The organism is Streptomyces shinuiensis (genome assembly GCF_043660855.1).
Lineage (GTDB): Bacteria > Actinomycetota > Actinomycetes > Streptomycetales > Streptomycetaceae > Streptomyces.
In genome coordinates, this window is record NZ_JBIHML010000001.1 from 5,469,063 (window position 1) to 5,526,287 (window position 57,225).

Here is a 57,225-nt window from a genome sequence, read left to right on the forward strand (position 1 = left end):
GCGCACCGTGCACCTCAGCGCGGTGGACGGCCACACTCGGGGCAGGTACACAACATGATCACCCGCACAGACCAGGCCTCCACCGCCGCGAGGTCCGCGGCCGATCCGCGCGTGGTACGGGAGAGGCTGTGGGCCGCCGTCCGCGAGGGCGACGAGTACGCGGCCTCCGAGGCCGTCTTCGCCGCGCTGGACGCCGGCGCGGACCCGGAGGCGGTGCTGCTGGACGTCATCGCGCCCGTCCAGCGCGAGGTGGGCGCCGAGTGGGCCGCCGACCGCATCACCGTGGCGCAGGAGCACGCCGCCACAGCCATCAACGACCGGATCATCGCCGCGCTCGCCCACCGCGTGCACGGCGGAGCACGGCCCGGCGCCGGGGCGGGACGCGTCACGGTCGCCTGCGTGGACGGCGAGTGGCACTCCCTGCCCGCCCGGCTGCTCGCCGAGGTGCTGGCGCTGCGCGGCTGGCAGGTCGACTTCCTCGGCGCCCAGGTCCCCGCCCCGCACCTGATAGCGCACCTGCACCGCACGGGGCCCTGCGCCGTCGCGCTGTCCTCCTCCGTCCCCACCCGCCTGCCCACCGCCCACGCCGCGATCACCGCCTGCCAGGCGGCCGGCACCCCGGTGCTGGCGGGCGGCGCGGCCTTCGGCCCCGACGGACGCTACGCACGCCTGCTGGGCGCCGACGCCTGGGCCCCCGACGCCCGCGCCGCCGCCGAAAGGCTGGGCGAGGGCGTGCTGCCGCTGTCCGGCCCGCGCTCCGCGCACCACCCGGTCGACGACCTGCCCCACCTGGCCGACCAGGAGTACACGATGGTCTCCCGCACCGCCCTCCGGCTGGTGGGGGAGACCATGGCCGGGCTGGAGGAGCGATTCCCGGCCATGCGCGACTACACCGAACGCCAGCGGCTGCACACCGCCGAGGACGTCGCCCACATCGTCGACTTCCTGTCCACCGCCCTCTACGTCGACGACGAGGAGCTGTTCACCGGCTTCATGACCTGGACCGCGCAGATCCTCACCGCCCGCAAGGTCCCCGCGCACTCCCTGCACCCGGCGCTGGACCTGCTGGCCGGGCGGTTGAAGGACTTCCCGCGCGCCACCCGCCTGCTGGAGGGGGCCCGCCGGGCACTCGGCACAGGATCCGCCCCCGCTCCCGACACCACCGGTCACGGAAAGCCCGGATGACACCCATGCACCGTCCCTCCTTCGCACTCGCGGCCGAGACCGGCCCCGGCACCGCCCGGCTCCGCATCACCGGCGACCTCGACTACGAGACCACCGAGGAACTGGTCGGCGCCGTACGCCTGCACCTCGGCGGCCGGCCGGCACCGGACGACCTCCGCCTCGACTTCGCCGCGCTGAGCACCTGCGACTCCACGGGACTGTCCGGGCTGCTGCTCATCCACCGCCTCACCGGAGTTCACGGCACCCGACTCCACCTCGACAACCGCCCCTCCTTCCTGGAGCGGTTCCTGGACATCACCGGCACCCTGGAGTACCTCACCGCACCGCCCGGGGAGGAGCCCCCGGGGCAGGCCGGGGAGCCGAAGCGGCGGTTCGGCGCCCTCTGACCGCGGCTCCCCCGTGCGTCCCGCCCCGGCGGGTGGGGCGGGACGGGTGGATGTCCGGAAACCGCCGGTCGGCGGATGGGCGGCGGGCCATGCTGGTGCCGAGCGGACCGGGTCCATCCGGACCGCGGCCGAGAGGAGACCCAGCACGTGCCCGCCGTGCCCCAGGCGCCCGAAAGGCGCGCACACACCGTCGTCGACAGCCCCTGCGGCCCGCTCACCCTGGTCGCCGAGGAAGAGCACCTGGTGGGCCTCTACATGGAGGCCCAGCGGTACCGGCCCGACGATTCGGTCTTCGGCGAGCGGCTGCCGGAGCCCGCCGGGCCGCCGTTCGCGGAGACGGCCCGGCAACTGGAGGAGTACTTCGCCGGACGCCGCGAGTGCTTCGACCTGCCGCTGAGGCTGCACGGAACGCCGTTCCAGCGGCGTGTGTGGGCCGCGCTGCGCGAGATCCCCCACGGACAGACCTGGACCTACGGCCGGCTCGCCGAGCACATCGGCCGGCCGACGGCGTCCCGCGCCGTCGGCCTCGCCAACGGAAGGAACCCGGTCGGCGTCATCGTGCCCTGCCACCGCGTCATCGGAGCCGGCGGCGCCCTGACCGGCTACGGCGGGGGAGTGGAGCGCAAACGGGCGCTGCTGGAGCACGAGCGCGCCCTGCCGGCCGCCGCCGGGGCCCTGCAGCTCCCCGCCTTCTGAGCACCCGTCAGCCGCCGAGGGCCGAGGCGAGCAGGCGCAGCGGCGCCGAGCGGCCCCGGCGCGGCACCGTCAGCAGCGGGTGGCCGCGCACCCCCCAGGTGGCCAGCAGGGCGTTGGCCGCCTCGAAACCGGTGGTGGCCGCCCGCTCCATCAGCGCCACCGGCAACGTGGTGCGCACCAGGTCCCCGGCGAGCACCAGCCGGGGATGGCCGGTGCGCACCCCCGGCCGGTCCCGCCAGGTGCCGGTGGCGAACAGCGGGCAGTCCTGCCGCCACTCGTGCCGCTCGTCGACGACCGGGGCGCCCGCAGTCTCCGGGTAGACGCGGGCGAGTTCGGCCAGGGCCGCCCGCTGGACGGCGGCACGGTCCGCGCCGGTACCGACGGCGTAGGCGTGCAGCTCCACCACGCTGCCGCCCGTCCGCGCGGCCCAGCGGGCGGCCTCGCCCTCCCACCGCTCCAGGACGCTGACGTTGTCCAGCGGGCCGTAGCCGCTGGTGCCCAGGAAACCGGGCCGGTCGGCGGCCACGGGCCGGCCGAGCCAGTAGCGGGAGACCAGGAAGGGCGGGGCCTCGCGCAGCCGTCCCACCGACGCCCGCCAGCCGGGGCCGCCCAGACCGGGGGAGTTGTCGACCACGGCGCGCAGGCCCGCGCCGTCCACCGCCAGGACGACCGCGTCATAGCGCTCGCCGCGCTCCGCCCCCGGCCCCCGGCCCCCGGCCGTCACCACGGTGAAGCCGTCCCGCTCGGGCCGCACCACTTCCACGGCGGTACCGGCGCGCACCCGTGCCCCCAGCCGCTCCAGCCGGGCGGCCAGCGGATCCCACAGGACGGTGGGGAAGGGGTCGTCGGGGACGTCGAAGAGCAGCCCCTCGGCCGAGCCCAGGAAGTAGATGTGGAACATCAGGAGCAGTTCGGCCGCCGACAACTCGCGCGGATCGGCGAAGAAACTGCGGGAGAACACCTCGAAGGCCAGGTGCCGGGCCGGTTCGGGGAAGCCGATGGAGCCCAGGAACTCAGCGGCGCTCACGCCGTCCAGCCGCTCGTGGACCTCCGGCACCCGCACGTCGAACAGGGGCAGCGCCGCGCGGGGGTTCATGCCCGCCAGCCCCGAGGGGGTGAAGGTCGGGCTGAGGGCGGTGAAGCCCAGCACGCTCCACGGCGGGGTGCGGGGCACCCGCGCGAAGCTGTCCCGCGCTCCGCCGCTGTGCCACAGCGGGTAGTCCGGCAGTGGGGTGAGCATCGACAGGGCCGGGTCGATACGCCGCAGCAGATTGCGCAGGTTGTAGTACTGCCGGAAGAAGGCGTGGAAGCCGCGGCTCATGGTGACGGACGTGCCGTCGGCCAGCTCCGTGGACCAGCCCCCGACACGCCCGCCCAGCACCTCCCGGCGCTCCAGCAGGTCCACGGCCACACCGCGTTCGGCCAGCGCGGTGGCGGCGGTGAGCCCGGCGATGCCGCCGCCCACCACGGCGGCGCGCACCCCGCGGTCGCCGACGCGGGCCGCCCCGGCGGGGGCCGGCCGGTGCACGGCGTAACGGTCACGGGCGAGCCGGGTACGGTCCCGGCCCGGAAGCGGGTACGGGAACGGGTTTCTCGCGTCTGTCACCTGGAGGCCTTTCGCTGATGGGGGTCGCACGGCCGCGGCACGGCGGCGGACGGCCGGCGCGGCAGGAGGGAAAGCTCGGCCAGCGAGCGCGCCATCGGCCACATGGGGGAGCGCAGACCGATCGCGACCTCCTCGCGGAACGCGGAGCGGCCGTCGAGGAAGCGCAGCACGCTGTCCAGCCGGTTGCGGCGGAAGAGGCGGGCGAAGAAGTCCGCACCGTCCACGCGGCCGGTGGCCAGGGCGCGCAGCAGCGCGGCGTCCATGGCCAGATGGCGGCGGGCGTGCGGCCGGGGCGGCAGCGGGGTGCGCCCGGCCGCGAGCGCTGCGGCCACCTGTGCGCTCTGGCGCTGGACGGTGGCGAAGGTGTAGCCGGTCGAGGGCCGGGTGGCGCCGCCCGCCGTGCCGATGCGGAACACCGTGTGCCCGGCCCGGCGCGCGAAGCGCCCGTCGGTCATGGGGATGACGCCCTGCTCGGCGCCGGTGACGGTGAACTCGCCCAGCGGGCGGACGCGTTCGGTGTAGTGCCGCAGCGCGGCCTCGTACTCCCGGACGGTCAGGGGCGAGGCGGAGAACTCGGTGTACTCCACCAGGGCCTCGCGCGGGGTGAGGGGCAGGACGTAGGCGAAGGACAGCCCGCGCCGCGGCTGCGGGGTGCGCAGATCCATCAACTCCGCCGTGCCCGGGTCGAAGCGGTCCTCGCCGGTACGCACGAACCAGCCCCGGAAGTGCTGCAGCAAGGTGGTGTGGGCGGGCGGCAGGACCCGCGGCGGACGCGAGTCGAACACCCAGCGGCCGGTGAGCGCGAAGGGCCGCCCCACGGCGTCCGTACCGCTCACCCGCGCACCGCGCGGCCCGTCCTCGACGGCGGTGACGGTGCCCGTGACACGGGTGACGGCGGGGGACGCGGCCAGACGGGTGTCCATCGCCCGGGTGAAGTCGGCGGAGCGGACCATCAGATAGCGCCGGGGGCTGTCACCGCCCAGGGTCTCCCCGCCGGGGCCCCGCACCCGCAGCCGATGCCAGGAGGCGGTGACGGGTGCGCCGAGCCCGGCACCGGACCCGCCGGGACTCGTTTCCTCCTCCTCCCAGAAGCACCAGGTGCGCTCGGGGCTGCGGACGGGACCCGGCGGCGGTTCCACCACCGCCACCGAGGGGGCGGGCGAGGGGGAGGCGTCGAGGAGGTGGCGGACCAGTGACAGGCCCGCCGCCCCCGCACCGACCACGACCACGTCCGCGTCGGCCTTTGTGCCCGGGCCCGCGGCGGTCTCCGGGCGGCTCATCCGCGACCCCTCCCCATGGTGGCGCCCCCGGCGCTCTTCCCGGCGCGTTCCCGGTGCCGCACGCCGGGTAGGCGTGCGGCCATGACCACACACCCCCGGCCCGTACGGGTGGAAGGACGGACGCGATGACCCTCCTGCAGGACGGCACGCTGGCCGCGGCGTTCGACGGTGCCTCCACCGCCTACGACCGCCTGGTCGGCGCGAACCCCGGCTACCACCGGCAACTGCGCCGCTCCGCACGCAGACTGGCCCTCCCGGACGGCGGCGAGGGCCTGCGCGTACTCGACCTGGGCTGCGGAACCGGTGCCTCCACCGCCGCGCTGCTGGCCGCCGCGCCCCACGCCGAGATCACCGCGGTGGACGCCTCGGCCGGGATGCTGGAGCGGGCCGCGGCCAAGAAATGGCCCGGGAACGTCACCTTCGTCCACACGCCCGCCGAGGAGCTGGAGCGGGCAGGGGTGCACGGACCGTTCGACGCGGTGTTCGCCGCCTATCTGGTCCGCAACCTGACCGATCCGGACAAGGTGCTGACCGGGCTGCGGGGCCTGCTGCGCCCCGGCGGACGGCTGGCCGTCCATGAGTACGCCCTGTCCGGCGCGGTGCGGCACCGCCTGGTCTGGACGGCCGTGTGCCGCTCGGTGATCATCCCCGCGGGCTCCCTCGGCCCGGGCGGGGCGGGCCTGTATCGCCATCTGTGGCGCAGCGTCCTGGAGTTCGACACCGCGCCGGAACTGGCGGAGCGGCTGACGGCGGCGGGCTTCGAACTCGTCCGCACGGTGCCGCTGCCGGGCTGGGAGTACGGCATCCTCCACACCCTCCTCGCCCGCGCCCCCCGTTGAGCCGGGTACGGGACCCAGCGGGGGGTCCGACGAGAGGTCCGGTGTGAGGGCCGCCGCCCCGGCGGCCCTCACACCGCCCCCGGGAAACGGCCCTGGCCGCGCAGCAGCCGACGGCGTTCGGCGTACGCCAGGTCGTCGCGCCACAGCCGGGCCGCGGCCCGCCGCATCAGCGGCCGCAGCAGCGGTGCGGCGGCCCGCGCCACGGCGAAGCCCGGCCGGCCGGAGGTGGCCAGCACGGCCTCGATCACGGCGGTGCGCGGGTTCGGGTCGCCCGGGGCGGTGAGCGGCGTGGCGTGGGTCTCCACGGCCGACCTCTCGCCCTCGCCGTCGACGATGTGCATCACCAGCGTGCGCGGCTCCGGCGCGCTGAACGCGGCCCGCACCGGCACGTCCGCCCGGGGGCCGACGCGGTAGGCCACGTCCACCAGGAACCGGTCGCCGTTGACGGCGGGATCGGGCTCCTCCACCACCGTCAGCCGGGTGAAGGCATATGGGTGGAACCACGCCCCGTGCCAGGGATCGAGCCGGTTGGCGATGACGTCCTCCGGCTCGCAGGCACCCACCAGGGTCGTCACCGCGTCCACCGAGGCGGCCGGGTCGGGGCGCTGCGGCAGGCAGGGCCGCTCCAGCGGCTCCTCGCCGCCCACCGGGTCCAGCCGCACCCACACCAGCACCCCGTCGTCGTACACGGGGTAGGGGTCCCAGCCGGGCACGCCCCGCTCGGTCAGGCCCAGACCGTGCCAGTGGCAGATCAGGCGCCCGGACTCCACCACGCTGTCGCACAGCGGCGCGCCCAGGTGCGGGCAGGCCCCCGGACCGGCCGCCAGGCGCCCGGACTCCGCGCGCCAGAGCACCAGCTCCACTCCGGCGACCGTCCTGCCGAAGGGGCGGCCGGGACGGACCTCACGACTGGCCGCCACCACGTACCAGTTGCCCGAGGGGCGGGCCGCGGCCCGCTTCAGGGCGTCGGCGATGATCTGGGGCCGGGCCGCCCGCCACGTCGGCTCCTGCCGGCTCCAGCCGGGGTCGGACATCAGGCGCAGGGGGCCGCGCCAACCGGTCGAACCCCCGACACGGCGCTTGGTCAAGACAGCACTCCTCCTCGCTGCGCGTCCCGCCGACGGGTCCGCGGGGCTTCCTCTGGTTTCTCCGCAGGGTCTCGCGGGCGGCCGGGCACCCGCGGCAGGTCACCGGTCAGGGCGCCGCGGGCGCGCGACGCGGCGACGTCCGCCAGCCCGCCCAGCGCCACGGCGGCCCTCCGGCGGCGTGGGACCACGGCACGCCGGTGGAGCACCGCGTACCCGGCCGCCTCGATCCGGTCCAGGATGGCGCGGTAGAGCACGAACGCGGCGCGCACACAGGGCCGCGAGACCGGATGCAGCATGGCGATGCCCGGCTCGGCCTCCCGGTAGACCTCCCGGGTGGTCTCGCACAGTTCCCGCAGGGCGGCCCGCACCCGGGCGTCGGTGCGCCCGGCGCGGCGGCACCACAGGAGCAGATCGCGGTCGACGCCGTGGGCGGCCAGCCGGTCCAGCGGCAGGTAGATCCGGCCGCGGTCCAGGTCCTCGCCCACGTCCCGCAGGAAGTTGGTGAGCTGGAAGGCCACCCCGAGAGCCGCGGCGTGCGGTGCGGCCTCCTCGCGCGGCACGACCGTGTCCAGCACCGGCAGCACCTGAAGGCCGATCACGGCCGCCGAACCGTGCATGTACATCCGCAGGTCGTCGAGGGTGGGGTACTCGGTGACGTGCAGGTCCATGCCCATCGAGCGCATGAAGTCGGTGAAGTGCGCCGGGTCGATGGCGTAGTGCGCGGCGGTGTCGGCCAGCGCCGCGATCACCGGATGCCCGCCGCGTCCGGTGCGCAGGGCCGTCGACAGCTCTTCGTCCAGCTCCGCCAGCGCCCGGGCGCGCTGCCCGGGGTCGAGGGCGGGGTCGAGATCGTCGACGATGTCGTCCGCCCAGCGCGCGAAGCCGTACAGGGCGTGGACGGCCGGACGCTGGCGGGGCGTCAGCAGCCGGGTGGCCAGGAAGTACGTCCTGCCGTGGCGGGCGTTGAGTTCGCGGCAGCGGGTGTAGGCCGCGCGCAGCACCGGGTCGTGGACGCCGGCCGCGTCCAGCTCACGCGTCGTCATACGGCCGCCTCCTCGGCCGCGCCGGAACCGGCGGGCGCCTGCGCCGCGCGCCCGGGCGGGCGTGAGCGGCCGGTGCCGGCGGTGATGCGGGCGGCGGCGAGCTTGCCGGAGATCACCACCGTCGGCACGCCCACGCCGGGCGTGGTGCCGCAGCCGGCCAGGACCACGTTCTCCCAGCCGCGCGGCAGGTTCCGCGGCCGGAAAGGGCCCGTCTGGGCGAAGGTGTGCGCGGCGGAGAACGGGGTGCCGGCCGCATGCCCCTGGCGGGCCCAGTCGGCCGGGGTGACCAGGTGCTCGGCCTCGATCGCGTCACCGAAGCCCTCCAGTCCGCGGCGCTCCAGCTCGGCGACCAGTCCGTCGCGGTAGCGGGGGCCGACGCGGTCCCAGTCGCGGGGGCCGGTGACCAGATTGGGGCAGGGCGCCAGCACGTAGTGCAGGTGCCTGCCCTCGGGGGCCAGCGCGGGATCGGTGGCGGTGGGCCGGGTGATCAGCAAAGAGGGGTCGCTCATCAGCTCGCCGGTCCGGGTGAGCTGCCGGAACGTCGACTCCCAGGCGGAGCCGAACGACAGTGTGTGGTGGGCCAGTTCGGGCCAGGTGCGGTCGCCGCCCGCGTGCAGGACGACCGCCGAGGGCGCGTACCGCAGCGGTACCGGGCGGCGCGGCGCGCCGCCCAGCAGGCGGTGGGCGACCGGCAGGTCACAGGTGAGGACCACCGCGTCGCAGGCGATGCGCTCCCCGCCGGCGGTGCGCACCGCCGCGGCGCGTCCGCCCGGCGAGCGCTCCAGATGGGTCACCTCGGCGCCGTAGACGAAACGGGCCCCGGCACGGGCGGCGGCGCCGGCCATGGCCCGGGGCACGGCGTGCATGCCGCCGCGCGGGAACCACACTCCGGCGACGGTGTCCATGTAGGCGATGACGGCGTACGCGGCCAGCGCCCGGGTGGGCGGCACCCCGGCGTACAGCGCCTGGAAGGAGAACACGCGGCGCAGCCGCTCGTCCTGGAGGAAGCGCGCGACGCGCCCGTGCCAGGTGCCGAACCCGCCCAGCGCCGCAAGTCTGGCCAGGTCGGCGCCCAGCAGTCCCAGGGGGGAGTCGAAGTTGGCGTCGACGAAGGAGCGCATCTGCACCCGGTGGAGCCGCTCCAGCCAGTCGCGCAGCCGCCGGTACCCGGCGGCCTCCCCAGGCCCGGCCACCCGGGCGATCTCGGCCTCCATGGCGTGCGGGTCGGTGTGCACGTCCAGGGAGCTGCCGTCGGCGAAACGGGCGCGGTAGGCGGGGTGGAGCCCGATCAGCTCGACGTGGTGGGCGAGCTTCTCGCCCACCGAGGCCATGGCCTCGTCGACCAGGTCGGGCATGGTCAGCACGGTGGGGCCGGTGTCGACGCGGTACCCCGCCCACTCCTCGCGCCCGGCCCGGCCGCCCGGCCCGTCCTCCCGTTCGACGACGGTGACCGAGCGCCCGGCGCCCAGCAGGTGCAGTGCGGCGGACAGCCCGGCCAGCCCCGCCCCGACGATGACGACGTGATCGCCCGGCCCGTGCAGTCTTCTCATCCGGATTCCTTAGGCAGGTGGTCAGTTGGTGGGGAGAGCGGCGGTGTCGCGAGGGGCGCCGCCCAGGCAGTGGCGTGCGGCGGCCGGTTCGCCCAGGACGGCGTACAGCAGCGCCGACAGCTCCCGGGCCGGAATCCCGTCGAGCGCGGCCTCCTCCAGCGCGGTCAGCGCGTCGGCGGCCAGGCCGCCGACGCGCCGTTCCACGGCCTCACGGGCCCCCAGTTTGGTCAGCACGGCGCGTACGCGGTCCAGTTCCTCCTCGGACAGCGCGGGGTCGCCGAGCGAGTGCTCCAGCAGTTCCCGGTCCGCGCGCCGGCCGCGGACGCGGGCCAGGCGCAGGCCCAGGGCCATCAGATGGGTGGGTTTGCCCTGCCGCACGTCGTCGCCCGCGGGCTTCCCCGTACGGGCCGGGTCCCCGAAGACGCCCAGGAGGTCGTCGCGCAGCTGGAACGCCACCCCGGCGCACCGCCCGGCCCGCCGCAGCGCCGAGGTGGTGTGCGCGTCCGCGCCGGCCAGTGCCGCTCCCAGGTGCAGCGGGCGCTCCACGGTGTACAGCCCGCTCTTGAGATGGGCGACGCGCAGGGAGGAGGAGGGGGAGGGCGCTCCGGCCGCCTGCCCGTACAGGTCCAGGTACTGTCCGGCCACCATCTCGGTGCGCATCGCCCGCCAGACGGGACGGGCCCGCCGCCGTGCCTCCTCGGACGGGGACGCGGCGTCCCACAGGTCCTCCGCCCAGACCAGGGCCAGATCACCCGTCAGGAGGGCGGCGGACGCCCCGAACGTGTCCGCGTCCCCGCGCAGGCCCCCGGCGCGGTGCCGGCGGGCGAGTGCCACATGGGCGGAGGGCGCGCCGCGGCGCAGCGGTGAGTCGTCCATCAGGTCGTCGTGCACCAGCGCGCAGGCCTGGATCAGCTCCAGCGCGGCGGCCGCGTGCAGCACCGCCTCCGCGTCGCCGTGCTCCGGCGTGCCGCCGCCCGCCCGCCAGCCCCACCACAGGAAGGCCGGGCGCAGCCGCTTGCCGCCGCGCCGCACCAGATCGATCAGGCAGTCGGCGACGTCCGCGGTGAACCGGTCGCTGATCTGCCGCGCGTCGGCCCGGCGCAGCGTCAGATGCTCGGTGAGCACGGCGTCGACGGCGGCCGCGATGTCGCGGTCGGGACCGCGGGAGAGGGGGCAGCGTTCCGCGGGGCGTTCCGCGCGGGCCTCGTCCGGGCGGTGCGGCGACCGGGGCGCGGCCCGGCCGGATCGCTCTCCTCCCAGGGCGGCCGACGCAGGACGTGCGGGTGCGGGGCTGGCAGGGACGAGGGCCAGGTCGGTGGCCTGGTGCCGCATCGCGGCTCCTTCCCGGCGCGGGGCCGAGACGCCCGGCGCACGTACGGACAGAAGTTTTCACACCCGGACATTGAAGACAATGTTCTCAGTACGGGCGCTCTGGATGGGTGAAGCGGAGGCATCGCGCGGCGCGGATGGGCGACAGGAAGGGTGCGGTGCCGACGCACGTGTGACAGCCCCCTCCAAGGCGCGCCAGGTCGTTCGGGGCGGCCCGTCGCTTCGCGGATGCCCGTGTCCGGCAGAGTCAAACAAACTTGTGCACAACTTGTACAGCCGGTGACTTGCGCCCGGTCCGACCTCGGCGGACGATTGCCCCATGCCTTCCGCTCACCCCTCCCGCGCCGCCGCGCACCCGGCCCTCGGACAGGAGGTGGATCAGCTCCTGCTGCCGGTGGGCGTGGTGGCCGAGCGCCTGGAGATGAGCACCGCCGCCCTCCGCGCCTGGGAGCGCCGCTACGGCCTCGCCCCCTCCGGACGGACCCCCGGCGGACACCGCCGCTACTCGGCGCGGGACTTCGAGCGGCTGGAGCACATGCGTACGCTCGTCCGCCGGGGTGTACCGGCCGCCGACGCGGCCCGCGCGGTGGGCGCGGCCGGCCCGCCGGACGCACGAGCGGGTGCGGCGGAGCTGACCGAGGCCATGCACGCGCTGGACACCGCCGCCGTCCAGGCGGTGGTGTCGGCCGCGCTGACCCGGCTCGGAGCCGCCGGCGCCTGGACGACCGTGCTCGCGCCCGCCCTCGCCGCCATCGGCGATCACTGGGAGGAGACCGGCCGCGGGGTCGAAGTGGAGCACGTCACCAGCGGCATCGTCGAAAGCGCCCTGCGCCGACACGCCCAGGACCGCGCCGCAGTGCTCCCGCCCGCCCCCGGCGCCTCAGGTCCCGTACTCCTGGCCGCCGCACCGGCCGAGCACCACACACTGCCGCTGACGGCCCTGGCCGCCGCCCTGGCGGAGGAGGGCCGCACCGTCCTGCTGGCCGGCGATCTGCCCGCCCCCGCCCTGACCGACGCCCTCGTCCGCGCCCGCCCCGGCGCCGTGGTGCTGTGGGCCCGCTCACCCGAAACGGCCGACCTCTCCTGGCTGCGGACCGCACTGGAGACGGTCCCCGTCCCCGTCCACCCGGCCGGACCGGGATGGCCCCCGGCCATCCCCGGCACGGCGGCCCCGCTGCACGACCTGCCCGGCGCGCTGGCGGCGCTCCCGGGGCGCGCCGGGTGACCCGGCCCCGCCCGTTTCCCGCGCCGTACCGCAGACCCCGCCCGCCGCCCGCCGCCCGGCGATCCCGGTGGACACGTCCGTTCCGGCGGCACCGGCCACTCGCCGCGAACGGCCCGGTGGCACTCCCCGGGCTTCTCCGTTCCGCCCTGTACCGCGGTGATCCCCTCCGGGCTACGATCTTCCGACACCGCACGGACCGGCCCGGTACCACCACGGCCGCGGCCGCCGGACGTCCGCCCGGTACCGAAGGAGCGCCATGCCAGTCGCAGAGATCAACGGGATCCGGATCAACTACCGTGTGGAGGGCTCCGGGGAGCTGGCGGTGCTGGTCATGGGCACCGGTGGCTCCGGCACGGTGTGGCGGGCGCACCAGGTTCCCGCGCTCGTCTCGGCCGGCTACCGGGTGGCGACGTTCGACAACCGCGGCATCCCGCCCTCGGAGGAGCGCCCGGACGGATTCACCATCGACGACATGGTGCGGGACACCGCCGCACTGATCGAGTTCCTGGGCGGGGGGAAGGCCCGGGTGGTGGGGACGTCACTGGGCGCGCGCGTCGTGCAGGAGCTGGCCCTGGCCCGCCCGGACCTCGTGTCGCACGCGGTGATGATGGCGGTGCGGGGGCGGAGCGACCCTCTGCAGTCGGCGCTGTCGGCGGGGAAGCGCGCTCTGTTCGACAAGGGCGTCGAGTTGCCGGCGGCCTACCACGCTGCGGTCGCCGCCATGCAGAACCTCTCGCGGCGCACGCTCAACGACGCCGCGAAGGTGCAGGACTGGCTGGACCTGTTCGCGCTCTCCGGGACGTCGGTCACCGCCGGCGAGCGGGCCCAGCTGGCGTTGGCCGACTTCCCGGACCGGCTGGAGGACTACCGCCGGATCACGGTCCGGTGCATGGTCGTCTCCTTCGCCGACGACCTGGTGTCGCCTCCCCACCTGGGCCGCGAGGTGGCCGACGCGATCCCGGGCAGCCGGTACGAGGAGGTCGAGGACTGCGGGCACTTCGGCTACCTCGAACGTCCCGGGGAAGTCAACGAGTTGATCCTGAAGTTCCTGGCGGAGGAGGCGTGACGGGAGTCCTCCCGGCGCCGGACGCCTCCCGGCCCGGGTGACCTCGAACGCGGAGGCGGCGCGTGCGGTGCCAACGGAACCGGTCCCCGGTGCCCGCCGCCGCGTGCGGTTCCGGAACTCCCGGGGCGGTCCGCGTGGTGTGCGCCTTCTCACCGGTCGACAGGCGCCGGGAATCCGAAGTGATGTTCGTCATACCCACAAGAGCGCGCTGACAGCGGATCCGGATACCCGGAACGGAAAAACTCGGTGGTGTCTGCCCCAAGTCGTCCCATCGCGCACGCGGTGCTTTTCGGCCATCGCGCACGCGGTGCCGCCCGGACGCCCGTCCGGACACCCGGTGCGGGATCCGGGCGGCGCTCCGGGACCGGCGGATCCGGGGGGCTTGACCTCGGGGGCGGAGGCGTCCTACGTTCCCCACATCGCTGCTGGTCCCTCTCGATGAGTGATGTCCGGTCGGCCCTCGCATTCAGAGGTTTCAGCCCTCTGCTCTCCCGCGGTCGCACGTCGTCGCTACTGGTTCCCAATGAACCTTTCGAGTCGAGAGGCCTGTCATGACAATCCGCGTTGCCGTCGTAGGGGCCGGGATGTCCGGCCTGTCCGCCTCCTCTCAGGAGGCCGGCGCGACCGCTCCCGACCATGCCGGGGGGTCCGGTTTCCCCGGCCTCGACCGGGGACTGGACCACGGCGCGGCCGATTGCGAACCGAGTGAGGCCGAGGTCGCCGGGCGCTCCCCCTCCGATTCCCTTCCGCTGCGGCGTGACGCGGAGCGGTTCCACCGGGAGGCGCCCCGCGACTTCCCGCACGAGCGCACCGGCACGCCCCTCGGGGAGTGCCCGGACCGGAACGGCTACGGCGGAGCCTTCAGGTACGGCCGTGTGGTGCTGCTCGCCACCGTGGTCCGGCCGGCGCCGGCAGAGCTCATCTGAGAGATGGCAGCCACCACCGTCATCGACGGCCACGCCGACCGGACGCTCCGCATGCCGGAGGACCCCACCCCGCAGCGGGCCGGGGTCCTCGGCGGACGAGCACCGCTCCGGCCAGGGGATGCGGCGCAAGGCGCTCGCGGACGCCGGCGTGCGCACCCCCCGCTTCGGCACCCCGACGCCGAGGCCGCCCGCCGGGCCGCCGACCGTACGCGGCGCGGGATCCGCTTCCCCTGCGGCCCGCAGGACCGTGCGAGCCGACGCGGGCCCGGATCCGACCGCGTGCGCGGACGAGGCTTTCACCGCAGAGGGTGACGGACGGGCCGGGTCTCGTGGAGCAACTCGAATATGAGGGTGATGACGATGAATCTCAGCACGCGGCAGATCGAGATCCTTTCCCTTATCGCGGCCGGCCATCGCGACAGACAGATAGCCGAGCATCTGGGCATATCCATCCGCACGGTCGACTCCCACCTGCAGCGCCTCTACGACCGGTACGGCGTGCGCAGCAGGGCGGGGATCGTGGCCAAGTGGCTGCTGGAGGGAGGCATTCCGATGAGTCCTTCGGGCCTGAGGTAGGAGGACGTCCGGTGGGGCGCCGCGGAGGCGGCCCGTCCCTGCCCCGCCCGGGGGCGGGGCCGCCGCGCAGGCGGCCCCCGGCACCGTCCTTGCCGTCCTTACGATGGCCGCGGGGTCGGGGGAGGGGGTCGGCGGGAGGGAAAGGAGAGGTGCCATGGGAGTGCGGCGCGAAGAGGGCGGGCCGGGACGTGCGGGGCCCCGGCGGATGGGGCGTCCCCCGATGGCCGACCGGGAGGCGATCGTACGCGCCGCTCTGGACGTCGGCTTCTCACGGCTGACGATGCCCGCCGTGGCCGAACGCCTGGGTGTCTCGCACTCGACGCTGTACCGCTACTTTCCCAGTCGCGACGCGCTCGCCGCGGCGACCGTCGACCACGCCGTGCACAGGGTCGAGTGGCCCGAGCCGGGGGACGACTGGAGTGCCTTCCTGGCGGCGACGGGGTGGGCGCACTGGCGGCTGTACGCGGCCCATCCCGGGCTGGCGCAGGAGGTCACCGGCCTGCGGCTCACCGGGCGGGCGCTGGTGCACCGCGGCAACCGGATCGGGCTCGCGCTGCTGGAGTTCGGCTTCGCCGCCGCGGACGCGGTGCTGATCGTGGACATGCTCGGTGAGCTCGTCACGCAGGCGTTCCTCGCCGTTCCGCCGGCCGTGGGCGGCGACGGGACGCGGGACACGTCCGCCGGTGCGGCGCAGCGGCGCCGCCGTGAGCTGCTCGGGCCGTGGATGGAGGAGTACGATCCCCGGCTGCGCGGTGCCCTGGCAGCGGCCGTCGCAGGCCCGCCGAAGGCCTGGTTCGAGCGGAAACTGGACCTGTTCCTGGACGGCGCGGCCGCCCGCCGGCACCGGAGCCGGTGATGTCCCTTCCCCGGAGGCATTGTGAAGGCGGGTTACTTTCTGACACTCTGTTGCAAAGGATGTGCGCGGTGCCTCCGGTCCTTATCGCCGACGGAGCGCCGACCCGATCACCCGCCTCTCGAGGCCCGGCTGGCCACCGACGGCGTGCTGCGTCCCGTGGCCGGAGGAGATCGATCGACATGACGACAGTGACCAGCCCCACCGCATCGCACGGCCTGCCGGATCACGCGGCGCAGGACTTCCGCAGCGACGGCTTCGTGCACGTTCCGGCCGTCCTCTCCGGGGACGAGGTGCCCAGGTACCGTGAAGCCTCGCTGGAGGCCGTGGCCGAGCACAGCAAGCGCGACGATCCGGGCAACACCCAGATCGTCTCCACGGAACACGTCTGGCGCACCGACGAGACCCTGCGCGGCCTGGCGCTCCACCCCCGCATCGGCGCCGCCGCCGAGGAGCTGGCGGGCATGCCGCTGCGCGTGTGGCGTGGCGACGTGCTCCTCAAGGAACCGCGCCGCAGCGCACGGACCAACCTCCACGACGACGAGACGTTCCTGCCCTTCGACACCCGGGCCAGCCTCACGGCGTGGATCGCGCTGGTCGACGTGCCCGTCGAACGGGGGTGCATGACGTTCCTGCAGGGCTCGCACGAGCGCCCGGGCCCGGATCGCGTGGACATCTCGGAGATGAGCGCGGACCCGGACGGCTACATGTTCCGCCACTGGCCGGAACTGAGGTGGAACGCCCAGGTCACCGTTCCGCTGAGGGCGGGGGACTGCACGTTCCACCACGGCCGTACGGCCCACATGGCCGCGGCCAACACGACCGAGGCCATCCGTCTCTCCTACGTCGTGGCCCTCATCGACGCGGAGGCGACGTACCGGCCCGTGCCCGGGGTCGAACAGCCGGGTGACCTGGAAGCCGGCCAGAAGCTCCCCGACGACCTGTACCCCCGGGTCGGTGGATGACCTCACGGCCGGCCTCGGACCCCGGTTCCCCGCGGCGGTGCCGTTCCGCCCGAAGCTCTCCGAGCCCCAGCGATCTCCAGGAGGAAGTCCACGAGTCCGCGGCAGACCACTGCGGCGGCCGCTCCGTGCCGTGCCGTCGCCGGCGCCGTCCACCCGGTTTTCCCGAAAGGGTCCCGAATGGCCACTGTCCTGTCTGTTTCCGGAAGCCCCTCCGTCTCCTCCCGTACCGCCCGGCTGCTGCGGCACCTGGACGCCCGGCTCATCGCCCAGGGGCACGAGGTGGTCCCGCTGGACGTGCGCACCCTCCCCGCCGAGGCACTGCTCGGCGCCGACCCGCGACACCCCGCGATCGCCGAGGCGGCGGCCCTGTTCGAGCGGGCGGAGGGCGTGGTGGTCGGTACCCCCGTCTACAAGGCGGCCTACTCGGGGCTGCTGAAGTCCCTGCTCGACCTGCTGCCGCAGTACGCGCTGGCCGGCAAGACCGTGCTGCCACTGGCCACCGGCGGTACCAAGGCACACGTCCTGGCCATCGACTACGCGCTCCGGCCCGTGCTCAGCGCGATGGGCGCCGCGCACGTCGTCCCGGGCTGGTTCACGCTCGACACGGACATCGACGTCGCGCAGAGCGGTGCTCTGACCATCGCTCCGGAGGCGTTCGAGGCGCTGGAACAGGTCGTCGACCAGTTCTCCGCCGCTCTCGCCGTCCGTGCACTCCGGCCGGCGGCCGCCGGACCGGCACTGCGGCCGTCGCCGCTCGGCGCCGTGGGGTGAGGTGCGGGAACGGTCCCGCCCCGAATCACCGCACGGACCGACGTACCGGGGAGGACCCGCGATGCGCGCACCGCGCCCGGCGCGGAACGCGGGGGGCTCCCCCGGCACCGCCGCTTCCGGGGTGCCGTGTCCGGACCGCACGGGCGGCCGGGCCCACCGGCCCCGGACAGGGTTCCGGCCGGCTCCCGCAGGCAGAGGGCGCCGGCCCCGTGCGCCCCGGTGCCCGTACGTGGACGCTGCCGATCCTCCCCGCGGCGGTCGCCGCGGATTGCCTGGAACGACGTGAACGTGAGGGTGTGTGATGCGATGTGTCCCAGCACGCGACAGATCGAAGTGACCGGCCGGCCGGTCCTCCTCGTGACCGGACCGCGCGGCGGGCGGACCCCGCGGCGGCGGCCGGCCGTGCAGACGGCCCGGCACGGCGTGGAGGCGTGATGCCCAGGTCCTCGGAAGCCCGCGACCGGCTGTCCGGCGGCGGCCCGGGGGAGGGCGGCGCGCTGGGCGCCCTGCTGCGGCCGGTGCGCGGCCGCATGATCCTCGGGGTCGTGCTGCAGGGCGTGGCCGCGGTCGGCTCGCTGGGCTCGTTCATCGCGATCTACCCACTGGCCCTGGCCCTGCTGCCGAGCGAACCGAACCATGCCGGAGCGTGGTGGGTCGTGTCGTTCGCCGCCGTCGCGCTGGTGGTGCGGTTCGTGGCCCAGTCCCTGAGCTACGTCCTGTTGCACGACGCGGACATGGAGTTCCAGCTGCGTCTCCGGCGGCGCGTCGCGCACCGGCTCGGCAGGGTGCCGCTGGGCTGGTTCTCCAGCCGCAACAGCGCGACCGTCAAGAAGGCGCTCGCCGACGACGTCGAGTCCATGCACTACCTCGTCGCGCACGCTCTGCCGGACCTGACGATGGCGGTCGTCACGCCGGTCGCGGCCCTGGTCTACCTCTTCGCCCTGGACTGGCGCCTGACGCTGGTCACCCTGGTGACGACACCGGTGTTCGGCGTGCTGTTCCGCATGACGGGCAAGCGCAGCGGACGGCAGGGCGAGCGCCTGGCCGCCGCTATCGTCGGTGTCAACGCGGCCGTGATCGAGTTCGTCCAGGGCATCTCCGTGATCAAGGCCTTCGGCCAGCGGGACCGTGCCGATGAGCGCTTCACGAAGGCGGTCGACGAGTACATGGCCACCTTCACCGCGGTCAAGGGACCCATCCTGAGGCTGAGTTCGCTGTCCTACGCGTCGGTCTCCCCGGCCGCCATGCTGACGGCCTCGCTGTGCGGCGGCACGGCCTTCGCGGCCGCCGGCTGGGTCCGCCCGGTGGACGTGCTGCCGTTCGTGCTGCTCGGACTGGCCGTCACGGCCCCGCTGTCCATCGTGACGTACGCTCCGCAGGCGTTCAGCCGGGCCAGGCAGGCCGCGGACCGCATCGCCGAACTGCTGGCCGCACCGGTTCTGACCGAGCCCGAGCACCCGCTGGCTCCCTCCGGACCCCGGGTCGAGTTCGACGGGGTCACCTTCGGCTACAACCCGGACAGCCCCGTCCTGCAAGATGTCGACATCGTCCTCGAACCCGGTACCGTCACCGCCCTGGTGGGCCCCTCCGGGGCGGGGAAGTCGACCGTGGCCGCGCTGCTGCCACGCTTCTTCGACCCGGACCGCGGCTCGGTGTGCGTCGGCGGGGTCGACGTGCGCAGCATGTCCACGCAGGACCTCTACCGGCAGGTGAGCTTCGTCTTCCAGGATGTGCGCCTGTTGCGGGCCACCGTCGCCGACAACATCAGGATGGCCCGCCCGGACGCCCCGCTCGCCGACGTCCGGGCGGCGGCCCGCGCCGCGCGCTGCCACGACCGCATCACGGCCCTGCCCCGGGGCTACGACTCGGTGGTGGGCGAGGACGCCCTGCTGTCCGGCGGCGAGGCGCAGCGGGTCGCCATCGCCAGGGCCCTGCTGGCCGACACCCCGATCATCGTGCTCGACGAGGCCACCGCATTCGTCGACCCCGAGGCCGAGGCGAGCATCTACGACGCCCTGTCAGCCCTGGTGGCCGGCCGCACGGTGCTCTTCGTGGCCCACCGCCTGCACACCATCGTGGACGCCGACCAGATCGTCGTACTGGAGCGGGGGCGCGTGGTGCAGCGTGGAAAGCACGCCGAACTGCTGGGCTCCGACGGCGCCTACCGGCGGCTGTGGGAGGCGTACACCGACCCGGGCGCCGACGGCCGCGCGCACGAACCGCTGATCCGGAGGTAGCACCGTGCTCAGTCAACTCGTCCGTGTCGTCGGCCCGGGACAACTGCGGCCGATGAGGGCCCACCTGGCGGCCGTGATCGTCTACGCGGTGCTCCAGGGCGTGGCCTTCGCCCTGCTGGTGCCGGTGCTGCGGGCCCTGCTCGGCGGTGACACCGCCGGCGCGGTCCGCTGGTCGGCCCTGCTCGCCGCCGTCGCCGCCGCCACCTGCCTGGCGTACTACGTGCAGGCACTGCTCGGTTTCAGGACGGCCGTCTCCACCACCGGAGTCCTCTACCGCCGCCTGGGCGACCGGTTGTCCATGCTCAGCGTCGGATGGTTCGCCACGGCCAGGCCCGGCTCCCTGACCCGGCTGGCCACGGCCGGCGTCGGTGACATCACCATGCTGTTCGCCCACCTCCTCGCGCCCCTGGTCACCGCGATCGTCAGCCCGCTGACCGTCCTCGTGGCCATGCTGTTCCTCGACTGGAGACTGGCCGCGGCGATGGCGGCCACCATCCCGCTGCTCCACCTGACCTACCGCCGGTCCGCGGCGGCGATCGGGCACACCGACGAGGTGGTCGACGAGGCCGTGGCCCGCGCCAACGACCGCATCTTCGAGTTCGCCCGCTCCCAGCCCGTCATCCGGGCCTTCGGCCGGGAACGGGCGGAGAACGACTGGCTCGACGAGGCGATGGCCGAGCAGCACGACGCCGGGCGCCGGCAGCTGCGGCGGACGTCCGCGGCACGCGGGGCCTTCGGTGTGACCGTCCAGCTGTCAGTGACCTTCCTGCTGGCCGTCGCCACGGGGCTCGCCCTCACCGGCACCGTCGATCCCGCGCAACTGATCGCCCTGGCCGTGCTCGTGGTGCGGTTCAGCGAGCCGGTGGCCGCGCTCGGTGACGCCGGCGGCGCCCTGCGGGCGGTGCGCAACAGGCTGGAGCAGCTGGACGAGCTCTTCCGGACGCCTCCGCTGCCGGAACCCGAACGACCACGCCGGCCGGCCGACGCGGGCATCGAACTGGCGGGGGTCCGCTTCCGCTATCCGGGATCCACCGCGGACGCCCCCGTCCTCGACGGCCTCGACGCGACCATCCCGGCCGGGGGCATGACGGCCCTCGTCGGGCCCTCCGGCTCCGGCAAGACGACCGTGACCCGGCTGATCGCCCGCTTCTGGGACGTCGACGAGGGGTCGGTGCGCATCGGCGGAGTGGACGTGCGGCAGCTCGCCGCGGGCGACCTGGCCTCCAGCGTCGCCATGGTCTTCCAGGACGTCTACCTGTTCGAGGGCACCATCGCGGACAACGTGCGCGTCGGCCGGCCCGACGCGACCGACGAGGACGTCGCACACGCCGCGAGGCTGGCTCGCGTCGACGAGATCGTCGAACGGCTGCCGCAGGGGTGGGACACCCCCGTCGGGGAGGGCGGCACCGCGTTGTCCGGTGGTGAGCGCCAGCGCGTCTCCCTGGCCAGGGCGATCCTCAAGCAGGCGCCCGTCCTGGTGCTCGACGAGGCCACCGCGGCCCTCGACCCGGTCAACGAGGTGGCGATCTCCGAGACCCTGCGTGCCCTGTCCGGACGCTGCACCCTGCTGGTCATCGCACACCGGCTGCCGACGGTGGTGGCGGCCGACCAGATCCTCGTGCTGAGCGGGGGCCGGGTCACCGAGTCGGGGACGCACGACGAACTCCTCGCCCAGGACGGGCTCTACCGCAGGTTCTGGGAGGAGCGCAGCCGCGTCCGGGGGTGGCGGCTGCACACCGCGGTCACCGACGGGGGATAGCGGTACCCGCCGAGGACGCGCCCAGGAAGTCCACCGCGGCTTCCAGGGTCTCCTCGGGCCGCTCCAGGTGGGGGGAGTGCCCGCAGTGCTCGATCTCGGCCCGTTCGACCGGCCCCGCCGCGCCCTCCTCGACGGCGCGCAGCTGGCGGACCGTGCCGTACTGGTCCCGGTCCCCCTGGACGAGGAGGACCGGTGCCTCGACGTGCGGCAGCCTGTCCTCGATGTTCCAGTCGCGGAACGCACGGGACAGCCAGACGTCCGACCAGGACCGGAAGGTGGCGTCGGGGTCGTCGTGGAACCGGGCCAGCCGCCCGGCGAGCCCGCTCTCGCGGTAGAGCTCCCGGGCGGCCCTGATCCCCGCCAGCGTCTCGGGCTCGACGAAGACATGCGGCGCCAGGAGGACCAGTCCGGTCACGGGGCGGTCGGCGGCGTACAGCAGGGCGATGGAGGCACCGTCGCTGTGTCCCACCAGGACGGGACGCTCCAGTGACAGGCGTTCCACCAGCTCGGGAAGCACCCGGGAGGCCTCCCGGTGCATGTAGGTGACCGGCCGCGGGCCGTCTACCGGTCCCGAACCGCCGTAGCCGTGCCGGGAGTAGACCAGCGCCGGCCGGCCGACCGCACGCGCCAGCGTGTCGGGGAACCGCCCCCACATGGCGACGCAGCCGAGTCCCTCGTGCAGGAACACCAGCGGTTCCCGGTCCGCGGGCCCGTCTATCAGGCGGTACTCGATGGGCCCGTCCGTGAGTTCGATCTCCGGCACCCTGCTGTCTCCTCGTGGTCTACCAGGCGAAATTACGGGTGTTGAACATGTTGAAGCCGAGCGTCGCCTTCCCGATGTACTCGAGGCACTCGTCCGGTTTGGCCGGCATGACCGAGCAGAAGGACGCCTCCCTCAGCAGGCGGTCCAGGGGGCTGGCCGTGCGCAGTGAGCCGGCGCCGCAGATCCGCACGGCGCCCAGTGCCAGGCGCGGGGCGAGTTCGCCGATGCAGTACTTGGCCGCGTGCACCGCGGTGTTGGCCTCCAGGCTTCCCTTCCGCTCATCGACCAGCCGCGCGGCCGAGTAGACCAGGGCGCGCGCGGCCTGGAGCCGCGCGGCGAGTTCGCCCACCTCCGACTGGACGACCGCCGAGGCGCGGCGGCGTTCGTTGCCCTTCAGGAAATCCACCATGAACCGCAGGACGGACTCCGCGATCCCCAGGTAGGCGCCCATGTAGCCGGACACCATCCAGTGCGGCTCGCGTACCAGTTTGAACAGCGACATGCCCTCCACTCCGAGGAACAGCCTGTCGCGCGGGACCGCTACGTCGTCCATCGACATCGTCGCGGTCTGCGTCCCCCGCAGCGCCGCACCGTCCCAGACACCCGAGAAGGTGACGCCGTGGTCGTCCTTCGCGACCACGAAGTGCGAGACTTCGTCGGCCTCGGAGGCACTCTCCGCGCGGGCCGCCACGACGTAGTGGTCGGCGACCCCGGCCAGCGACACGAAGGACTTCGTGCCGTTCAGCACGAAGCCGTCGTCGGAGGCCCGGTAGGTGGCCTGCACGCCTCGGAGCTTCGCGCCGGACCCCGTCTCGGAGGTCGCCGAGGCGAACATCCGCCCGTGTCGGACGATCTGGTCGAAGGTCCAGGCCCGGAACCGCTCGGCCGCCTCGGGAAGCCGCGTCCCGGCCGTCTCGCACAGGGAGCCGATGGCCACGTTGTGCATGTTGAAGCCGAGGGCGGTGGCCCCGTCGCCGGTGGCCAGCGTCTCCAGCACCTTGGTGTAGTCCAGGAAGGACAGGCCCTCACCGCCGTACTGCCGGGGAACCAGGAGCGTCAGCAGCCCCGCCTCCCGCACCAGCCGGTAGCCGTGGTGCGGCTCCAGGAGACCGCGGTCGACATCGGCCGCGCGGGTCGCCAGCTTCTCGGCGACCGCGCGGACGCGTTCGGTGACGGTTCCGGAGTCCTGTGCGTCGATGGTGTGCATGTGACTCTTTTCGTCCGGTCCAGCGGAGTCAGTTCTCGACGGGAAGCCCCAGCTCACGGGCGACCGTTACACGCAGCAGGTCGTTCGGGCCCGCATAGGTCGACGCCGCCATCGGAGTGAGCAGATCGGCGGTGAGCCCGGACTCCTCGATGAAGGAGCGCACGCCGCCGAGCATGGCGGCCTGCTGGGCGAACCTCAGGTAGTCCTCGGCCACGGAGATCTTGGTCAGCGCGGCGTCGGCCGAAAGCTGCCGGGGGCGTGCGCCGCCGTCCAGGCGCGCGGCGATCCGGTAGACCAGTTCCCGGGAGCGGTGGAGGGCGAGCGCCATGTCGGACACGCGTGCCGCGACCAGATGACTCGAACCCATCCTGCGCCCGAAGTGCCTCCGGGACCTGCACCACTCGACCGTACGGGCGAGCACTCTGCGCATGGGCCCGAGCGCGTAGGACAGGAGCAGGGCGCGCTCCCAGGCGGTGGTGACGGTCAGCAGGGCGAGTCCCGAACCCTCCTCGCCGACCAGCCGGTCCGCCGGAAGACGGACACCGGTGAACTCCAGGGAACCCATCGGCGCCTCGACCAGCGCGGTCTTGGGGAAGGGGCCGTCCCGTTCGACCCCCTGTGCGCGCAGGTCGACCAGGAAGGGGGACAGGGCGAAGGGACTTCGCTCGGAGGCGGTGCGGGCGAACACCAGGGCGACGTCCGCGACCGGAGCGGCCGTCACGAACGACTTCCGGCCCGTGAGCAGGTATGTGCCGTCCGCCTGGCGCTCGGCGCGCGTGGTCATCGACAGGGGATCGCTGCCGCCGCCCTCCTCGGTCAGGGCGTGGCACAGCAGCACCTCACCGCCCTCCACATCGCCGAGGTCCCGCCAGGTCCGCTCGGGCAGCACGGCGCGCAGGGGGAACTGGATACCGAACCGCTGCGAGGCCATCGCGTAGCACAGTCCGGCCTCCGTCCCGGCCAGGCCGATCCCCTCGACGGCGGCCACGGCCCCGGTGACCGGCCCCGGTCGGGGAACTTCGTCCCTGCGCGGCGACGGTGCGTCGCCCAGTGTTCCCAACGCGGCGAGCGCCCGCCAGCGGGTGCGGAAATCGGCGTCGTCGAGACCGGTGAGCGCGGATTCGGCCAGGCGCGCCCAGTCCGCGACCGAGCTCTCGACCTCGGTGTCCTGGGCCGACAACATCATGACAGCGCGCTCCCGCTGCTCGCGGCGCCCCTGGCGGCCTCGACGGCGTCCCACAGCGCGGCCGGCGTGCGGAAGTTCGCCGCGACGACGGAGGTCTCCGGGAAGGGTGCCCCGGTGCGCTCCTCGACCTGGGTGACGATCTTCATGATCGTCAGGGAGTCCAGCAGCCCGGACACGAGAAGCGGCGTGTCGGGCCTGATCTCCTCACCGGCCGCTCCCTGGGTCTCGCCGACGGTCTCCTGGATCAGTTTGCACAGCTCATCGACGTTTTCCATGGTCTCTTCCCTGTGTCGGTTCCGCCGAAGCCAGTGATTCGCGGTCGATCTTTCCCCGGTCGGTCAGCCGCAGCCGGTCCACGAGGTGCACGTGGTCGGGCATCATGTGCCGGGGCAGCACTTCGAAGACGGCCTCGCGAAGCCGCTGCTCCGACACGCCGTCGGCAACGGCGTAGAGCCTGATCCGCCCCCCGCCGCGGTCCCGGTCCGTCCACACCGCGGCGCACGACCGCACCGCCGGGATCTCCTGCACGACGCTCTCGATGTCCAGCAGGTCGATCCGGTACCCCCGGCGTTTGACCTGGTGGTCGCGGCGCCCGCGCAGATGGATCCTTCCGTCGCCGCCGTAGTGGCCCAGGTCGCCGGTGAGGTAGGCCCGCCGGGTGGTGCCGTCCTCCAGTGTGATCGGGGTGGTGTGCTCGCGCAGCCGACCGTCCTGTAGGTAGCCGAGGAAGACCGTCGGGCCGGCGACGGCGATCTCCCCCTCGTCCGAAGTGACGCGGTGCTCCCGGTCGACGAGGCTGACGTGGACCCCCGCGATGGCCCTGCCGACGGGCAGGGCGTCCCGGGCGGTCCACCCGGGCGGCAACTTCTCGAATGTGCAGACGTTCGTCTCCGTCGGACCGTAGAGGTTGTAGAACTCAGCCGCCTTCAGGACGCTGACGCAGCGTTCCAGGTCCCCCGCCGGGAAGGGCTCGCCGGCGAACGCCGCGACACGCAGGTCGGGCAGCGGCGTGGTCTCGACGCCCCCCTTGTGCAGCAAGGCCTGGTACAGGGTCGGTACGGCGTAGAAGACGGAGATCCGTTCGGCGGCCAGCCAGCGCACCACGTCGCGCGGGAACGCCTTCAGCGGCTCCGGCAGGAGAACGAGACGGGCGGCCGACATCGCGCTGCCGAAGATGTCGAAGGTGCTGAGGTCGAAGGTCAGCGACGACTGCGAGCCGATCCGGTCCGAGGACCGCACCCCCAGCTCGTCGACGGCCCACCGCACGAAGTGCAGTACGTTCCCGTGCGACAGGAGTACTCCCTTGGGCCATCCCGTACTGCCCGAGGTGAACAGCAGGTACCCGCCGCCGGTCGCCTGGGGGAGGTCGGCCGTGGGCCGGACGAGCGGGAGGACCGACAGGCCCGGTGCCAGGTGTCCGGCCGGTGCCGGGCCGTGGCCCACCCGCTCCCCGACCTGCGCGGCCGAAGCCTCCGTATCCGGTGAGGTGATCAGGAAACCGACGCCGGCGTTCTCCACCATCCGCGCCGTGCGCTCGTGCGGCCCTCCCACGTCGAGCGGAGCCGCGACGGCGCCGGACCTCAGTACGGCGTAGACGGCGGCGACGGCGTCCACGCCCTTCGGCAGGTACACCCCGACGCGGTCGCCGGGGCGCACACCGGCGGCGGACAGGGCACCGGCGATGCCGCGGACCGTCTGCTCCAGGCTCCGGTAGGTGACCGCCCTCCTGCCGTCGGTGACGGCGACCGCGTCCGGGTGGTCGCGGGCCGCAGCCGCCAGCAGGCCGTCGAGGCGGGCCGGCCGGGAGGGAGGAGACGTCATGCGGCCGACCCGTTCCTCAGCCGTTCGGCCAGGACCTTCTTGTCCATCTTCCCGACCGGGGTCAGGGGCATCGCGTCGAGGACGCGCACCTCGTCGGGTGCCTTGTAGGCGGCCACACCCCGTTCGGCGAGGAACGCGGCAAGGTCCTGCCGGCCGGGAGCCTGCCCGCCGGCCGGCACGACGAAGGCGACCGAACGCTCGCCCAGGTCCGGGTCCGGGGCGGGCAGGAGGGCGACGGACCGGATCGCCGGGTGCGCCAGGAGGTGGCCCTCGACCTCGGTGGCCGGAATCTTCTCGCCGCCGCGGTTGATCTGGTCCTTGGACCGTCCCACGACGATGAGGTGCCCGGAGGGGAGGCGGCGCACGAGGTCGCCGGTGCGGTAGAACCCGTCCCGGGTGAAGCTCTTGGCATTGTGCTCCGCCGCACGGTAGTACCCGCGCAGGGTGTACGGGCCCCGTGTGAGGAGCTCGCCCACCTCTCCCTCGGGCACCTCCCGGTCGTCCGGGCCGACCACCCGCACCTCGTCCGCGGGGGAGATGGGCCTGCCCTGCGTGGTGCTGACGACATCCGGTGGATCGGAGAGCCTGGTCAGGCACAGCAGGCCCTCGGCCATCCCGAACACCTGCTGGATCGTGCAGCCGAAGCCGGCGATCATCTGCCGGGCCATCTCGTCGGCCAGCCGGGCGCTGCCGATCTGCAGTACCCGCAGGCTGGACAGGTCGGCGTCGGACTGCTGCGCCTCGTCCAGCCAGACGGGCGCCAGCTGGGGGTTGATGGCGGCGATGGTGACACGCTCACGCTCGATGAGGTCGAAGCAGTAGCCGGGATCGGGGTTGCTCGCCAGCACGACGGTGCCGCCGACTGCGAGCGTCCCCAGCACGCCCGGGCAGTTCATCGTGTAGTTGAAGGCCACCGGGAGGGCCGCCAGGTAGACCGTGTTCCGGTCCAGGCCGCACACCTCGCCCGCGGTACGCGAGTTGTACAGATAGTCGTCGTGGGTCCGGGGGATCAGCTTGGGAAGTCCGGTGGTGCCCCCGGAGAGCAGCAGCAGCGCCATGTCCCCGCCGCGTGCGGCGGACTCGACCGCCTCTCCGGCCGGTTCGGTCGCCAGCAGGTCCGCGAAGGAGGTGAACCCGGTGCCGGCACCCGGATCGCCGACCACGACGACGTGCTTCAGGGCCGGGCTGGCCGACCGCACGGCTTCGGCCAGTCGGCGATGGTCGAACTGCGCGTGCATGTCGGGGATGACGTAGGCGACCGCGTCCGAGAGCTGTGCCAGATGGGTGATCTCGCTGCTGCGGTGGCCCGGCTGGGTGTGCACCGGCACCGCGTCGATCTTCATCAGGGCGAACCAGAGGAGCAGGAACTCGGCGCGGTTCGGCAGCTGGACCAGGACCCGGTCTCCGGCGCCGATGCCGAGCCGTCGCAGACCGTGCGCCACACGGTCGGCCCGGTCATCCAGTTCGGCGTAGCTGAGCCGCGTCCGGTCGTCCACCACGGCCGGACGGTCGCCGTGGGCCTGTACGCGTGCGGCCAGGAACTGGGCGAAGGTCTCCCCTCGCCAGTACCCCGCCGCTCGGTATCTCTCGGCGTCTGCGTCGGGCCAGGGTATTACATCGGCGGTCATGGAAAAGACTCCCTTCGATGATGCTGTTCCGGCCGCACACGTATTCGCCGGCCACTCACTCGTTGCGAAAAGTCTGGTGTCGCGGCCTGTCGGCGCCGTCGCATGCGGGAATCCTGAAGTGCGGAACTTGTTCTGTGGCGCGTCGGCGGCCGTGTACGGGGAGCGACTCGACGGGCAAGTGATTCGGCTTGAGCGAAGGGCGTTCGGGCTGTTTCGCCGGTTGACTGTAGCGTACGCCTGAAGGGGGGGCAATATTTTCTCCATTGTTCGCCAGGGGTGTCGGCCGAGTTGCCGGCGCCCCTCGCGGGCGGCGGAGAATCCTGTAGGGGAAAATCCTTAAGGGAAGATACCGCGAGGAAATTACTCCGGTAATTCGTGCTGCTTCGCCGACTTGTTCATTTCATTGACAGGGTGTTCGACCGAGTCATACTCTTGCGCAGCAGGGCCGCTGTAATCGACAGGGGTCCACGTCATGTGCTTTCGCGTGCGGAGCAGTTTATTGGCGCGCAGCGGCCCACTGGTTATTTCCGGCTTCCCGGGCCCGCGCCCGGAAGACCCGAGCCGTGGGACGCCGCCGTCGGCGGCCGTGCCGGCCGGGTGACCGCCGCCATGATCCGCGAACACCGTGCCAACCACCGGAGGAACACCCGTGGGAGACGTTGTGTTGGGCCAGGAGGAGATCCGCGCGCTCGTGGCCGGGGAACTGGAACTGGAGCCGGCCGCCGTCGGCCTCGACGACGACCTGGTCACGCTGGGCCTCCACTCGATGCGAATGATCAAGATCGCAGCGGGTCTGCGCCGCCGGGGAATCCGTGTCAACTTCGCGGACCTCGCGCTGCGGCCCTCGGTCCGGGAGTGGGCCGCCCTCGTGCCGGAACGCTCCCGGGGCCGGACGAGGCCGGACGCGGCAGAGCCGGCGGAGCCGGAGGAGCCGGCGAGGAGCGGACCGCTGGCCGAGAGCGAGCCCTTCGGTCTGGCGACCATGCAGCACGGGTACTGGATCGGCCGGGCGGACGGTCAGGCGCTCGGTGGCGTGGCGGCGCATCTGTACGCGGAGTTCGACGGCCGGGACGTCGACCCCGGCCGGCTGGAACGCGCGGTGGCGAACCTGGTACGCCGTCACGGCATGCTGCGCAGCCAGTTCCTCGACGACGGTACCCAGCGCGTGCTCGAGGAGCCCGGCGTGCCCGTCTGGTCGGTGACCGACCTCCGCGCGCAGGAGGCCCCGGCGGTGGAACAGCGCCTGGAGGAGATCCGTCAGCGCAAGACGCACCAGCGGATGCGCGCGGACCTCGGCCAGGTCCTCGACATCTCCCTGACGCTGCTGCCCGAAGGGCGGACGCGACTGCACGTGGACGTGGACATGCTCGCGGCCGACGCCCTGAGCTACCGTCTGATGCTGGCGGACCTCGCGGAGTTCTACGCCCGCGACGGAGAGGGCCTGGAGCCGCTGTCGTACAACTACCGCAGCTACCTGTCCGACTACGCCGCGCTCAACGGGCCCGCGCGCGAGACCGAGCGGGCCTGGTGGCAGGACGTCCTCCCGCAGATGCCCGACGCCCCGGCTCTTCCCCTGGTGCCGGAGTCGGAACGTGAGGACCCGCTCCGCAGCGTGCGCTACGAGCACTGGCTCGACCCCGAGCGCAAGCGCAGGCTCATCGAGCGCGCCCACCAGCACGGCGTCACGCCGGCCACGGTGCTGGCCTCGGTCTTCGCCGAGGTCGTCGGCAGGTGGTCGAGCGACCAGAGGTTCCTGCTCAATCTGCCGCTGTTCAACCGCGAACCCCTCCACCCGGATGTCGAGAAGCTCGTCGGCGACTTCAGCAGCTCGGTCCTGCTGGACGTGGACGTCACCGCCCCGGAGACCCTGCTCGGCCGTGCGCGGCGGTTCCAGCAGAACCTGCACGGCAAGGCCGCGCACGCCGGTTACCCGGGGCTCGACGTGCTGCGGGACCTGGGGCGCCTGCGTGGCGAACCCGTGCTGGCCTCGGTGGTGTACACCAGCGGGCTGAACCTGGGAGAACTTTTCCGCGATTCCGTCATCGAGTCGTTCGGCGACCCCGTGTGGATCATCTCGCAGGGACCGCAGGTCGTCCTGGACGCCCAGGTCGTGGAGCTGCGCGGGGGCCTGCTGCTCAACTGGGACGTCCGCGAGCACGCCTTCCCCGCGGGCATGATGGACATGATGTTCCGCCGCCACCGCGAGCTGATCGAGGAACTGCTCGGCGACGACGCGGACTGGGAGAGGCGCGTCGACCAGGGCCTTCCGCCGGAGCAGGCGGAGGTGCGCGCGAGGGTCAACGCCACGGACCACCCGGCGCCCGGGCGCCTGCTGCACCAGGGCTTCTTCGAGCACGCCGCGTCGGTGCCGGACGCGACGTCGCTGGTGTGGGGTGCCGAGGGCCGGATGACCTACGCGGAACTGCGGGAACGGGCACTGAGGGTCGCGGGCGCGCTCGTCGCCCACGGGGTCCGGGCCGGGGACGCGGTCTCCATCCAGCTGCCCAAGGGGCCCGACCAGGTCGTCGCGGCGCTCGGTGTGCTCGCGGCGGGCGCGTCGTACGTGCCGATCGGGATCGACCAGCCCGACGCGCGGCGCGAGCAGATCGAGTCGACCGGCGACGTGGTCCTGGCGCTGCACGGGGGCGGCCGGACCTCGGACGGCGGCCGGGTGACCGCGCTGGGGATCGGGGAGGCCGCACGCTTCGGCGAGCCGCTGGAGGCCCCGGTCGCCGTCGGCCCGGAGTCGATCGCCTACGTGATGTTCACCTCCGGTTCGACGGGGCGGCCGAAGGGCGTCGAGATGCCGCACGCCGCGGTGATGAACACCCTCGACTGCCTCAACGAGACCTTCGGGGTCAACGCCGGCGACCGGTCGCTCGCCCTGTCCCCGTTCGAGTTCGACCTGTCCGTGTACGACGTCTTCGGCCTGCTCTCCGCCGGAGGCTGCGTGGTGCTGACGGACGATGAGGTCCGCCGGGACGGCCAGCGCGTCGCCGACCTGATGCGCACACAGGGCGTGACCATCCTCAACTGCGTCCCGGGCCTGCTCGACATGATCCTGGCGGGCGGCGGCTCCGACGGTGTCGGGGACGGCCTGCGCGCGGTCGTCCTGGGAGGCGACTGGGTGGGCACCGACCTCCCCGAGCGGCTGCGCCGGCAGGCCCCCCACTGCCGGTTCGCCGGGCTGGGCGGCACCACGGAGACGGCGATCCACTCGACCATATGCGAGGTGACCGACCGGGTTCCGCCCCAGTGGCACGCGGTGCCCTACGGCGTCCCCCTGCGGAACGTCAGGTGCCGGGTGGTCAACGCGGCGGGGGCCGACTGCCCCGACTGGGTGCCCGGTGAACTGTGGATCGGCGGCCACGGAGTCGCGAAGGGCTACCGCAACGACCCGGAACGGACGGCCGACCGCTTCGTCACCCACCAGGGACACCGCTGGTACCGGACCGGCGACATGGCCCGGTACTGGCCGGACGGCACCCTGGAGTTCCTCGGCAGGCGCGACCACCAGGTGAAGCTCCGGGGCCACCGGGTCGAGCTCGGTGAGGTGGAGGCGGCACTGCGGGCCGTCCCCGCGGTGCACCGCGCCATCGCGGAAGTGGTCGGCGAGGGGACGCAGAAGCTGGTCGCCGCGGTCACCCTGACCGAACCCTCGGACGGGGCGGCGATCCGCGAGGCCCTCACCCGGCTCCTGCCGCCGTACATGGTCCCGGAGCGGCTCGAGATCCTCGACGACTTCCCCCTGACCTCCAACGGGAAGATCGACCGCAGGGCGGTCCGCTCCACGCTCCGGGCCGCCGCCGCCCCTCAGGAGTCCCGCACCGCGCCCACCGGTGATCTGGAGATCGTGCTCGCGGAGATCGTGGCCGGAGTTCTGGGGACCGACCGGGTCGGAGCCGAACAGGACTTCTTCTCCCTCGGCGGCGATTCCGTGCTGGCGACGACGGTGATCGCCCGGATCAGGGAGTGGCTGGACACCTCCGAGCCCACGGTGACGGATCTGTTCGCCGGCCGGACGGTGCGCGATCTGGCCGCACGCCTGGCCGGGCAGCAGAGCACACCGGGGCGCATCGAGCAGGCGGCGCGCATCTACCGCGAGGTGGCCTCGATGTCCGACGAGGAAGTGCTGGCCGAAGCGCGAGCCGGGCGGTGAACGGACCGGGGCCCGCGGTCCCGGAGACGAACGTGACTCTTTGCTCCCTCCAACCGAAAGGACACGTGCAGGTGACTGCGCCGGACGAATCCCCCCTGCCTCTCGGCACCGACGATCCCAACGACATCCTGAAGGCGTTCGCCGCCAACAGGGCGTTCCGGGCCGCCGAATGGGACGAGCTGACGACCGAGGAGAACCCCTACCGGCGGCCGGTCCGCCCCGACGACCTGGCCTGGCTCGACTACAGCAGGCCCATGCCGGTCTCCGAGGCGCTGAAGCTGAGCGGCCTGCTCGGCCACCGCATGCTGCGCAACGTCTACGACCTTGAGGCCCTGTACCTCCCGCCGGCCGACTCGCCCACCGTCAGACCCGACCAGGAGGCCTTCTACTCCGACCGCAACAGGATGCTGAGCGCCCTGGCGAAGCCGGTGCTGGAAAAGCACCTGTTCACCTTCCTCGACGGGGAGCGGACACCACTGGAGGAACCGACGGCCGAGGCGGCCGGGCGCCATGTGCTGGAGTACTTCGAGCGGCGCAGGGCCGACCCCGGCACGGCGATCGACACCGTGCTGAGCACCAGGGACAGACGCGAGGCGGCCACCTTCCTCCTGCTGCAGCTGAGCGCCTTCCTCCCCGCCATGAACACCGCGATCGGAAGGGCCGCGCTCGGTGAGTACGACCTCGCGCACGACTCGTTGCGTTCCTTCCTGCTCGACGAGTACCGGGCGTGGGTGACGGCCTCGCAGGCCTACGGCGGGCTGCTCGGCGACGCCGGTCTGAAGCCCGCCGCCGCCGCGTACTGGCAGCTGTACCTGGGCACCTCGCTGGCCAGGGGCAACTACCTGCACTACACGTCGGTCAACCGCGAGCACGTCTTCGCCTTCCTCGGTGCCCTCGTGCACAAGAGAATCGACGAGGCCCTGACCCGGGAACGGTTCCGGTCCGTCTTCTCGGAGTGCCTGACGACCGACGCCGACTACTTCCAGGGCGTCCGCGACGTCACCGGTACCGGTCTGACGGAGCTGGTCGACCGGCTGCTCGCACCGTTCGCCGACACCTACGGCGAACAGGCCGTCCAGGGGTTCCACCGCGGTTTCGCGGACGCGGCCCGGTACACCGACCTCTGGGAGGCCGACCTCCGGGAGCAGTTGGTGTGGGCCGACAGCATCGAGGAGTACCAGGACAGGGCCGAGAAGATCGACAGGTACCTGAAGGACGAGGACATCGAGGTCGATCTGGACACCTTCGTCGAGTCGTGGGAGGAGACGTCCACCACCCATGTGCACGACGAGCACCGCCTGGTCATGATCGAGGCCGGCCAGATGCACTTCTGGAACAACGTGACGCACAAGATCGAGCTCAACCAGGGCGACAAACTGCTGATCCCGGTGTCCCGGCTGCACGGGTCCACCGTCCTGTCCGGAGAGTGCACGTACCACCAGCCGATCATCCCCGACGACATGCTCGTCAGGATCATCTGAGTCTCCGAGGCGGACATTTGGCGAGATATGGAGTTCGTCCATGCCATCCACAAACATTCTGCCGGCCGACGGGCAGCTCACGTCCCAGGTGATAGGCGACCTGCCCGACTGGGGCGCACCCCGCGTCACCGAACTGCTCGGCACCCTGCTCTCCTCCGAATCCCCGTTCCCGTGCACGTTCGCGGTGTCCGCGGCCAAGAAGTCGGGACTGCGGTTCGGTTTCGTCGAAGACCTGCACGACCGGCGCAGCTGGGAAGTCCTGCCCGGAATCATCTCCTCGTACCTGGAGGTCTACCAGCAGATCTCCAGGGAGACCTCCCTGATCGTCCTGTTCCGGCCGGAGAAGGAGACCGGGGAGGTGGAGGACTACTACCGGAAGTTCTGGGACGTGCTGCAGTTCCTGCACGAGCGGGACCCCGAGCCGTGGCCGACGGATATCCCCGAGCACACCGACGACAGCCGGTGGGAGTTCAGTTTCGGCGGTACGCCCATCTTCGTGGTCTGCAACACACCGGCACACGTACAACGGAAGAGCAGGACGAATCCCTGCTTCATGATCACCTTCCAGCCCAGATGGGTGTTCGAGCACCTGGGTCCGGAGACGACCCGCGGTGAGGCGGCCCGGCGAGTCATCCGGAACCGTCTGCGGGCGTTCGACGGGGGAGAGCCCTCACCCGAACTCGGGCACTACGGCGACCCGGAGAACCGGGAATGGCGGCAGTACTTCCTCCTCGACGAGAACGAGGCCAAGGTGCCGGTCTGCCCGTTTCTCCACAAGTGAGTTATCCGCCAAGACGGAAGGCAAGGGTATCGGTGACCGAGAAGCATCCGGGGCGGGACCAGGACGGACCTGACCCGACGAACGCGACGACGGCGAGGCAGGAGCGTATCCGCCGCATGCTCGCCGAACGCGGCTTCGGCCGCACGGACGACGCGGCCGGCGAGGGCTCCTTCCCCCGGCTCGGGGCCGGCCCCGCTCCCCTGTCCTCGGCCCAGCGCCGGATGTGGTTCGCCCAGCAGCGGGATCCGGGCAGCGCCGCGTACAACATATGCGTCGGATTCGACATCCGCGGTGAGCTGGACCCGGCGGCGCTGCGCCGGGCCTTCGAGTCGGTCGTGGCGCGCCAGGACATCCTGCGGACGGTGTACCGGACTGATACCGACGGAATGCCCGTACAGACCGTCCTCCCTTCCGCCGACCTGTCCTGGGAGGCCGTGGACTGCCGGGACGTCTCGGGCGACGCCGCCGCGGACGAGGTCGACAGACTGGCACGGCGGCACGGTCGCAGGGCGTTCGACCTGGCACGGGACTGCCCCCTGCGCCTGGTGCTGGCCGAGTTCGGCCCGCACGAGCACGTCCTGCTGATGATCGTGCACCACATCGCCGTCGACGACCTGAGCTGGGCGCCGCTGCTGGGCGAGGTGGCCGCGCACTACCGGGCGGACGGCACCGGGGAACCCGCGACCGTTTCCCCCCTGGAGGTGCGGTACGCGGAGTTCGCCGCGTGGGAGCGGGAGCGTGCCGCCTCGGACCGCTTCGCGGAGCCGCTGGCCTACTGGCGAGGCCGGCTCGATCCGTGGCCGGCTCCGGTCCCGCTTCCGGCGGCGGGCGGCGGGACCGGGGAGGCGGGCGTGGAGGGCCTGCGACGGCGGGTGCTCCTGCCGCCGCAGACCGGCGACGGCATCGCCGAACTGGCGAAGGACACCAAATCCTCCCTGTTCATGACGGCACTGACCTGCCTGACCGCCGTGCTCCACCGGTACTCGGGCAGCGCGGACATCGCGGTCGGCACGGTTGCGGTGCACCGCCCACGCCGCGAACTGGAACCGCTGATCGGCAACTTCGGCAACACCGTGATGCTGCGCGTGGATGCCGGGGGGGATCCCCGCTTCCTGGACCTGCTGGAGGAGGTCCGGAAGGTGTGCGTCGACGCGTTCGGTCGGCAGGAGGTGCCCTTCGACCAGGTCGTGGAGGCCATCCGCCCACCGCGCCAGCGCGATGGATCAGGCCTGTTCAACGTGATGTTCACCCAGCGCGGGCAGACGCTTCCCGACGGCATCGACTTCCCCGGCCAGGAATGGTCGGACCGCCCGGTGTTCAACGGAAGCACGCGCTTCGACCTCGCGGTCGAGGTGATGCAGGGCCCGGAGGGCGTCGTCCTGACCGCGACGGGGTCACGCACGCTGTTCGACGCCGAGGACCTCGACCGCCTGCTCGGTCATGTGCGCACCCTGATGGAAGGGGTGCTGGCCGACCCGTCCCGCCGGCTCAGCGAACTGCCGCTGATGCCCGGCCCCGAGTACGACCGCGTCGTGCGCGACTGGAACGCCACCGACAGCCCGAAGTACCTCCCCAGGACCACCCTGCCGGGGCTGTTCCACGAGCAGGTCCGCCGCCGGCCGGACGCCGTCGCCGTCGTGTACGGCGACCGGCGGCTCACCTACGGCGAGCTCGACTCCCGGGCCAACCGGCTGGCCGGGCATCTGAAGGCGGTCGGCGTCGGTCCGGGCGACTTCGTCGGGGTGCTGCTGGAACGGTCTCCGGACCTGATCGTGGCGATGCTGGCGGTGCTCAGGACAGGCGGCGCCTTCGTCTGCCTGGACCCGGCGTGGCCGGCGCTCCGGAAGGAGGAACTCATCGCGGAGGCGGGCCTCGCCGCGTGCGTGACCACCGACGCGGTGATGCCGAGGAGCACACTGGCCGCGATCTCGCCGGACGCCGCCCATGTGGACGTCGTCGCCGACGCCGACGCCATCGCCGCCCGCGGGCGGCACCCGGTGGAGGCCGGCACGGCCCTGGACGACGTCGCGTATGTCGTCTACACCTCCGGCTCCACCGGGGTTCCCAAGGGCGCGATGATCACCCATCAGGGAATCGTCAACCGTCTGCCCTGGCAGGCCGACATGCTCGGTCTCCGCGAGAGCGACGCGGTCCTGCACAAGGCACCGGTCAGCTTCGACATCTCCATCAACGAGATCTTCCTGCCGCTGGTCAGCGGGTGCCGACTCGTCCTGGCCAGACCCGGAGGGGAAGGGGACGTGCCGTATCTGCTGTCGACGATCGCCGAACACCGCGTGACGTTCGTCTACCTCGTCTCCTCCATGCTCGACCTGATGGTCGAGCGTGACGACGCGACGGAGGCGTTCCGCCACCTGCGGCACGTCTGGTGTGGCGGGGAGGTGCTCACCCCGGAACTCTACGAGCGCTTCAGACGGCGGTGCGGCGCCCGGATGTACCACGGCTACGGTCCGGCCGAGGCGACCATAGGCGTCACCTGCCGCGCCTACGAGAGCGCCGACCACGTCCGGGACATCACGATCGGCAGGCCGAACCCGAACACGCGCGTCTACCTGCTGGACGGCAGGCGGAAGCCGGTCCCCCCGGGAGTCCTGGGGGAGATCCACATAGGCGGGCTCCCCCTGGCGCGCGGATACCTCAACGATCCGGTGCGCACCGCCGAGCGGTTCGTGCGGGACCCCTTCGGCGGCGACGGGAGGCTCTACCGAACGGGTGACCTGGCCCGCTACCGCAGGGACGGGCAGATCGAGTTCGTCGGCAGGGCGGACAATCAGGTCAAGATCAACGGCCGGCGTGTCGAACTGGAGGAGATCGAGGCCAAACTGGCGGCCCACCCGCAGGTCCGCCAGGCCGTGGTGCTGCTGCGCACCAGGGGCCGGCACGGCCGGCGGCTCGTGGCGTTCGCCGCCACCGGCGGGACCGCGGCGGAGCCGGACGCGCTGCGCTCCTGGCTGGCGGACCGCCTTCCCTCCTACATGGTGCCCTCCGCCGTCATCGTCCTGCCGGAACTGCCGCTGAAGAACTCCGGCAAGGTCGACAAGGACGCGCTGTCCTCGACGGACGTCCCCGAGGCCGACCGGGGCGGAGCGGTGTACTCGCCGCCCCGGGGCACGCTGCAGCGTACGGTCGCCGACATCTGGGCGCGGACGCTCGGCGTCGAACGGGTCGGCGCCGAGGAGAACTTCTTCGACCTCGGCGGGCACTCCCTCCTGGTCGTGAAGGTGCAGAACGAGATCCGCCGCGAACTCGGCCGCGACGTGCCGGTGGTCGCCCTCTTCGAGAACACCACGGTCGCCTCGGTGGCCAGGTACCTCGACACGGACACGGCCGCGGCCGACGACGAGGAGGCGCGGGAACTGGAACGGGTTCGAAGCCGGGTGAACCGGCAGAGGCGGGCACGGGCAGGACACGGCCGCGCGGCCGTTTCGAAGGAGACGCCATGACGAGCACCGACACCCTCGACAGTGCCGAGTCCGACATCGCAGTGGTCGCGGTGGAGGGCAGGTTTCCCGGCGCACCGTCGATCGGGGAGTTCTGGGAACTGCTGAAGGACGGACGGGAGTCCATCCGGCCGGTCAGCGACCGGGACTACCTCGCGGCCGGCGGGGCGCCGGCCGGACTGACCGACCCGCACCTGGTCAGGGTCGAGTGCACACTGGACGACATCGACCTGTTCGACGCGGAGTTCTTCGGCTTCCAGCCCGCGGAGGCCGAACTGCTCGACCCGCAGCAGCGGATCTTCATCGAGTGCGCCTACCACGCCTTCGAGAAGGCGGGGTGCGTGCCCGGCGACTACGACGGGGCGATCGGCGTCTACGCCGGCGCCTCCCAGAGCCAGTACTACCTGCACAACGTCCATCCGACGTACGCCCGGAGACCGGGGACCGTCGACTCCTACATCGGCTCGGTCGCCAACGCCAGCAGCGCCCTGGTGACCCGGGTCTCCTACCTGCTCAACCTGACGGGCCCGAGCGTGGCGGTGCAGACCGCCTGCTCCACCTCCCTGGTCGCCGTGCACATGGCCTGCCAGGATCTCCTGGACTACCGCTGCGACCTCGCTCTGGCCGGCGGCGCCTCGGTGAACCCCGCGGCGAGGCTCGGCTACCAGTACGTGCCGGACGGGCCGTTCTCCCCGGACGGCCACTGCCGGCCGTACTCCGCCGACGCGGCGGGTATGTCACCCGGCGACGGAGTCGGTGTCGTCCTGCTGAAGAGACTGCCCGACGCCCTCGCCGACGGCGACACCGTCCGCGCCGTCATCAAGGGATCGGCGGTGAACAACGACGGGTCCCGGAAGGTCGGCTTCACCGCGCCCAGCGTCAAGGGCCAGCGGGACGTGATCGTGGCGGCGCAGACCGCGGCAGGGGTGTCGGCGGACGCCATCGGCTACGTCGAGGGCCACGGCACCGCCACACCGGTCGGCGACCCCATCGAGGTGAGTGCCCTGACGAAGGCGTTCGCGTCGAGCACCGACAGGACGGGCTTCTGCGCGCTCGGGTCCGTGAAGTCCAACCTCGGGCACCTCGACGCCGCGGCGGGCATCGCGGGCCTGATCAAGGCCGTACTGGCGCTGGAGAACGAGGCGATCCCGCCGACCCTGCACTTCTCCGAGCCCAACAAGCTGATCGACTTCGAGAGCTCGCCGTTCGTCGTCGCCGACGCCCTGCGAGAGTGGCCGCGGTCCGGCGTCCCCCGGCTGGCCGGGGTGAGCTCGTTCGGTGTCGGAGGTACCAACGCGCACGTGGTGCTCGCCGAGGCACCGCCGCAGCCCGTGAGGGAGCACGACGGACGGCCGGAGGTCGTCCTGCTGTCGGCGGCCACGCCCGGCGCGCTCGACGACCTCGGACAGCGGCTCGGTGAACACGTCTCCCGGGAGCCGGGCGTCCATCTCGGCGACCTCGCCCACACGCTCCAGAGCGGTCGCCGGCCGATGAACCTGCGGCGTGCCGTGGTGGCCGACAGCCCCCGGGAACTCGCCGGGACACTGGCGGCCGCCGGCGGCCACCGGGCGGAGACCGGTGGGCAGCCCAGGGACGTGGTGTTCATGTACCCGGGGGCCGGCTCCCAGTACCAGCGCATGGGCCAGCAGCTCTACCGGCGGTACCCGGTGTACCGCCGTGAGATGGACCGGTGCGCGGAGATCGTCTCCTCGGCTTGCGGCATGGACCTGCTCGAAGCCCTCTACCCGGCCGGGGACGCCGCGCCGAGGAGGGACAACGTCGACCTGCCGGCCTGCCGGTATCCGGCGATCGTCGCCACCGAGTGGTCCCTGACCGCTCTGCTGGCGTCCTGGGGGATACGGCCCGCCATGATGATCGGCCACAGCCTCGGCGAGTACACGGCGGCCTGCGTCGCGGGGGTCATGACCCTGGAGGAGATGCTCCCCCTCGTCGCCGAGCGCGAGCGCCTGATCCGGCGGGCCGGAGGCATGACGCTCAGCGTGCTGCTCGACGAGGAGGAGATCGGCGCCCACCTCCTGCCGGGCACGTCGCTGGCGGGCACCAACGCCCCGGGGATGTGCACGGTCTCCGGCGCCTCCGAGGCGATCCTGGAGATGGAGAAGCGACTGACGGCCCAGGGCATCGACCAGCACCGGCTGCGCGTTCCGGGCGCGGTCCACTCGGTCGCTCTCGACCCGGTGCTGGACGACCTCCGCGACGCCCTGAAGCGCGTGTCCCTGCGGGCGCCGGAGATCCCGGTCCTCTCGAACCTGACGGGGGACCGGCTCACGCCCGAGATGGCGTGCGACCCGGAGTACTGGGTCCGGCACACGCGGGAGACCGTGCGGTTCACGGCGTGCCTGCGGTCGGTGCCGGCCGAGCGGCCGCCCGTCCTGCTCGAAGCCGGGCCCAGCGGGGGACTGATCAAGCTGGCCCAGTACACACTGGGCGACTCCGTCCCCGCGGTCCCGGCCATCCGGCACGCCTACGCCGAGCAGGCCGACGCGCGTGTACTGCTCAACGCCGCGGCCCGGCTGTGGGCCAACGGCGTGGACGTCGACTGGGAGGCGGCCCGCGGGGAGCGGTCCGCACGCTCCGTACCCCTGCCCGGCTACCCTTTCCAGCGCCGGCGGTTCTGGGTGGAACGCGCGGCCTCCCCGGCGGACGCGGCCCGGCCGGAGCAGGCCGGGAGTTCGCCGCTCACCGCCAGGACATGGAGCGGCTCCGGCGCCCCGGAGGCGCCGTCGGGGGGACCTCGCACGGCCCCCGTGGACACGGCACTGGTCCTGCTCGGCCGAGGGGAGCTGGAAGTCCCCCCGTCCGCCGTACGGGACACGGGCACGCGCGTGGTGACCGTCAGGTTCGGCGAGCGGTCCGGCGGTCCGCGGACGGACTCCCACGTGCTCGACCCGGCGCGTCCCCTCGACGTACGGGCCCTGTGCGAGGAGGTGTGGCCCGACGGTGCCCGGGGTGCCCGCGTCGGAGTCCTCGACCTCAGCGCCGTGACCGGACACGCGGACCCGCTGGAGCGGGTCCGGGAGTCCGCGCGGTTCGTCGAGGGCCTGCTCACCGCGCTCGGCGAGAGGGAGGACCCCCTGAGGCTGGTGACGGTCAGCCACGACGCCTTCGACCTGACGGGGCGGCGGCCTTCGCCGGAGAACCGCCTGCCGCACGGCCTCGCGCACCACTGGCGGCACGAGAACTCCCGGGTCGACGCCACGGTCGTCGACCTCGACAGCTCGCCTGCCGCCGACGACGGCGTGTGGCCCCTGCTGTTGCGTGAACTCGGCGACCCGGACCCCGGACCGGCGGTGGCCTATCGCGGCAGGTACCGGTGGACGTCACACACCACCGCGGTGGCCCCGGAGGAGGACGGCCCGGGCGCGCTGCCCCGTGACTGGGCCGTCCACGGGGGACTTCGGATGCCCGCGCTGCGCTACGCGGCCTTCCTCGCCGCGGCCGCGGACGGCGAGGTCGCCATCACCGCGGAAGCGGGGGAGACCGGCGGCCGGCCGGATGCCGGCGACCACGGCGCGGCCCTGCTGGAGCGCCTGGGGGCCCGTGTCGGGGGGACCGGGGCGGACGGTGCCCGGCCGGCCCTGCTGAGGGTGCTCGACGAGGAACCGGACGCGGAAACGGCCGCCCGCACCACGGCCTGGCTGAAGGACCTGTGGCGGCAGCGCGACGAGCGGCGCTTCGGCGCCGTGGTACTGGTCGATCCCGTGGGCGACCGGCCCTCGCCCGAGCAGGCGGCTGTGGGCTCCTTCGCGGAGGCCTGCGTCGAGTCGGCCGCCGCGGAGGGACTGGCCTGGCGCCTTCTGCGGTGGCGCAAGGGCCCCGAGTGGCTCGACCGGGACGAACTGACGGACGGCGACTCCGGAGGGATCAGCGCACGCGGCCGGTTGGGAGCCGACGCGTTCGCGGCCGCCCTCCGTGCCACCGGCCACCCCGTCCTCACCGTGTCCGCGGGCAGCGGGGCGACGACCGCCGCGGAACGCCGGGCCGCCGGCGGCCCGGCGGCGCCGGACGCCCCGAGTACCCATGACCCCGACGGCGGCCGGGCCCGCCCACCGCTGAGCACGCCGTACGCACGGCCGCGCAACGACCTGGAACGGCGGGTGGCCGACATCTGGCGCGAGGCGCTGGGCCTCGACGCCATCGGTGTGGACGACAACTTCTTCGAGATCGGCGGTGAGTCCCTGCTGCTCATGCGCATCGTCGCCAAGCTGCGCGAGCACTTCACCGTCACCATGTCCATTCGGCAGATGTACATAAACGACCGACTGACCATCGCGGGAATGGCCGCTGTGCTGGAGGAGAAGACAACGTGACCACGCCGAAGAGCAGCGAACCGGTTCCGGCGGCCCTGCGGGTCCGCGAGCTGATGACCGCCGGTCTGCTGGCGCACGCGATATCCGTGCTGTGCGATCTGCGGGTGCCCGACTTCCTGGACGACCCCCGCTCCCACACGGAGCTGGCCAAGGACGCCGCCGCCGACCCCGAGGGCCTGCTGCCGTTCCTGCGTGCCGCGTGCGCCGCGGGAGTGCTCGACGAGCCGACGCCCAAGGTCTTCGAACTGACCGAGCTGGGCCGGGTGCTGCGGACCGACTCGCCCAACAGCATGAGCAAGATGTGTTCGCTGACGTGCCGCGAGGAGTTCAACCGCACCTGGTCGCACGCGATCCACACCGCGCGCACGGGCGAACCGAGCTTCTCCGTGCCCCACGGCAAGTCCTTCTTCGAGTACATGGCCGACAACCGCGACTTCGCGGCCCTCTTCGACAAGGCGATGGTCTCGTCGGCGGCCACCGACAACCTGCTGGCCAGTTACGACTTCTCCGGGGCCCGTCACGTCGTGGACGTGGGCGGTGGCCGGGGGGCCATGCTGGCCGCCGTCCTCCAGCGCCACCCGGAGCTGCGGGGAACGCTCCTGGACCTGCCGCACGTCGTGGCGAACGCCGAACCGGTGCTGGAGAAAGCGGGTGTGGCCGACCGGGTGACACTGGTGCCGGGCAGCTTCTTCGACCCGGTCCCCGAGTCCGGGGACGTCTACCTGCTGTCCCGGGTGATCGGCAACTGGAACGACGAGGACTCGCTGCGGATCCTGCGGTCCGTCCGCTCCGCGATGGACACGGACGACCGCCTGGTCATCGTGGGGCAGATGCCCAGTGAGAACGACCGCACGCACTACCCGCGCCAACTCGATCTGTACATGTTCGCGCTGCTGGGTGCCCGTCTCCGCTCCCCCGACGAGTACCAGCAGCTCTTCGACCAGGTGGGTCTGACGGTGACCGACCACTGGAACTTCCCGGACAGCGAGTCGGTGCTGCGGGCACGGCCGGTGTAGGAAGCGTCCGCGCGCGGGAACGGCCGGCCCTTCAGGGCCGGCCGTTCCCGGTTTCCCGGACAGGTGCCGGGTCGCGCACCCGCTGGCCGCGCGCTCCTCGAAGCGGTCCCGGAGCCCCCGCCGCGCCCGGTCCTGCGGCACCGTCGTGCGGTGCCGCAGGAGGCCGGGGCGCCCCGTGTGCCGTTCACGGTGTGCGGCGCGGCCCGGTTCCGCGGCCGGGTCCTAACCGGTGGCTTCCGGCGCGGTCTTCGAGGCGGCCCTCTTGCCTTCCCTGATCGTCAGTGCCGTGACGGCCGTGCCCAGGAGCATCATGCCCGCGGCGACGAGGAAGCCGAGCGACCAGCCCCCCGTGACATCGCCCGGTGTCACGGTGCCGGACTCGTCTGCGAGGCGCTGGGTGCGGGCGGTGCTCACCGCGGTGAGCACCGCCAGACCGATCGCGCCGCCGATCTGCTGTCCGGCGTTGAAGAGGCCCGACGCGACACCGCTGTCCTCCTCGGCCACTTCGCCGACGGCGGCCGAGGTCAGGGCGACGAAGGCCGTTCCCATGCCGAGGCCCACGCACACCAGTCCCGGCAGCAGGGTGTCGGCGTAGCCGGAGCCCGGTGCGATGCGTGTCAGACTGACGAGGCCGACCGCCGCGAGCGAGGTACCTGTCATGATCATGACCTGCGGGGGGACCCGCCTCACCAGCTTGTCGGCGCACCACGCGGCCACGGTGATGGCCGCGGTGATGGGGAGGATCGCGAGGCCGATCTCCACCGGTGTGTAACCGAGGACCTCGCCCATGAAGACGCTGAGGAAGTAGAAGAGCGCGTAGACGGCGGCGCCGAAGAGGAGTCCGACGAGGTCGGCGCCCAGGACACTGCGGTCACGCAGTACACGCAACGGCAGCAGCGCGTTGGACCGGGTCCTCTGCAGGTGGGCGAAGACCGCCAGAAGCCCGGTCGCCACCAGCAGGACGAGCCACGTCCCCGGGGAGGTCCAGCCGGTCTCGGGGGCGCTGACGAGCGTGTACATCAGGGCCCCGAGACCGACGGTGCCCAGGATCGCTCCCGCGATGTCGAACTGCCGCACCTGTGCGTCGACGCGTTCCGGGAGCACGAAGCGTCCGCAGAGCGCGGCGCAGAGGGCGACGGGCACACTGATCCAGAAGATCCACTCCCACGACAGCATCTGGGTGAGTACGCCGCCGAGGACCAGGCCGAGCGCGTTGCCGCCCGCGGAGACGACGGCCCACACGCCCAGGGCTCGGTCGCGGGCACGCTGTTCGGTGAAGACGGCCAGCAGCAGCGAGAGCGCCGCCGGGGACAGGACGGCCCCGGCCAGTCCCTGCAGGATCCTGCCCAGGATCAGCAGGTGCTGGGACTCGGCGAGTCCGGCGAGGAAGGAGCCCAGCGCGAAGACCACCGCGCCCCAGACGAACATCCGACGCCGGCCGAGGCGGTCCGCCAGGCGCCCGCCGAGCAGAAGGAAACCGCCGAAGGTGAGGGTGTATGCGGTGACGACCCACTGCAGATCGGCGTGGGCGAAGCCGAGGTCGTCCCGGACGGAGTTGAGGGCGACGTTGACGATGGTCGCGTCGAGCACGATCAGCAGATGGCTTCCGGCGAGCACCGCCAGGGCGAGCCAGCGCGCATCGCGCTTGCCCGGGGCCGGGGGGGCCGCGCGTCCATCGACGGCGGGTGGGTCGTGAGCGGTCGACACGGCCTCTCCTTCGCGCGTTGGCTCAACAAGCGTAGAGTAACCGTGAAATCCGGTCAACGGACGTAGATTGGGTCCCGTGACCGGAACCGAGAAGCCGAAGCCTCCGTCCCGCAAGGAGCGGCGCCGGGACACGGAGTCGGTGATTCTGACCGCTGCCAGGGAACTGTTCGCCAGGCAGGGCTTCCAGAGCACCACCATCCGTGCCGTCGCCCGTGCGGCGGGCGTCGACCCGTCGCTGGTCATGCAGTACTTCGGCAACAAGGAAGGACTGTTCGCGGCGGCTGCCCGCTCGACCGTCGACAACGACGCGCTGCTGCGGGCGACACGTGCACAACTGCCCCGGAGGGCGCTTGAACACCTGTTCGCGGACTTCGAGGACCCCGACCGCCGCGAGAGCGCTGCCGCGCTGCTGCGCAGCTGCCTCACGCACCCCGGGGCACAGGAGGTCGTGCGCGACCTCGTGATGGGCGAGTCCCAGACGATCGTCGCCTCGGCCATCGGCGGTGACGACGCCCAACTGCGCGCCGGGGTCCTCAACGCCTGCACCCTCGGGCTCACCATCGCGCGTTACCTGCTGCGGATGCCGGCTGTCGCACAGGCCGACCGGGAGGAGCTGGAGCGGATCATGCTTCCCGCTCTGCGGACGATCGTCGATCCGTCCTCCGGTTCCTGATCTCCCCGCACGGCCTCCCCGTGCGGGGTCCGGTGGCCGCGGCCGGCCGGAGCAGGCCCCGCACGCGTCGCCGCTCCGCCCCCCCCCGGGCTCGCCGGGCGGGGTCTCGGCAGGTGTCCCGCCACGCTGTCAGCGGACCGGGGGGACGGCGGTCCGGGTGGACGACGAAGGGGCGCTCCCGCCGCTCCCCGGCTCCCTGGGGTCGGTGAGCCCGCGGGAGAGCAACCAGGTGAGTGCGCACAGCGCGACCAGCGGGAACAGCGCGACCCGCAGGCTGGTGGCGTCGGCCAGCGCGCCGATGGCCGGGGCCGCCGTACCGCCGACGCTGACGGCCAGCCCCAGCGTGACGCCGCTCGCCGTGCCGATGCGCCGGGGCAGGTAGTCCTGGCCGAGCGTGACCTGCAGGGAGAACGGCACGGACAGGACGACTGCCGCCACCGCGACGAATCCCAAAAGCGCCGGTCCGGGAACGAGGACCACGCCGGCGACGGCGGGGACACAGAGCGCGTAGGCGGTGCGGACGGTGCGGACACGCCCCCAGCGTGTGGCCAGGCGTCCGCCCAGAACGGTTCCGACGGCACCGCCCGCGAACAGCGTGAACAGGGCGACGGCCCCCACCGCCGAGCCGTCGAGCCGTTGCTGCGCGTACAGCGCGATGAAGGCACTCAGCCCCACGCACACGATCGAGCGGCAGGCGACGACCGCAGACAGCCGCAGGAACGTCCTCCAGTCGTCGCGTCCGGCCCCGGGCGCGGAGCCGCACGTGGAGGCGGGCCGGGGGACGGCCGCACGCGGGCCCAGCCGCCGGAGCAGGGGCGCGGTGAGGAGGACGCCGGCCACCGCGGGCGCCAGCAGCCACGGGGAGGCGCTCAGCCCTCCCGCGGACAGCACCGGGACGACGGTGAGCGGCGCGACGGCGAAGCCGACGTTGCCGCCCAGGGAGTACCAGCCCATGGCGACGTGACTGCCACCGCTGGCGGCGCGGGCCAGTCTCGCGGACTCCGGATGGTAGGCGGCGACCCCGATGCCGGACAGGGCGACCGCCAGCCACGTGACCGCGTACGAGTCGCTCAGCCCGGACAGGGCGATGCCCAGCCCCGCGCCGATGGTCCCCAGCGGGACCAGCCAGGGTTTGGCCCGCCGGTCGGTCAGCGCACCGAACAGGGGCTGGACGAGCGAGGACAGGAGAGTGGCGGCCAGCACCATCCCGGAGGCGCTCGCATAGCTGTAGTGCCGTTCGGCGACCAGGAACGGCACCAGCGCGGGTACGGCCCCCTGGTAGAAGTCCACGGCCGCGTGGCCGACGGAGATCACCGTGATCGGCCGAGCCGTGAGGCGTCTGCTCATCGTCATCCTCTGATCGTCGTCGGTGTGCTCCGCCGCCGTGTCCGTTCGGGTGGAGGGGTATCCGGTGGCGGGGTCGGCCCCGCCGGCTGTGGGGGCGCGGAAACCGGAGGTGCGCTCCAGGCGGCGTCCGGGGCGGACCGGTCATGCCGCGGACTCCGATCCCGAGGTGTGTCTTGCGTGTACGGGCGGGGGTTCCGCCGGACCGGCCCGGGCGCCGCACTCGCGGTGGCCCCCGGCCGGTCGGCGTCCCGGCCGGTGCGCGCCGCCCGCCTCCGCGTCATCCGGCCGCCGCACTCGCCGGGGTGACGATGTGCCCCGGGGGCCGGTGGGACGCCTGTCCTGTCATGTGGATCCCTCCATCTCCTCCTTCCTCCCGGACAGCTCCTCGAGCATGGCGATGACGTTGCCGATGGTTATCAGCGGCAGTATCTGGACGAGATGGAGTTTCTCGTGCCAGGCGGCGGGGTCGATTTGCGGCATGATCGTGTGCAGCCACTCCAGGCCGCGTTGGCTGACCATTCCCCGCTCGTCGCAGAACTCCTCGTCGGGTACGGGCCCCTGCAGGTGTCTCCCGAATTCCTCCATGGACGGGGCTTGGGGTATCAGTCGCCCGATACGGAAGAACATGTCGAGTATTTCCAGTGAGCCGAGTCCGAGATTGGAGCCCAAAGCCAGCTCCGTGCTGTACTCGTGCGGCTCGATCCCCGTCGAATCGATGACGGCCGACCGCACTAACTCCCCTATGGCGGGCCGAGGCATGCGGGTCACCCTCCAACCCGGCCGCTGACTCCCGTGGGAGTCCGGTCGCCGGTGACGGACTGCCGGCCCCTGGGCGCGGACTTCCCGGCGGGGCAGCCCGTGCAGTCGACGGTCCGCGGCTCCTCGCCCGCATCGGCTTCGGCCAGGGCCCTGCGCAGTCGGCGCAGGCAGCGGGTGCGGATGGGGCCGACGGAACCGATGGACATCGACAAGGCGGTGGAGACGTGCTCGTACGATGCCGGAGGGTCGCAGAGGGTCATCAGCAGGATGTTGCGGCACTGCTCGGACATACCCTCTATCGCGTTCATCACCTCCGCGTTGCGATGCGCCCGCAAGGTGATCTGCTCTGCGCTCTCGCCGTGCCCGGTGAACACGTCGAGGACATCGCTGTCGCCCACCAGGACGAGCCGCTTCCCGCGTGTCGAGATTTTTATGGATTCCCGTCTCGCCACGGTGGCCAGCCAGTCGCCGAGCCGCTCGGGGTCGCGGATCTGGTGCACGTTCTGCACGAGCCGGAACCACGTCAACTGGCGCACGTCCTCGGCGTCCGCGGGACTCAGCCGGTACTTGTGCACCACCGACCACACGAGTCGGCCGAATCGCTCGACTAACTCCTCCCAGGCTTCCTGTTCTCCCTGGATGCAGCCCGACAAAAGGTCCGCGTTTCTCTGGCCAGACATGGTTTCCTTTCGACTGTGAGCGCGGTCGGGCTTCTGGCGCGAAGACCCGGACGGACCGGTCGCGAAGCAGGCTTCGGTTGTGATCGCGGCCTGTCTCCGGTCGGCACGAACCCGGTGGACAGCCGCGCCCGCGCTCCCGGGGGGAGAAGCCGGGCGCGCCGGTCGTCGCCGGCGCCGCGGAGGCACGGCGTGGCGCCGGGACCTTGCTGAGGGTGTCAGGCGTCGTGCGGCGTCCCATCGGGCCGATCGTGGCGGTGGTGCAGCCCGAGTACCGTGGAACGGAGGGCGGGGCACAGGAGTGGGCGCCGGCTGGTGGAATCACCCGTGGAGAGCGCGGACGGCGGACGGTCTGTACCGCGGACGACGTGCGCCGGGCCCCCGTGGCAGGGGGCGGCGCCCGGGGGCGGGTGGCTCGGCCGCGGGACACGCCGTACCCCGCCCCTATGAGGAGCCAGGCATCGTTCGAACGGGTAGGTCGCCTCCGGAGTGGAAATCACTCATAGATTACGGTTATGCAAGGACATATCATCCGAACCCGTGGTTTCCCGGCGGGGCCCGAGCGCCTCCCGGTGTCAGGTAGCCGAAGGCGCCTCGGCCGGAGGCGGGGAGGAGGCGGCGATGGCCGCAGTGCGGCCTCCGGGTGTCGGGCGGTTCCTTCCCGGCGGCCCGGGAGGGGCGTCACCCGCACGCGATCGTCCGGTGTGGGGGGGCGTACCGCTGTGCGTCTCATCGTGAGGTCCTTACTCGGGGGCAGGGCTCGTGCCGTATGGGGAGGCACGAGCCCGGGAGGGCTGGTGAGCGAGGAGATCGCCAGTCCGTCGGACCGTGGTGGAGCGGCGGTGTTTCCGCGGAACGTTCGCAGGGGGCCGGTGCCGGGGGCGGCACCGGGAGGGGCGGAGCCTCGTACTTTCCGGGTCGGGCGACGCGGTGGGGTCGTCGTCGCACACGGAGGCAGGGAACCGCGGCGGGGGTGGAGGCCGCTGCGGTGCGGGCGCCGGCCCGGCAGGTCTGCGGGGAGGGCCGGAGGCCGCGCCGATACGGGTCGGCCTTGCGGCGGCCACGTGGAGACGGAGGCACTCGGCCGAAGGGGCTGTCCGTGGCGGGGCCGTGCCCGCCGGTGGGCCGATCGGAGGCCGTGAGCCGGTCCGGTCAAAGCCGGCGGCCGGGTGGCACGGCCCCGCGGGACCGCTGCGGTCGCACCGGGAGGACGGAAGCGGCGGGTTGGGCCCGATATCGTCCGCCGACTCGGTCGATGGGTTGGGCGAGTAGCTGTTTCGGGCCTTGGTGATGAGCATGCCTCATGACCTGCCTGACGGGGCTGCACGCTTACTTGTTATGCATGCATGTTGATTACTCAGGGAGCTGATGTCAACCAGCAGTGGAGAAGCGGAAGCTGGGACCGACCGCAGTTGCCCGGTGCGGGCCTGGGTTCTCTCCGCCCCCTGCCGAGTCGGAGATCCGGTGGACCGGACGGGATCGGTTCCGGCGGCGCGGCCGGGGGCGCACAGGTGACCGCCGGGCCACCGTGCGCCTCAACCGCTCACCGGTTGCGCGGACGGCGAGGGCGAGGAGCCCCGGGCGGACCTCCGTACCCACGCGGAACGGGGGAACGGGGGCGAAGGCCACGCCCTCGCGCCGAGCCCGGAGGAACTCGGTGGTGGTGACGCTCCGACCCCTCCGGGCGGAACGCGTACCCGCCGGGGCTCCCAGGACCGCCACGAGGCGTCCAGGGCCTCCCGCGCCGGACGGCGGGGGCGTGACCCCTGACCGCCGAATCGACCGGATGACCATCTCGGGTGTCCGGTTCGGCCGGACCGCGAATCTTCTTGGGAAAGGCGCGACAGCCGGAATGGAGCAATCTGTATGGTCGGTAAGGACTTAGGAGAGCCGCGCGGCCTGCCCTCGTCATGGCGGCCGGAATCGGCTCGTTCCAGTACGGGCAGCCACCGCGGTACGTGGGACAGCAGGCGCTCGGCCGTTCGTGTAGGGGCGTACTCGCTGCGCATCGATGCTTTCAAGAAGCTGGTCGCACGGCATGGACACCGGGCTCTCCGGCTTCCGGCCGGGCACGACGGCACGCCGGAGGCCATGGCCGTCCGCTGGACCGTGTGCCAGGCCGTGCTGAGGGCACTGGCCGCCCCTCCCCGTCTGAGTTGCCGGTGGGACGACATCGAAGTGCGCGGACCGGTGGGGGGGCCGTACACCGTCGTCTTCCGGGACGAGGTCGCCCGTTTCGCCGAATCGGTGTTGCGCGGGGACATCAACCTCTCCGTCGACAGCGGCCAGGGCCGGCTCGCCGCCTCCGCCGTGCTGACCCGGAACAGACACCCGGCCGGGCCCCGGCCGTCCTTCGCCGGGAGACCCATCGCCGAACAAGAGGGCGAGGCGCGCAGGTGACCACCGCCGTCCGGAACGAAACGCTGGCCGGTTGAGAGATCACCACGTGTGAGGAATCCGGGACCGCCGCACTCGACACGTCGGCGGGCGCAGGGCCCCCGGCCAGACCGGGCGGCCCTGCCCGGGAAAGAGCGCGCAGGGTCCTCTCCCGCGCCGCCGGCCTGCTGGGTGGAACGCGCCCGGGAGGTCCGGACCTCCCGGTGCGGGAAGGCGGGCCGACACCCGGCGAGGCTTTCCACGAGGTGCACGGCAGCGCCGGTGAACTGCGGCACGCCGCCGGGCCGGGGCCCCGGCCCGGCGGCCCTGGGGATCTTCCGCCACCCGCCCGTTACGGTGGGCGCCATGTTCACGCCCCAGGGCCCGACCCTCCCCGAACTCGCCGTGCAGGCGCTGTCGTCCGTCGAGCGCGGCTACGACCTGCTCGCACCGAAGTTCGACCTGACGCCGTTCAGGACCTCAGAGCGTCTGCTGGGCGCCGTGGCGCGCGCACTGGAACCGCTGGGGCCGTTCGGGACGGGTCTGGACGTGTGCTGCGGGACCGGTGCGGGCGTGGGCGTTCTGCGGCGGCTGTGTGAGAGCGGCGCGGTCGGCGTCGACTTCAGCGCGGGCATGCTCGGCGAGGCCCGCTCCGCCCACCCGGAGGCCCCCGGCGGGCCGGCGGTCGGCTGGGTGCGCGCCGACGCACGGAGGCTGCCCTTCGCCGGGGCCTTCGGCCTGGCCGTCAGCTTCGGGGCGTTCGGGCACTTCCTGCCAGAGGAGCGGCCCGGGCTGTTCGCGGGGGTGCACGCGGCGCTCCGGCCCGGGGGCCTGTTCGCCTTCCCCGTCGGCGCGCCGCCCCGGGTCGGGTCGCGCGCGTACTGGACGCTGTGGGGCTTCGACGCGGCGATGCGGGTGCGCAACGCCCTGTGGCGTCCGCGGTTCGTCATGTACTACCGCACGTTCCCCCTTCCCCGGGTGTGCCGTGAACTGGCCGACGCGGGGTTCGAGGTGGGCACGCTGCCGCTGGAGGAGCTCGGCCGACGGGCGGACGGCGTCCCCCGCTGCCGGCTGGTCGTGGCCCGGCGCGGCTGAGAGGCGGCCGGGTGTGGGGGCGGGAGGCGGTCTTGTGCCGGTCGCCGGAGCGGCCCGATACTCACTCCGTTGATGTCAGGTGCACGTCATCAACGGCCTCCGGTGGACACGTCTCCGCGCGCCGCGCGACACCCCCCACGTGCCGTCGCCCACCGGCTTCCCCACCACTAGGAGGAGACCACGTGAGGACCAGGCGCACCACCAGATGGAGCACCACCCGCCGCACCCGGCTGTTCGCCGCCGCGATCGGCCTGGGCATCGCCGCCGTGACCACCGCGCCGAGTGCCACCGCGGCCGCCCCGCGCGCCTACGGCGCGGCCGAACTCTCCCGGGTGAGCGACGCCGTGCTCCAGACGGACGTCGACGGCATCGCCTGGCACGTCGACGACCGGACCGGACGCGTCGTCGTCACCGCCGACAGCACGGTCTCGCCCGCCGACGTCGGCGCCCTGCGGAAGGCCGCGGGCGCGGACGCGGGCGCGATCAGGATCGAGCGGACACCGGGCGTGATCGCCCCGCTGGGCTCGGCCGGCGACGCCATCTACGGCAACGGCTACCGCTGCTCGCTCGGCTTCAACGTCCTCAGCGGCGGCACGTACCACTTCCTCACCGCCGGGCACTGCGGCGACGTGGTCGACACCTGGTACGCCGACTCAGGCCAGCGCACGCTCATCGGCCCGACCGTGAAGTCGAGCTTTCCCGGCAACGACTACGCCCTCGTCCGCTACGACAACACCTCCCTGGGCCACCCGGGCGGCTTCACACCGGCCGATGCCTACGTGGGCCAGTCGGTCAAGCGCACCGGGTCCACCACCGGTACCCACAGCGGCACCGTCACCGCGCTGAACGTCACGGTCCGCTACAGCGGGAGCGGCACCGTCCGCGGCATGATCCAGACGAACGTCTGCGCGGAGCCCGGCGACTCCGGCGGCCCGCTCTACGACGGCTCCAGGGCCCTCGGCATCACCTCCGGCGGCAGCGGTGACTGCCGCAGGGGAGGCACCACCTTCTACCAGCCCGTTCCCGAGGCGCTCAGCGCCTACAAGGCGACCATGTACTGACCCGGCCGGGCGGGGGCGTCCGCCCCCGCCCTCCCCGGAACGGGTGCGCGGCGCGGGTGAGCCAGGCCGGGAGAGCGCAGGGCGTCCGGGCCGCGGGATCACACGCCGGGGAGGCCGCCATGGTGGACGACGCCGGGCTGCGCCATCTGCGCCGCTGCGTGGAGCTGGCGACCGAGGCGCTGGAGGCGGGCGGCGAACCGTTCGGCTCCGTACTCGTCGGCGGGGACGGGACGGTCCTTGCCGAGGACCGCGACCGGGCCGCCCTCGGCGACCGCATCCGCCGCCCGCATGATCCCGGAGGAACGCGCGGCCGCGACCGTGTGCACATCCGGCGAGCACTGCCCGGTGTGCGCCGCCGTACAAGCCTGGGTCGGACTGGGCCGCACCGCCCACGCGAGCCCCTTCGCACAACTGGCCTCCCGGCTGGACGAACCGGGCGTGCCCGCGCCGCCGGTGCGAACGCTGCCGGTGGAGGAGATCGCGTCCGGTGCCGCGGTGGAGGTGCGCGAACTGCGCCGCCGCCTCCACGGTGCGGCCTGACGCCGGCAGCGGGGACGAACCGTTCGCCGGGCGAATCGCGCGCCGGGCAACTCGGCCGCCGGACAGGGGGGTTCGCAGGGGGAGTGGCCTCTCGCGGCGCGGCGGCCTGCCGCTACGCTTCGGGCTCATGCAGCAGCCGTCCGAAGTCCCGGTGCCCCCTGCCCGCCGCCGCACGGGCCCGCTTCTGGCCGCACTGGCGGCCGGGCTGGTGATCGGCGGCGCTGGCGTCGGGGCCGCCTGGGCCCTCACAGTCGAAAGCGGCGGCGCCAGAGGCCCGGAGGCCGACGCGCGGGCGGCGTGCGGCGCCCTGGAACGCTTCGACGAGTCGCGGTACACGGACAAGGGGCCGGCCGGTGAGGCGGCGCTCAACCGCTGGGGAGCGGCGCAGGCCCTCTCCGCCTCGGCGGCCGCGGGCGACGAGCGGTTCGAGCCGCTCGCGGAGGCGCTCCGGCGGGCGCACCACCGGTTCAACTCGGTCTTCGAGTTCGACGCGCGGGCGAAGAAGGACCTGGAGCGGGCGCGCGGGATCTGCGCGGATCTGTGAACTGAGCAGGCCCGTGAACTGAGCAGACCTGTGAGCCGGGCGGTCCTGTGAGCCGGACGGACCGTCAGCCGTCGGCCGCCGCCGTACGGGTGCAGGCCAGATAGGCCGCCCGGTGCACGGCGCGGGCCAGGCGGGCGCCCCACGGGGAGCGGGGACCTGCGAAGGGCTCGACGGCGGTCGGACGGCCCGGCGGAGGCGGCGCGGCGGCTACGCACACCGCGTCGGTCGGGGTGCCCGAGGCGTCCACACCGGCGTCCCGCAGCGCCTGGACCTTGGCCTCGGTGGCCGTGGCCACGGCGTTGACCAGGGCGGCGTCCGACAGCGCGACCGGCACCGAGGCCACGATGTTGATGGTGCCGGCGGGCAGCGGTCCGCCGCTGCCCGCGCCCGGCGCCGCGGCCCAGCCGTGTACGCCGATCCCGGCCGTGACCAGGGCCTCGACCCCCTCGTCCACCGCGACGCAGTGGTCCAGCACACGGGCCGCGGTCATCAGGCCCACACCGGGGCCCTCCGCGCCCGCCCGCCCGGCCAGTTCGGCCAGGTGCGGTTCGGCGTCCAGGCGCGCGTAGCCCGGAGGTACCTGGGCGTTGAGCACCCAGCCGCGCTCACCGAGCCCGCCGCCCAGCAGCGCGCTGCTGATCATCCGCCGCTCGGACTCGGGCCGCCAGAACAGCATCGGCCAGGAACCGCCCTGCTCCCGGTGGTGCAGGACGCGTACGTCGGCGAGGGAGCCGTGAGGGGATCGCAGGAGCACGCTGCACCCTAGCGCGGGGCCTGCGGGCGGGAGCGCGGGAGCGTCCGGTGACGGGCGCCCGGCGGCCCGGCGGAACTCGTGGACCACCCGGGTCCGCCCGACGATGTGGGCGTTGAAGTCGTCGAGCTCCTCTGCAGGGACCCACAGTTCGAGGATGGTCTCCCCGCCGGCCGCCGGCCGCCGGCCCGCCGCACCGGACAACGGGACAGGAAGCCGGTCCCGACCTCGAAGCGTGTGACGAAGCCCGCCCCGTCGTGCTTCACGTTCCAGTCCCTGGCGGTCCTGACCGTGTAGTCCTGGTTCAGCACCGGGCAGAAGATCGGCTGTTCGGGGAGCAGGGGAGGCAGGTGTGCCGCCGCGTCGGGCGGGAAGAGACGGTACCGGTGCCACGGGCCGCAGGCCATCGGTTGTCCGGTTATCCGTCCCCGGGCGGCCCGGGGACGGTACGGCACGCGCCGGACCTGGAGCGGTTCACCGGGCCGGGGCGGTCCCGCCGCATAAACTGATCACCGCAGACCTTCTCGCCACTCACAACTTGTCAGGAGCGACAGTCATGGCAACCACCCGTACCGCCAAGACCCACTGGGAAGGCAACCTCCTCGAGGGCGAGGGCAACGTCGCCCTCGAGTCCTCCAGGATCGGCACCTACGACGTGAGCTGGCCCGCCCGTGCCGAGGAGCCCGGTGGCAAGACCAGCCCCGAGGAACTGATCGCGGCGGCCCACTCCTCCTGCTACTCGATGGCCTTCTCGGGCGGCCTGGCGCGCAAGGGCCACACGGTGGAGAAGGTCGACACCCAGGCCGACGTCACCTTCCAGCCGGGCGAGGGCATCACCGCCATCAAGCTGACCGTCCGCGCCACCGTCCCCGGGCTGTCCGAGGAGGACTTCCAGGCAGCCGCCGAGGAGGCCAAGGCCAACTGCCCGGTCAGCCAGGCCCTGTCCGGCGTCAAGAACATCACCCTGGACGCCCGGCTCGCCTGACGCGGAGTCGGGGCGCGGCCCCGCGCACCACCGGGCCGGCCGGGAACGCGCACGCGTTCCCGGCTGGCCCGGTCCTGTCTTCGGGACCGGCCCGGAGGTTTCAGCCGGGCCGCCGCCGCAGTTTGAGCACGGCGTCCTCGAGGACGGCCCGCTGCCCGTCGGGCCCGGTCGCCTCACGCCGGTACTCCCCGCTCACCAGCGGCTCCCACTCCTGTTCCGGGAGGCCGAGCGAGTCGAGTACCTCAGCCGACGTGGGCAGGGGCGGGTGGTCGTCGTGGCCGTGGTCGGCCGCCCACGGAGGAGGGCCGGCGTGCCCGACGACGAGCAGGACGCCACCCGGTGACACGGCCGCCGCGGCGTCGCGCAGGATCCGCTCCCTGGGCAGCTCGACGGGGGAGGGGGCGTGCAGGAAGTGGGCGGAGACCAGATCGAAGACGCCGCCGGGGAAGGACTCGGCCAGATCGTGCCGCTGCCATTCGATCCGGTCGGCGACGCCCGCCCACCGCGCCCGCCCGGCCCCGCGTTCCAGGGCGATCCGCGAGACGTCCACCGCGGTGACGCGCCAGCCCCGCCGGGCGAGCCAGATCGCGTCCGCCCCCTCACCGCATCCCAGTTCCAGGGCGCTGCCCGGAGCCAGATCCGTCGTCTCGCGGACCAGGACGGCGTTGGGTTCGCCGCTCCAGACCCGCTCGCCCGCACCGTAGAAGCCGTCCCAGAACTCCCCGGCCGAGGTGCCGTCCACACCGTCGCCGCTCATCGCAGGACCTCCCTTCCGAGACCGGCGCGGGCCGCGACGGCCCGGTCGGTCTCCTCCTCCACCAGATCGGCGTTGATCGCCGCGGCGGCGTTCACACCCGCGGCGGCGGCGCCGATGACCTTCCCGCTCAGATCGGTGACGTCCCCGGCCACCCATATCCCGGGGACGGCGGTGGCACCGGTCGCGTCGGCGGTGACACGCTCACCGATGACGCGACCGCCTGCCGTCTGCTCGGCGGTCTCCAGGCCCAGGCCGGCCAGGAAACCCGCGCGGGCGGTGAAACGCGGGGCGACCACCAGCGCCCGGCAGGGCACGGTCCGCCCGCCCATGAGCCGTACGCCGGTGAGACGGCCGCCGTTCGCCTCCAGGCCGGTCACCTCGCCGTCGACGACGGCGACACCGCGGGCGGCGAGCCGCTCGCGCTCCCGGTCGCCGGGCTCGGGACCGATGTGCCGCAGCAGGGTCACATCCGCGCTCCACTGCCGCCACAACAGCGCCTGCCGGACGGCCGCCGGCCCGGTGGACAGCACGCCGACCGGCCGGTCGCGCACCTCCCAGCCGTGACAGTACGGGCAGTGCAGGACGCCGCGTCCCCACGACTCCGCCAGCCCCGGCACCCCGGGCAGCTCGTCGGCCAGGCCCGTGGCCACCAGCAGCCGGCCCGCCGCCACAGCGGTGCCGTTGTCCAGGAGGAGGCGGAAACCCCCGGCGGTCAGGCGCTCGGCGGCCGTGACGGTGCCTG

General features: G+C 73.1%; 45 protein-coding genes and 2 pseudogenes (2 of these 47 running past the window's edge). 27 read left to right on the forward strand and 20 right to left on the reverse strand.

Going from position 1 to position 57,225, the window contains the following annotated elements:
- From ACGRHY_RS24805 to ACGRHY_RS24820, 4 genes are all read left to right on the forward strand, one after another.
- On the forward strand, window positions 1-58 hold the 3' portion of the coding sequence (locus ACGRHY_RS24805) for a SpoIIE family protein phosphatase (protein WP_394637519.1). Its footprint begins 1,598 nt before the window's first position; only the last 58 of its 1,656 coding nucleotides appear in the window; the start codon falls outside the window, past its left edge; it ends in the stop codon at window positions 56-58.
- Complete coding sequence (locus tag ACGRHY_RS24810) at window positions 55-1,185, forward strand: cobalamin B12-binding domain-containing protein (RefSeq protein WP_394637520.1); 1,131 nt, start codon at window positions 55-57, stop codon at window positions 1,183-1,185. Before ACGRHY_RS24805 ends, ACGRHY_RS24810 begins: the two co-directional genes overlap by 4 nt.
- Window positions 1,182-1,571: an STAS domain-containing protein gene (locus ACGRHY_RS24815; protein ID WP_394637521.1), complete on the forward strand. Its 390-nt coding sequence runs from the start codon at window positions 1,182-1,184 to the stop codon at window positions 1,569-1,571. The genes ACGRHY_RS24810 and ACGRHY_RS24815 overlap by 4 nt, the downstream gene beginning before the upstream one ends.
- Window positions 1,572-1,718: 147 nt before the next feature.
- A complete protein-coding gene (locus ACGRHY_RS24820) occupies window positions 1,719-2,267 on the forward strand; it encodes a methylated-DNA--[protein]-cysteine S-methyltransferase (RefSeq protein WP_394637522.1) in 549 nt (182 codons plus the stop codon).
- Between the two features lie 7 nt (window positions 2,268-2,274).
- Here the strand turns inward: ACGRHY_RS24820 and ACGRHY_RS24825 are convergent, their stop codons facing one another.
- Window positions 2,275-3,873 carry an FAD-dependent oxidoreductase gene (locus tag ACGRHY_RS24825; RefSeq protein ID WP_394637523.1) on the reverse strand — a complete coding sequence of 533 codons (1,599 nt, stop codon included), beginning with the start codon at window positions 3,871-3,873 and terminating at the stop codon, window positions 2,275-2,277.
- Window positions 3,870-5,153 carry a lycopene cyclase family protein gene (locus ACGRHY_RS24830; RefSeq protein ID WP_394637524.1) on the reverse strand — a complete coding sequence of 428 codons (1,284 nt, stop codon included), beginning with the start codon at window positions 5,151-5,153 and terminating at the stop codon, window positions 3,870-3,872. Before ACGRHY_RS24830 ends, ACGRHY_RS24825 begins: the two co-directional genes overlap by 4 nt.
- Before the next feature lie 125 nt (window positions 5,154-5,278).
- On the opposite strand from ACGRHY_RS24830, the gene ACGRHY_RS24835 reads away from it, so the two are divergent.
- On the forward strand, window positions 5,279-5,992 hold the full coding sequence (locus tag ACGRHY_RS24835) for a class I SAM-dependent methyltransferase (protein ID WP_394637525.1): 714 nt from the start codon (window positions 5,279-5,281) through the stop codon (window positions 5,990-5,992).
- A gap of 68 nt (window positions 5,993-6,060) precedes the next feature.
- On the opposite strand, the gene ACGRHY_RS24840 is transcribed toward ACGRHY_RS24835, so the two are convergent.
- The 4 genes from ACGRHY_RS24840 to ACGRHY_RS24855 are packed head-to-tail and all read right to left on the reverse strand — an operon-like array spanning window position 6,061 to window position 11,005.
- Window positions 6,061-7,026, reverse strand: coding sequence for a DUF5914 domain-containing protein (locus ACGRHY_RS24840; RefSeq protein WP_394638193.1), 966 nt, complete (start codon window positions 7,024-7,026; stop codon window positions 6,061-6,063).
- 50 nt (window positions 7,027-7,076) lie between these two features.
- Window positions 7,077-8,123 (reverse strand): phytoene/squalene synthase family protein, encoded by a 1,047-nt coding sequence (locus ACGRHY_RS24845; RefSeq protein WP_394637526.1) that lies wholly within the window; start codon window positions 8,121-8,123, stop codon window positions 7,077-7,079.
- Complete coding sequence (gene crtI, locus ACGRHY_RS24850) at window positions 8,120-9,673, reverse strand: phytoene desaturase family protein (RefSeq protein WP_394637527.1); 1,554 nt, start codon at window positions 9,671-9,673, stop codon at window positions 8,120-8,122. Before crtI ends, ACGRHY_RS24845 begins: the two co-directional genes overlap by 4 nt.
- A 21-nt stretch (window positions 9,674-9,694) precedes the next feature.
- Complete coding sequence (locus tag ACGRHY_RS24855; RefSeq protein ID WP_394637528.1) at window positions 9,695-11,005, reverse strand: polyprenyl synthetase family protein; 1,311 nt, start codon at window positions 11,003-11,005, stop codon at window positions 9,695-9,697.
- A gap of 316 nt (window positions 11,006-11,321) precedes the next feature.
- On the opposite strand from ACGRHY_RS24855, the gene ACGRHY_RS24860 reads away from it, so the two are divergent.
- The 9 genes from ACGRHY_RS24860 to ACGRHY_RS24900 all read left to right on the forward strand — a co-directional run bounded on the left by ACGRHY_RS24860 (window position 11,322) and on the right by ACGRHY_RS24900 (window position 21,380).
- Window positions 11,322-12,227, forward strand: a complete 906-nt coding sequence (locus ACGRHY_RS24860; RefSeq protein ID WP_394637529.1) for a MerR family transcriptional regulator — start codon at window positions 11,322-11,324, stop codon at window positions 12,225-12,227.
- A gap of 256 nt (window positions 12,228-12,483) precedes the next feature.
- Window positions 12,484-13,293 carry an alpha/beta fold hydrolase gene (locus ACGRHY_RS24865; protein ID WP_394637530.1) on the forward strand — a complete coding sequence of 270 codons (810 nt, stop codon included), beginning with the start codon at window positions 12,484-12,486 and terminating at the stop codon, window positions 13,291-13,293.
- 551 nt (window positions 13,294-13,844) lie between these two features.
- Entirely contained in the window at window positions 13,845-14,219 is a 375-nt protein-coding gene (locus ACGRHY_RS24870) for an NAD(P)/FAD-dependent oxidoreductase (protein WP_394637531.1), read from the forward strand.
- 354 nt (window positions 14,220-14,573) lie between these two features.
- On the forward strand, window positions 14,574-14,795 hold the full coding sequence (locus tag ACGRHY_RS24875) for a response regulator transcription factor (protein WP_394637532.1): 222 nt from the start codon (window positions 14,574-14,576) through the stop codon (window positions 14,793-14,795).
- 154 nt (window positions 14,796-14,949) lie between these two features.
- Window positions 14,950-15,651: a TetR/AcrR family transcriptional regulator gene (locus ACGRHY_RS24880; protein ID WP_394637533.1), complete on the forward strand. Its 702-nt coding sequence runs from the start codon at window positions 14,950-14,952 to the stop codon at window positions 15,649-15,651.
- 179 nt (window positions 15,652-15,830) lie between these two features.
- The gene (locus tag ACGRHY_RS24885; protein WP_394637534.1) at window positions 15,831-16,613 is read left to right on the forward strand and encodes a phytanoyl-CoA dioxygenase family protein; all 783 of its coding nucleotides are present in this window, start codon (window positions 15,831-15,833) and stop codon (window positions 16,611-16,613) included.
- Window positions 16,614-16,790: 177 nt separating this feature from the next.
- The gene (gene ssuE, locus ACGRHY_RS24890) at window positions 16,791-17,384 is read left to right on the forward strand and encodes an NADPH-dependent FMN reductase (protein ID WP_394637535.1); all 594 of its coding nucleotides are present in this window, start codon (window positions 16,791-16,793) and stop codon (window positions 17,382-17,384) included.
- Between the two features lie 434 nt (window positions 17,385-17,818).
- The gene (locus ACGRHY_RS24895; RefSeq protein WP_394637536.1) at window positions 17,819-19,621 is read left to right on the forward strand and encodes an ABC transporter ATP-binding protein; all 1,803 of its coding nucleotides are present in this window, start codon (window positions 17,819-17,821) and stop codon (window positions 19,619-19,621) included.
- A gap of 4 nt (window positions 19,622-19,625) precedes the next feature.
- Complete coding sequence (locus tag ACGRHY_RS24900; RefSeq protein ID WP_394637537.1) at window positions 19,626-21,380, forward strand: ABC transporter ATP-binding protein; 1,755 nt, start codon at window positions 19,626-19,628, stop codon at window positions 21,378-21,380.
- Here the strand turns inward: ACGRHY_RS24900 and ACGRHY_RS24905 are convergent.
- Genes ACGRHY_RS24905 through ACGRHY_RS24930 form a run of 6 tightly spaced genes read right to left on the reverse strand, consistent with a single transcriptional unit; the run spans window position 21,364 to window position 27,985 of the window.
- On the reverse strand, window positions 21,364-22,143 hold the full coding sequence (locus ACGRHY_RS24905) for an alpha/beta fold hydrolase (RefSeq protein WP_394637538.1): 780 nt from the start codon (window positions 22,141-22,143) through the stop codon (window positions 21,364-21,366). The genes ACGRHY_RS24900 and ACGRHY_RS24905 overlap by 17 nt on opposite strands.
- 19 nt (window positions 22,144-22,162) lie before the next feature.
- Window positions 22,163-23,350, reverse strand: a complete 1,188-nt coding sequence (locus ACGRHY_RS24910) for an acyl-CoA dehydrogenase family protein (protein ID WP_394637539.1) — start codon at window positions 23,348-23,350, stop codon at window positions 22,163-22,165.
- Window positions 23,351-23,378: 28 nt separating this feature from the next.
- Window positions 23,379-24,536, reverse strand: coding sequence for an acyl-CoA dehydrogenase family protein (locus ACGRHY_RS24915; protein ID WP_394637540.1), 1,158 nt, complete (start codon window positions 24,534-24,536; stop codon window positions 23,379-23,381).
- Entirely contained in the window at window positions 24,533-24,811 is a 279-nt protein-coding gene (locus ACGRHY_RS24920; protein ID WP_394637541.1) for an acyl carrier protein, read from the reverse strand. The genes ACGRHY_RS24915 and ACGRHY_RS24920 overlap by 4 nt, the downstream gene beginning before the upstream one ends.
- A complete protein-coding gene (locus tag ACGRHY_RS24925) occupies window positions 24,795-26,357 on the reverse strand; it encodes an amino acid adenylation domain-containing protein (RefSeq protein WP_394637542.1) in 1,563 nt (520 codons plus the stop codon). Before ACGRHY_RS24925 ends, ACGRHY_RS24920 begins: the two co-directional genes overlap by 17 nt.
- Window positions 26,354-27,985, reverse strand: coding sequence for a (2,3-dihydroxybenzoyl)adenylate synthase (locus ACGRHY_RS24930; protein ID WP_394637543.1), 1,632 nt, complete (start codon window positions 27,983-27,985; stop codon window positions 26,354-26,356). The genes ACGRHY_RS24925 and ACGRHY_RS24930 overlap by 4 nt, the downstream gene beginning before the upstream one ends.
- A 649-nt stretch (window positions 27,986-28,634) precedes the next feature.
- Here ACGRHY_RS24930 and ACGRHY_RS24935 point away from each other — a divergent pair.
- From ACGRHY_RS24935 to ACGRHY_RS24960, 6 genes are all read left to right on the forward strand, one after another.
- Window positions 28,635-32,144: a non-ribosomal peptide synthetase gene (locus ACGRHY_RS24935; protein WP_394637544.1), complete on the forward strand. Its 3,510-nt coding sequence runs from the start codon at window positions 28,635-28,637 to the stop codon at window positions 32,142-32,144.
- A gap of 71 nt (window positions 32,145-32,215) precedes the next feature.
- Window positions 32,216-33,625: a cupin domain-containing protein gene (locus ACGRHY_RS24940; protein ID WP_394637545.1), complete on the forward strand. Its 1,410-nt coding sequence runs from the start codon at window positions 32,216-32,218 to the stop codon at window positions 33,623-33,625.
- A 40-nt stretch (window positions 33,626-33,665) separates the two neighbouring features.
- Entirely contained in the window at window positions 33,666-34,406 is a 741-nt protein-coding gene (locus ACGRHY_RS24945; protein WP_394637546.1) for a YqcI/YcgG family protein, read from the forward strand.
- Window positions 34,407-34,522: 116 nt separating this feature from the next.
- Window positions 34,523-37,867 carry a non-ribosomal peptide synthetase gene (locus tag ACGRHY_RS24950; protein ID WP_394637547.1) on the forward strand — a complete coding sequence of 1,115 codons (3,345 nt, stop codon included), beginning with the start codon at window positions 34,523-34,525 and terminating at the stop codon, window positions 37,865-37,867.
- Complete coding sequence (locus tag ACGRHY_RS24955; RefSeq protein ID WP_394637548.1) at window positions 37,864-42,195, forward strand: type I polyketide synthase; 4,332 nt, start codon at window positions 37,864-37,866, stop codon at window positions 42,193-42,195. Before ACGRHY_RS24950 ends, ACGRHY_RS24955 begins: the two co-directional genes overlap by 4 nt.
- Window positions 42,192-43,211, forward strand: a complete 1,020-nt coding sequence (locus ACGRHY_RS24960) for a methyltransferase (protein WP_394637549.1) — start codon at window positions 42,192-42,194, stop codon at window positions 43,209-43,211. The genes ACGRHY_RS24955 and ACGRHY_RS24960 overlap by 4 nt, the downstream gene beginning before the upstream one ends.
- Window positions 43,212-43,433: 222 nt before the next feature.
- Here the strand turns inward: ACGRHY_RS24960 and ACGRHY_RS24965 are convergent, their stop codons facing one another.
- Window positions 43,434-44,918: an MFS transporter gene (locus ACGRHY_RS24965; protein WP_394637550.1), complete on the reverse strand. Its 1,485-nt coding sequence runs from the start codon at window positions 44,916-44,918 to the stop codon at window positions 43,434-43,436.
- Between the two features lie 76 nt (window positions 44,919-44,994).
- On the opposite strand from ACGRHY_RS24965, the gene ACGRHY_RS24970 reads away from it, so the two are divergent.
- Window positions 44,995-45,591, forward strand: a complete 597-nt coding sequence (locus ACGRHY_RS24970) for a TetR/AcrR family transcriptional regulator (RefSeq protein ID WP_394637551.1) — start codon at window positions 44,995-44,997, stop codon at window positions 45,589-45,591.
- A 129-nt stretch (window positions 45,592-45,720) separates the two neighbouring features.
- Here ACGRHY_RS24970 and ACGRHY_RS24975 read toward each other — a convergent pair whose 3' ends face one another.
- From ACGRHY_RS24975 to ACGRHY_RS24985, 3 genes are all read right to left on the reverse strand, one after another.
- Entirely contained in the window at window positions 45,721-46,944 is a 1,224-nt protein-coding gene (locus ACGRHY_RS24975) for an MFS transporter (RefSeq protein WP_394637552.1), read from the reverse strand.
- Between the two features lie 336 nt (window positions 46,945-47,280).
- A complete protein-coding gene (locus tag ACGRHY_RS24980) occupies window positions 47,281-47,523 on the reverse strand; it encodes a hypothetical protein (RefSeq protein WP_394637553.1) in 243 nt (80 codons plus the stop codon).
- Between the two features lie 179 nt (window positions 47,524-47,702).
- A complete protein-coding gene (locus ACGRHY_RS24985) occupies window positions 47,703-48,377 on the reverse strand; it encodes an RNA polymerase sigma factor (RefSeq protein WP_394637554.1) in 675 nt (224 codons plus the stop codon).
- Between the two features lie 2,088 nt (window positions 48,378-50,465).
- On the opposite strand from ACGRHY_RS24985, the gene ACGRHY_RS24990 reads away from it, so the two are divergent.
- From ACGRHY_RS24990 to ACGRHY_RS25010, 5 genes and pseudogenes are all read left to right on the forward strand, one after another.
- A complete protein-coding gene (locus ACGRHY_RS24990; protein WP_394637555.1) occupies window positions 50,466-50,774 on the forward strand; it encodes a holo-ACP synthase in 309 nt (102 codons plus the stop codon).
- Between the two features lie 342 nt (window positions 50,775-51,116).
- The gene (locus tag ACGRHY_RS24995; RefSeq protein ID WP_394637556.1) at window positions 51,117-51,845 is read left to right on the forward strand and encodes a class I SAM-dependent methyltransferase; all 729 of its coding nucleotides are present in this window, start codon (window positions 51,117-51,119) and stop codon (window positions 51,843-51,845) included.
- A gap of 182 nt (window positions 51,846-52,027) precedes the next feature.
- A complete protein-coding gene (locus ACGRHY_RS25000; RefSeq protein ID WP_394637557.1) occupies window positions 52,028-52,906 on the forward strand; it encodes a S1 family peptidase in 879 nt (292 codons plus the stop codon).
- Between the two features lie 119 nt (window positions 52,907-53,025).
- Window positions 53,026-53,446: pseudogene (locus tag ACGRHY_RS25005) on the forward strand (cytidine/deoxycytidylate deaminase family protein).
- Window positions 53,447-53,573: 127 nt separating this feature from the next.
- Complete coding sequence (locus tag ACGRHY_RS25010; RefSeq protein ID WP_394637558.1) at window positions 53,574-53,990, forward strand: hypothetical protein; 417 nt, start codon at window positions 53,574-53,576, stop codon at window positions 53,988-53,990.
- A 64-nt stretch (window positions 53,991-54,054) separates the two neighbouring features.
- Here the strand turns inward: ACGRHY_RS25010 and ACGRHY_RS25015 are convergent, their stop codons facing one another.
- Both ACGRHY_RS25015 and ACGRHY_RS25020 read right to left on the reverse strand, forming a co-directional pair.
- Window positions 54,055-54,666 carry an adenosylcobinamide amidohydrolase gene (locus ACGRHY_RS25015; RefSeq protein ID WP_394638194.1) on the reverse strand — a complete coding sequence of 204 codons (612 nt, stop codon included), beginning with the start codon at window positions 54,664-54,666 and terminating at the stop codon, window positions 54,055-54,057.
- 147 nt (window positions 54,667-54,813) lie between these two features.
- Window positions 54,814-55,088: pseudogene (locus ACGRHY_RS25020) on the reverse strand (hypothetical protein); the annotation flags it as partial.
- A 209-nt stretch (window positions 55,089-55,297) separates the two neighbouring features.
- Between ACGRHY_RS25020 and ACGRHY_RS25025 the strand changes: the two are divergent.
- On the forward strand, window positions 55,298-55,726 hold the full coding sequence (locus tag ACGRHY_RS25025) for an OsmC family protein (RefSeq protein WP_394637559.1): 429 nt from the start codon (window positions 55,298-55,300) through the stop codon (window positions 55,724-55,726).
- 100 nt (window positions 55,727-55,826) lie between these two features.
- On the opposite strand, the gene ACGRHY_RS25030 is transcribed toward ACGRHY_RS25025, so the two are convergent.
- The gene (locus tag ACGRHY_RS25030; RefSeq protein ID WP_394637560.1) at window positions 55,827-56,483 is read right to left on the reverse strand and encodes a class I SAM-dependent methyltransferase; all 657 of its coding nucleotides are present in this window, start codon (window positions 56,481-56,483) and stop codon (window positions 55,827-55,829) included.
- A protein-coding gene (locus ACGRHY_RS25035; protein WP_394637561.1) for an NAD(P)/FAD-dependent oxidoreductase crosses the window boundary here: on the reverse strand, window positions 56,480-57,225 show its 3' portion. 274 nt of this gene lie beyond the right edge of the window; only the last 746 of its 1,020 coding nucleotides appear in the window; the start codon falls outside the window, past its right edge; the stop codon is at window positions 56,480-56,482. The genes ACGRHY_RS25030 and ACGRHY_RS25035 overlap by 4 nt, the downstream gene beginning before the upstream one ends.

Bases quoted from the DNA above. Each gene is read 5' to 3' on its own strand.
- ACGRHY_RS24950 (WP_394637547.1), top strand. From the start codon at position 34,523: ATGCTCGCCGAACGCGGCTTCGGCCGCACGGACGACGCGGCCGGCGAG.
- ACGRHY_RS24885 (WP_394637534.1), top strand. From the start codon at position 15,831: ATGACGACAGTGACCAGCCCCACCGCATCGCACGGCCTGCCGGATCAC.
- ACGRHY_RS24880 (WP_394637533.1), top strand. From the start codon at position 14,950: ATGGGAGTGCGGCGCGAAGAGGGCGGGCCGGGACGTGCGGGGCCCCGG.
- ACGRHY_RS24835 (WP_394637525.1), top strand. From the start codon at position 5,279: ATGACCCTCCTGCAGGACGGCACGCTGGCCGCGGCGTTCGACGGTGCC.
- ACGRHY_RS25010 (WP_394637558.1), top strand. From the start codon at position 53,574: ATGCAGCAGCCGTCCGAAGTCCCGGTGCCCCCTGCCCGCCGCCGCACG.
- ACGRHY_RS24870 (WP_394637531.1), top strand. From the start codon at position 13,845: ATGACAATCCGCGTTGCCGTCGTAGGGGCCGGGATGTCCGGCCTGTCC.
- ACGRHY_RS24955 (WP_394637548.1), top strand. From the start codon at position 37,864: ATGACGAGCACCGACACCCTCGACAGTGCCGAGTCCGACATCGCAGTG.
- ACGRHY_RS24995 (WP_394637556.1), top strand. From the start codon at position 51,117: ATGTTCACGCCCCAGGGCCCGACCCTCCCCGAACTCGCCGTGCAGGCG.
- ACGRHY_RS24815 (WP_394637521.1), top strand. From the start codon at position 1,182: ATGACACCCATGCACCGTCCCTCCTTCGCACTCGCGGCCGAGACCGGC.
- ACGRHY_RS24810 (WP_394637520.1), top strand. From the start codon at position 55: ATGATCACCCGCACAGACCAGGCCTCCACCGCCGCGAGGTCCGCGGCC.
- ACGRHY_RS24875 (WP_394637532.1), top strand. From the start codon at position 14,574: ATGACGATGAATCTCAGCACGCGGCAGATCGAGATCCTTTCCCTTATC.
- ACGRHY_RS24985 (WP_394637554.1), bottom strand. From the start codon at position 48,377: ATGTCTGGCCAGAGAAACGCGGACCTTTTGTCGGGCTGCATCCAGGGA.
- ACGRHY_RS24845 (WP_394637526.1), bottom strand. From the start codon at position 8,123: ATGACGACGCGTGAGCTGGACGCGGCCGGCGTCCACGACCCGGTGCTG.
- ACGRHY_RS25015 (WP_394638194.1), bottom strand. From the start codon at position 54,666: ATGCTGTTCTGGCGGCCCGAGTCCGAGCGGCGGATGATCAGCAGCGCG.
- ACGRHY_RS24840 (WP_394638193.1), bottom strand. From the start codon at position 7,026: ATGTCCGACCCCGGCTGGAGCCGGCAGGAGCCGACGTGGCGGGCGGCC.
- ACGRHY_RS24945 (WP_394637546.1), top strand. From the start codon at position 33,666: ATGCCATCCACAAACATTCTGCCGGCCGACGGGCAGCTCACGTCCCAG.
- ACGRHY_RS24920 (WP_394637541.1), bottom strand. From the start codon at position 24,811: ATGGAAAACGTCGATGAGCTGTGCAAACTGATCCAGGAGACCGTCGGC.
- ACGRHY_RS24830 (WP_394637524.1), bottom strand. From the start codon at position 5,153: ATGAGCCGCCCGGAGACCGCCGCGGGCCCGGGCACAAAGGCCGACGCG.
- ACGRHY_RS24855 (WP_394637528.1), bottom strand. From the start codon at position 11,005: ATGCGGCACCAGGCCACCGACCTGGCCCTCGTCCCTGCCAGCCCCGCA.
- ACGRHY_RS24975 (WP_394637552.1), bottom strand. From the start codon at position 46,944: ATGACGATGAGCAGACGCCTCACGGCTCGGCCGATCACGGTGATCTCC.
- ACGRHY_RS25025 (WP_394637559.1), top strand. From the start codon at position 55,298: ATGGCAACCACCCGTACCGCCAAGACCCACTGGGAAGGCAACCTCCTC.
- ACGRHY_RS24910 (WP_394637539.1), bottom strand. From the start codon at position 23,350: ATGCACACCATCGACGCACAGGACTCCGGAACCGTCACCGAACGCGTC.
- ACGRHY_RS24915 (WP_394637540.1), bottom strand. From the start codon at position 24,536: ATGATGTTGTCGGCCCAGGACACCGAGGTCGAGAGCTCGGTCGCGGAC.
- ACGRHY_RS24865 (WP_394637530.1), top strand. From the start codon at position 12,484: ATGCCAGTCGCAGAGATCAACGGGATCCGGATCAACTACCGTGTGGAG.
- ACGRHY_RS24930 (WP_394637543.1), bottom strand. From the start codon at position 27,985: ATGACCGCCGATGTAATACCCTGGCCCGACGCAGACGCCGAGAGATAC.
- ACGRHY_RS24895 (WP_394637536.1), top strand. From the start codon at position 17,819: ATGCCCAGGTCCTCGGAAGCCCGCGACCGGCTGTCCGGCGGCGGCCCG.
- crtI (WP_394637527.1), bottom strand. From the start codon at position 9,673: ATGAGAAGACTGCACGGGCCGGGCGATCACGTCGTCATCGTCGGGGCG.
- ssuE (WP_394637535.1), top strand. From the start codon at position 16,791: ATGGCCACTGTCCTGTCTGTTTCCGGAAGCCCCTCCGTCTCCTCCCGT.
- ACGRHY_RS24990 (WP_394637555.1), top strand. From the start codon at position 50,466: ATGGCCGTCCGCTGGACCGTGTGCCAGGCCGTGCTGAGGGCACTGGCC.
- ACGRHY_RS25030 (WP_394637560.1), bottom strand. From the start codon at position 56,483: ATGAGCGGCGACGGTGTGGACGGCACCTCGGCCGGGGAGTTCTGGGAC.
- ACGRHY_RS24860 (WP_394637529.1), top strand. From the start codon at position 11,322: ATGCCTTCCGCTCACCCCTCCCGCGCCGCCGCGCACCCGGCCCTCGGA.
- ACGRHY_RS24925 (WP_394637542.1), bottom strand. From the start codon at position 26,357: ATGACGTCTCCTCCCTCCCGGCCGGCCCGCCTCGACGGCCTGCTGGCG.
- ACGRHY_RS24980 (WP_394637553.1), bottom strand. From the start codon at position 47,523: ATGGAGGAATTCGGGAGACACCTGCAGGGGCCCGTACCCGACGAGGAG.